The sequence below is a fragment of the Thermosipho sp. 1074 genome (genome assembly GCF_001999655.1).
Taxonomy (GTDB): domain Bacteria; phylum Thermotogota; class Thermotogae; order Thermotogales; family Fervidobacteriaceae; genus Thermosipho; species Thermosipho affectus.
The window spans coordinates 1-57,671 of sequence record NZ_LBEX01000004.1 but is presented as its reverse complement, the minus strand read 5'-3'; the positions used below and the strand labels follow the sequence as shown (position 1 = coordinate 57,671).

Annotated in this window: 54 protein-coding genes, 6 tRNA genes and 1 CRISPR repeat array (1 of these 61 running past the window's edge); of the genes, 39 read left to right on the top strand and 21 right to left on the bottom strand. The window is 32.5% G+C overall.

The window, feature by feature from the left end; translation table 11 throughout:
- The 4 genes in view from XO08_RS01815 to XO08_RS01800 are tightly spaced (at most 48 nt apart) and all read left to right on the top strand, a layout consistent with a single transcriptional unit that may run on beyond the window.
- Positions 1-1,846, top strand: partial view of a hypothetical protein gene (locus XO08_RS01815; protein WP_075665363.1) — the 3' portion only. The gene continues 317 nt to the left of window position 1, outside the view; 1,846 of the gene's 2,163 nt are visible here — the last part of the coding sequence; its start codon lies beyond the left edge, outside the window; the stop codon is at positions 1,844-1,846.
- Between the two features lie 5 nt (positions 1,847-1,851).
- The gene (locus XO08_RS01810) at positions 1,852-3,573 is read left to right on the top strand and encodes an ABC transporter ATP-binding protein (protein WP_077287169.1); all 1,722 of its coding nucleotides are present in this window, start codon (positions 1,852-1,854) and stop codon (positions 3,571-3,573) included.
- Between the two features lie 41 nt (positions 3,574-3,614).
- Positions 3,615-5,162 carry a bifunctional UDP-sugar hydrolase/5'-nucleotidase gene (locus XO08_RS01805; protein WP_075665361.1) on the top strand — a complete coding sequence of 516 codons (1,548 nt, stop codon included), beginning with the start codon at positions 3,615-3,617 and terminating at the stop codon, positions 5,160-5,162.
- 48 nt (positions 5,163-5,210) lie between these two features.
- Complete coding sequence (locus tag XO08_RS01800; RefSeq protein ID WP_075665360.1) at positions 5,211-5,792, top strand: N-acetyltransferase; 582 nt, start codon at positions 5,211-5,213, stop codon at positions 5,790-5,792.
- A 40-nt stretch (positions 5,793-5,832) separates the two neighbouring features.
- Here XO08_RS01800 and XO08_RS01795 read toward each other — a convergent pair whose 3' ends face one another.
- From XO08_RS01795 to XO08_RS01745, 11 genes are all read right to left on the bottom strand, one after another.
- A complete protein-coding gene (locus XO08_RS01795) occupies positions 5,833-6,096 on the bottom strand; it encodes a stage V sporulation protein S (protein ID WP_073072337.1) in 264 nt (87 codons plus the stop codon).
- 64 nt (positions 6,097-6,160) lie between these two features.
- A tRNA-Arg gene (locus XO08_RS01790) sits at positions 6,161-6,237 on the bottom strand.
- Positions 6,238-6,267: 30 nt separating this feature from the next.
- Positions 6,268-6,342: transfer RNA gene (locus XO08_RS01785), tRNA-His, on the bottom strand.
- Positions 6,343-6,366: 24 nt separating this feature from the next.
- Positions 6,367-6,443, bottom strand: a tRNA-Arg gene (locus XO08_RS01780).
- 18 nt (positions 6,444-6,461) lie between these two features.
- Positions 6,462-6,537 (bottom strand) — tRNA-Gly (locus tag XO08_RS01775).
- Positions 6,538-6,540: 3 nt separating this feature from the next.
- Positions 6,541-6,617, bottom strand: a tRNA-Pro gene (locus XO08_RS01770).
- A gap of 89 nt (positions 6,618-6,706) precedes the next feature.
- Positions 6,707-7,789, bottom strand: coding sequence for a 4Fe-4S binding protein (locus XO08_RS01765; RefSeq protein WP_075665359.1), 1,083 nt, complete (start codon positions 7,787-7,789; stop codon positions 6,707-6,709).
- Between the two features lie 374 nt (positions 7,790-8,163).
- The gene (locus XO08_RS01760) at positions 8,164-9,468 is read right to left on the bottom strand and encodes an amidohydrolase family protein (RefSeq protein WP_075665358.1); all 1,305 of its coding nucleotides are present in this window, start codon (positions 9,466-9,468) and stop codon (positions 8,164-8,166) included.
- A gap of 5 nt (positions 9,469-9,473) precedes the next feature.
- The gene (locus XO08_RS01755) at positions 9,474-10,766 is read right to left on the bottom strand and encodes a dihydroorotase family protein (RefSeq protein ID WP_075665357.1); all 1,293 of its coding nucleotides are present in this window, start codon (positions 10,764-10,766) and stop codon (positions 9,474-9,476) included.
- Positions 10,767-10,768: 2 nt separating this feature from the next.
- Entirely contained in the window at positions 10,769-11,758 is a 990-nt protein-coding gene (locus XO08_RS01750) for an ornithine carbamoyltransferase (protein WP_075665356.1), read from the bottom strand.
- A 2-nt stretch (positions 11,759-11,760) separates the two neighbouring features.
- A complete protein-coding gene (locus XO08_RS01745; RefSeq protein ID WP_232218204.1) occupies positions 11,761-12,975 on the bottom strand; it encodes a YgeY family selenium metabolism-linked hydrolase in 1,215 nt (404 codons plus the stop codon).
- Between the two features lie 164 nt (positions 12,976-13,139).
- Here XO08_RS01745 and XO08_RS01740 point away from each other — a divergent pair.
- A tRNA-Ala gene (locus XO08_RS01740) sits at positions 13,140-13,215 on the top strand.
- Between the two features lie 52 nt (positions 13,216-13,267).
- Here XO08_RS01740 and XO08_RS01735 read toward each other — a convergent pair.
- Positions 13,268-14,173, bottom strand: a complete 906-nt coding sequence (locus XO08_RS01735) for a hydroxyacid dehydrogenase (protein WP_075665353.1) — start codon at positions 14,171-14,173, stop codon at positions 13,268-13,270.
- Complete coding sequence (locus XO08_RS01730) at positions 14,173-15,315, bottom strand: alanine--glyoxylate aminotransferase family protein (protein ID WP_075665352.1); 1,143 nt, start codon at positions 15,313-15,315, stop codon at positions 14,173-14,175. The genes XO08_RS01735 and XO08_RS01730 overlap by 1 nt, the downstream gene beginning before the upstream one ends.
- A gap of 269 nt (positions 15,316-15,584) precedes the next feature.
- On the opposite strand from XO08_RS01730, the gene XO08_RS01720 reads away from it, so the two are divergent.
- The 13 genes from XO08_RS01720 to XO08_RS01660 all read left to right on the top strand — a co-directional run bounded on the left by XO08_RS01720 (position 15,585) and on the right by XO08_RS01660 (position 25,264).
- On the top strand, positions 15,585-16,820 hold the full coding sequence (locus tag XO08_RS01720) for a PLP-dependent aminotransferase family protein (protein WP_077287143.1): 1,236 nt from the start codon (positions 15,585-15,587) through the stop codon (positions 16,818-16,820).
- The gene (buk, locus tag XO08_RS01715; RefSeq protein ID WP_075665350.1) at positions 16,820-17,881 is read left to right on the top strand and encodes a butyrate kinase; all 1,062 of its coding nucleotides are present in this window, start codon (positions 16,820-16,822) and stop codon (positions 17,879-17,881) included. The genes XO08_RS01720 and buk (XO08_RS01715) overlap by 1 nt, the downstream gene beginning before the upstream one ends.
- The gene (locus XO08_RS01710) at positions 17,874-18,785 is read left to right on the top strand and encodes a bifunctional enoyl-CoA hydratase/phosphate acetyltransferase (RefSeq protein WP_075665349.1); all 912 of its coding nucleotides are present in this window, start codon (positions 17,874-17,876) and stop codon (positions 18,783-18,785) included. Before buk (XO08_RS01715) ends, XO08_RS01710 begins: the two co-directional genes overlap by 8 nt.
- Positions 18,778-19,869, top strand: coding sequence for a butyrate kinase (gene buk, locus XO08_RS01705; protein WP_075665348.1), 1,092 nt, complete (start codon positions 18,778-18,780; stop codon positions 19,867-19,869). Before XO08_RS01710 ends, buk (XO08_RS01705) begins: the two co-directional genes overlap by 8 nt.
- Entirely contained in the window at positions 19,862-20,506 is a 645-nt protein-coding gene (locus XO08_RS01700; protein ID WP_077197867.1) for a cobalamin biosynthesis protein CobQ, read from the top strand. The genes buk (XO08_RS01705) and XO08_RS01700 overlap by 8 nt, the downstream gene beginning before the upstream one ends.
- Before the next feature lie 13 nt (positions 20,507-20,519).
- Entirely contained in the window at positions 20,520-20,741 is a 222-nt protein-coding gene (locus XO08_RS01695) for a ferredoxin family protein (protein ID WP_075665346.1), read from the top strand.
- Between the two features lie 12 nt (positions 20,742-20,753).
- Positions 20,754-21,812, top strand: coding sequence for a 3-methyl-2-oxobutanoate dehydrogenase subunit VorB (locus tag XO08_RS01690; RefSeq protein WP_075665345.1), 1,059 nt, complete (start codon positions 20,754-20,756; stop codon positions 21,810-21,812).
- 5 nt (positions 21,813-21,817) lie between these two features.
- The gene (locus XO08_RS01685; RefSeq protein ID WP_075665344.1) at positions 21,818-22,570 is read left to right on the top strand and encodes a thiamine pyrophosphate-dependent enzyme; all 753 of its coding nucleotides are present in this window, start codon (positions 21,818-21,820) and stop codon (positions 22,568-22,570) included.
- A complete protein-coding gene (locus XO08_RS01680) occupies positions 22,567-23,106 on the top strand; it encodes a 2-oxoacid:acceptor oxidoreductase family protein (protein WP_075665343.1) in 540 nt (179 codons plus the stop codon). Before XO08_RS01685 ends, XO08_RS01680 begins: the two co-directional genes overlap by 4 nt.
- A 148-nt stretch (positions 23,107-23,254) precedes the next feature.
- Positions 23,255-24,118, top strand: a complete 864-nt coding sequence (locus XO08_RS01675; protein WP_075666678.1) for a YicC/YloC family endoribonuclease — start codon at positions 23,255-23,257, stop codon at positions 24,116-24,118.
- Positions 24,119-24,134: 16 nt separating this feature from the next.
- Positions 24,135-24,419, top strand: coding sequence for a DUF370 domain-containing protein (locus XO08_RS01670; RefSeq protein WP_012056339.1), 285 nt, complete (start codon positions 24,135-24,137; stop codon positions 24,417-24,419).
- A gap of 1 nt (position 24,420) precedes the next feature.
- Complete coding sequence (gene gmk, locus XO08_RS01665; protein WP_075665342.1) at positions 24,421-25,053, top strand: guanylate kinase; 633 nt, start codon at positions 24,421-24,423, stop codon at positions 25,051-25,053.
- Entirely contained in the window at positions 25,037-25,264 is a 228-nt protein-coding gene (locus XO08_RS01660; RefSeq protein ID WP_075665341.1) for a DNA-directed RNA polymerase subunit omega, read from the top strand. Before gmk ends, XO08_RS01660 begins: the two co-directional genes overlap by 17 nt.
- Positions 25,265-25,284: 20 nt before the next feature.
- Here the strand turns inward: XO08_RS01660 and XO08_RS01655 are convergent, their stop codons facing one another.
- Positions 25,285-26,289: a M42 family metallopeptidase gene (locus XO08_RS01655; protein WP_075665340.1), complete on the bottom strand. Its 1,005-nt coding sequence runs from the start codon at positions 26,287-26,289 to the stop codon at positions 25,285-25,287.
- A complete protein-coding gene (locus XO08_RS01650; protein WP_077287141.1) occupies positions 26,289-27,314 on the bottom strand; it encodes a M20/M25/M40 family metallo-hydrolase in 1,026 nt (341 codons plus the stop codon). The genes XO08_RS01655 and XO08_RS01650 overlap by 1 nt, the downstream gene beginning before the upstream one ends.
- Before the next feature lie 87 nt (positions 27,315-27,401).
- On the opposite strand from XO08_RS01650, the gene XO08_RS01645 reads away from it, so the two are divergent.
- The 17 genes from XO08_RS01645 (at position 27,402) to galT (ending at position 43,675) form a co-directional block, all read left to right on the top strand.
- Positions 27,402-28,343: a radical SAM protein gene (locus tag XO08_RS01645; RefSeq protein ID WP_075665338.1), complete on the top strand. Its 942-nt coding sequence runs from the start codon at positions 27,402-27,404 to the stop codon at positions 28,341-28,343.
- Complete coding sequence (locus XO08_RS01640; protein WP_075665337.1) at positions 28,336-29,517, top strand: MFS transporter; 1,182 nt, start codon at positions 28,336-28,338, stop codon at positions 29,515-29,517. The genes XO08_RS01645 and XO08_RS01640 overlap by 8 nt, the downstream gene beginning before the upstream one ends.
- A gap of 55 nt (positions 29,518-29,572) precedes the next feature.
- On the top strand, positions 29,573-29,992 hold the full coding sequence (locus XO08_RS01635; RefSeq protein WP_075665336.1) for a peptidylprolyl isomerase: 420 nt from the start codon (positions 29,573-29,575) through the stop codon (positions 29,990-29,992).
- On the top strand, positions 29,989-30,621 hold the full coding sequence (locus tag XO08_RS01630; RefSeq protein ID WP_075665335.1) for a hemolysin III family protein: 633 nt from the start codon (positions 29,989-29,991) through the stop codon (positions 30,619-30,621). The genes XO08_RS01635 and XO08_RS01630 overlap by 4 nt, the downstream gene beginning before the upstream one ends.
- 125 nt (positions 30,622-30,746) lie before the next feature.
- Positions 30,747-31,253 carry a transcription repressor NadR gene (locus tag XO08_RS01625; protein ID WP_075665334.1) on the top strand — a complete coding sequence of 169 codons (507 nt, stop codon included), beginning with the start codon at positions 30,747-30,749 and terminating at the stop codon, positions 31,251-31,253.
- Positions 31,250-32,518: an MFS transporter gene (locus XO08_RS01620; RefSeq protein WP_075665333.1), complete on the top strand. Its 1,269-nt coding sequence runs from the start codon at positions 31,250-31,252 to the stop codon at positions 32,516-32,518. The genes XO08_RS01625 and XO08_RS01620 overlap by 4 nt, the downstream gene beginning before the upstream one ends.
- Positions 32,519-32,634: 116 nt before the next feature.
- Positions 32,635-33,648, top strand: a complete 1,014-nt coding sequence (gene hrcA, locus XO08_RS01615) for a heat-inducible transcriptional repressor HrcA (RefSeq protein WP_075665332.1) — start codon at positions 32,635-32,637, stop codon at positions 33,646-33,648.
- Positions 33,649-33,675: 27 nt separating this feature from the next.
- A complete protein-coding gene (locus XO08_RS01610) occupies positions 33,676-34,227 on the top strand; it encodes a nucleotide exchange factor GrpE (RefSeq protein ID WP_369799922.1) in 552 nt (183 codons plus the stop codon).
- Between the two features lie 4 nt (positions 34,228-34,231).
- Complete coding sequence (gene dnaJ, locus XO08_RS01605) at positions 34,232-35,353, top strand: molecular chaperone DnaJ (RefSeq protein WP_075665330.1); 1,122 nt, start codon at positions 34,232-34,234, stop codon at positions 35,351-35,353.
- Entirely contained in the window at positions 35,337-36,185 is an 849-nt protein-coding gene (gene nadE, locus XO08_RS01600; RefSeq protein ID WP_075665329.1) for an NAD(+) synthase, read from the top strand. Before dnaJ ends, nadE begins: the two co-directional genes overlap by 17 nt.
- Before the next feature lies 1 nt (position 36,186).
- Positions 36,187-37,398, top strand: a complete 1,212-nt coding sequence (locus tag XO08_RS01595) for a glycerate kinase (RefSeq protein ID WP_075665328.1) — start codon at positions 36,187-36,189, stop codon at positions 37,396-37,398.
- A 4-nt stretch (positions 37,399-37,402) separates the two neighbouring features.
- Positions 37,403-38,359, top strand: coding sequence for a 2-hydroxyacid dehydrogenase (locus XO08_RS01590; RefSeq protein ID WP_075665327.1), 957 nt, complete (start codon positions 37,403-37,405; stop codon positions 38,357-38,359).
- 103 nt (positions 38,360-38,462) lie between these two features.
- Positions 38,463-38,873, top strand: coding sequence for a secondary thiamine-phosphate synthase enzyme YjbQ (locus XO08_RS01585; RefSeq protein WP_075665326.1), 411 nt, complete (start codon positions 38,463-38,465; stop codon positions 38,871-38,873).
- A gap of 2 nt (positions 38,874-38,875) precedes the next feature.
- Entirely contained in the window at positions 38,876-40,582 is a 1,707-nt protein-coding gene (locus tag XO08_RS01580) for a sigma-54-dependent Fis family transcriptional regulator (protein WP_075665325.1), read from the top strand.
- Positions 40,572-41,201: an MBL fold metallo-hydrolase gene (locus XO08_RS01575; protein ID WP_077287138.1), complete on the top strand. Its 630-nt coding sequence runs from the start codon at positions 40,572-40,574 to the stop codon at positions 41,199-41,201. The genes XO08_RS01580 and XO08_RS01575 overlap by 11 nt, the downstream gene beginning before the upstream one ends.
- 4 nt (positions 41,202-41,205) lie before the next feature.
- A complete protein-coding gene (locus XO08_RS01570; protein ID WP_075665323.1) occupies positions 41,206-42,663 on the top strand; it encodes a glycogen synthase in 1,458 nt (485 codons plus the stop codon).
- A gap of 13 nt (positions 42,664-42,676) precedes the next feature.
- On the top strand, positions 42,677-43,675 hold the full coding sequence (gene galT / locus XO08_RS01565; RefSeq protein WP_075665322.1) for a galactose-1-phosphate uridylyltransferase: 999 nt from the start codon (positions 42,677-42,679) through the stop codon (positions 43,673-43,675).
- Between the two features lie 20 nt (positions 43,676-43,695).
- Here galT and XO08_RS01560 read toward each other — a convergent pair whose 3' ends face one another.
- From XO08_RS01560 to miaB, 5 genes are read right to left on the bottom strand one after another with little or no spacing between them, the layout of a single operon-like run.
- Positions 43,696-44,784: a lipopolysaccharide assembly protein LapB gene (locus XO08_RS01560; RefSeq protein WP_172799325.1), complete on the bottom strand. Its 1,089-nt coding sequence runs from the start codon at positions 44,782-44,784 to the stop codon at positions 43,696-43,698.
- Positions 44,750-45,682: a cation diffusion facilitator family transporter gene (locus XO08_RS01555; RefSeq protein ID WP_075665320.1), complete on the bottom strand. Its 933-nt coding sequence runs from the start codon at positions 45,680-45,682 to the stop codon at positions 44,750-44,752. Before XO08_RS01555 ends, XO08_RS01560 begins: the two co-directional genes overlap by 35 nt.
- 1 nt (position 45,683) lies before the next feature.
- Complete coding sequence (locus XO08_RS01550; protein ID WP_075665319.1) at positions 45,684-46,214, bottom strand: cysteine hydrolase family protein; 531 nt, start codon at positions 46,212-46,214, stop codon at positions 45,684-45,686.
- Between the two features lie 9 nt (positions 46,215-46,223).
- A complete protein-coding gene (locus tag XO08_RS01545) occupies positions 46,224-47,087 on the bottom strand; it encodes a YitT family protein (protein ID WP_075665318.1) in 864 nt (287 codons plus the stop codon).
- 13 nt (positions 47,088-47,100) lie between these two features.
- The gene (gene miaB, locus XO08_RS01540; RefSeq protein ID WP_075665317.1) at positions 47,101-48,393 is read right to left on the bottom strand and encodes a tRNA (N6-isopentenyl adenosine(37)-C2)-methylthiotransferase MiaB; all 1,293 of its coding nucleotides are present in this window, start codon (positions 48,391-48,393) and stop codon (positions 47,101-47,103) included.
- A gap of 109 nt (positions 48,394-48,502) precedes the next feature.
- On the opposite strand from miaB, the gene XO08_RS01535 reads away from it, so the two are divergent.
- Positions 48,503-49,474 (top strand): acyltransferase family protein, encoded by a 972-nt coding sequence (locus tag XO08_RS01535; protein WP_075665316.1) that lies wholly within the window; start codon positions 48,503-48,505, stop codon positions 49,472-49,474.
- A 10-nt stretch (positions 49,475-49,484) separates the two neighbouring features.
- Here the strand turns inward: XO08_RS01535 and XO08_RS01530 are convergent, their stop codons facing one another.
- Positions 49,485-50,693, bottom strand: a complete 1,209-nt coding sequence (locus XO08_RS01530) for a uracil-xanthine permease family protein (RefSeq protein WP_075665315.1) — start codon at positions 50,691-50,693, stop codon at positions 49,485-49,487.
- A 156-nt stretch (positions 50,694-50,849) separates the two neighbouring features.
- Between XO08_RS01530 and gltX the strand changes: the two genes are divergently transcribed.
- The 3 genes from gltX to XO08_RS01515 are packed head-to-tail and all read left to right on the top strand — an operon-like array spanning position 50,850 to position 55,373.
- Positions 50,850-52,271: a glutamate--tRNA ligase gene (gltX, locus tag XO08_RS01525; protein ID WP_075665314.1), complete on the top strand. Its 1,422-nt coding sequence runs from the start codon at positions 50,850-50,852 to the stop codon at positions 52,269-52,271.
- Positions 52,272-52,275: 4 nt separating this feature from the next.
- Positions 52,276-53,685 (top strand): cysteine--tRNA ligase, encoded by a 1,410-nt coding sequence (gene cysS / locus XO08_RS01520; protein WP_075665313.1) that lies wholly within the window; start codon positions 52,276-52,278, stop codon positions 53,683-53,685.
- Positions 53,682-55,373, top strand: a complete 1,692-nt coding sequence (locus XO08_RS01515) for a proline--tRNA ligase (protein ID WP_075665312.1) — start codon at positions 53,682-53,684, stop codon at positions 55,371-55,373. The genes cysS and XO08_RS01515 overlap by 4 nt, the downstream gene beginning before the upstream one ends.
- A 519-nt stretch (positions 55,374-55,892) precedes the next feature.
- Positions 55,893-57,671: direct repeats of the CRISPR family, unit length 35 nt; unit sequence GTTTGAATTCCATTTTATGGAATTAGGTTTTTTAA.

Genomic DNA, 57,671 nt, shown 5'->3' with positions numbered 1-57,671 from the left:
TGATTATATTGAAACACCTGTAAGTAGTTTTACTATTTTGAACGATATTCCTAAGATTTTAGATGCAAAAGCCACTGTAAATGGTAATAGAGTTACTTTTTCATGGGATGCAGAAGATGATGATAAGTTAAATTATACTTTGTATTTAAATAATAGAGAAATTAAATTAAAGGACAAAAAATACGAAATTGTGCTTCCCACTGGAAAATACAAATGGAGCGTTCAATGTGAAGATGAGTTTGGAGCAAAAGCGGTTTCTAATACCTTTGAATTTTACATTAATCCTGTATCTATCGATTTTGAAATTACAAATGAAGAGGGAAAGTATAAAGTAAAATATAATAAGTATGACGATTTTGATTATTATTTAGAAATCAACAACGAGGAAATAAAATTAGATTCTTCAGAGTATATTTTAAGTGTTAAACCAAATGTAAAATACAAATTACGACTGAAAGCCGTAAATTTAGCGGGAGAGTACGTATATAGTAGTTATAAAGAGATTTACGTAAAAAATGAAAAACCTAAAATTAGAATAATTTTTCCTAAAAATGGTTTAAAGGGTGTTGGGAAGAGTATAACCTTTAGATGGAATATAGAGGATGATGATGAAACGCTTTCAACTTTATATTTTGGTATTTCAAAAGATAAGTTGAAACCTGTTATAAAAAATTATAGAGCTAATGTATATGAAATTAAAGATTTATCATCTAATTCAAAGTATTTTTGGAAATTAAAGGTTACAGATGGATATAACACAATTGAAACTCCTGTTTTCGAATTTTACACCAATCCTGCCGTAAAGATTTTAGGTGTAATAGGTTCAAAGGAAGATGACCATGTCTATAACTATACGTATATAGATGGAAGTTACTATATTCTTGGAAAAGAAGGAAAAAGACCGTTTATTTTAAAAGACGGGGTTAAATTTTATTTTGATTTGGATGGTGAGTTGGTAGATTTAAAAAAGAAGGATGGTATTCTCTATGTATTGGCCAATGGTGTACAAGATATAATCCTTTATGCTTTGAAAGACGATGTAATTTTGTGGAAAAAGGTTTACGGCGGAAGGTACAAAGATAGGGGAAGAGAAATCATAGTTGAAAATGATGGATTATTAATTTTTGGAGATACTTGGTCTGATGATTTTGTTGATTTAAGCGGATGGTCTGATGTTTTTTTAATAAAAGTAGATTTTGATGGGAATATTATTTGGAAGAGGAATTTTGGTGGAAAGTATTTGGATGAAGCAGTATCAATTTCTAAAGGTGATGGTGGTTATGTTATCTTTGGAAATACTTTTAGAAAAAGTCGAGATTTAATGGTTATTTTTGTAGATTATTTTGGTAGATTAAGGTGGATAAGATTTTTTGGTGGGAAAGAAGATGATTTTGCAAGTAAGGCTTTGGTGTATAAAGACAAGATTTATTTAGTTTCAAATGTTTATTTTGATAGTAAAGGGAATATTACAGATGATTCTAATATCTATATTATGGTTTTAGACTCAAATGGCAATAGACTAAATGATTATATTTTAGAGGGTAGTAAAGATGATGTATGTAATGATATGTTAGTTGGTGACGATGGTATATATCTTTTTGGAAAAACAGCTTCCAAAGACGGTGATTTTTATTCATTAAATTACAAAAAAGGGCTTGTTGACTTTTTTGTGATACGTCTTAATCATTGGATTTTTGTGGGAGGAGGATATGGATTTGACGAAATAAAAAGGGCATTGAATGTATCTGGTAGGATAAAGTTTGTTGGTGAGACAAATTCTTTAAATGGACTTTTTGATAGACATCTTGGAGGCTTAGATATTTTTGTTGGTGAACTTGAGAGGTGATGTTTTTGATTAGAGAATTTATAAAAAAGAGATTTCTTTTTTACTTATCTGGGATTTTTACTTTGATAATTGTTGATACATTACAACTTATAGTTCCAAAATTTATATCAAAAGCTGTGGATAGTTTGAATGTAAAAACTCCAGATATCCATGTTGCAAAATTAATGGCTCTTGGAATAATAGGTATAGCACTAGGTATGTTTATTACCAGATTTCTTTGGCGATTTTTCATAATAGGTAGTGCAAGAAAATTTACCTATGAGGCAAGAAAGATTCTTTATGAAAAAATGCTGTCATTAGACATGTCATTTTTTGATAAACATAGAAGTGGAGATTTAATGGCGCATTTTACAAATGATATGAACAACCTTGAAAGGATGCTTGGACCTGGTATAGTTATGATGGTTGATGCATCTTTTATGTCAGTTGTTACAATATTTTTCATGGCAACTAGTGTTGGTTGGAAATTAACCCTTATTGCTTTAATTCCTTTGCCATTTATAATGTTAATTTCCCTCATCTTTGGTAAATTTATATACAAAAGGTCAAAAAAGGTTCAAGATACTTTTTCGGATTTAAGTGGTTTCACTGAGGAATCTGTAGATGGTATTAGAATACTCAAGTCATTTTCAATATTACCAAAGTTTGAAGATTTATTTTCAAAAAAGGCAAATAATAATTTTAGGGCAACATTATCTCTTGTTAAAGTTTGGGGTATAATGTGGCCGCTAATTCATTTTATAAGTTCTTTGTCGTATTTTATTACTATTGCATATGGCGGACCAATGGTTATAAATCAAAAGATAACACTTGGTATGTTTTTTGCCTTTAATAATTATATTGGTATGATTGTATGGCCACTGACTGCGTTTGGATGGGTAATTAATATAATTCAAAATGGTAGAGCTTCTTACAATAGAATTTTAAAGATTTTAAATACAAAATCAAAAGTAAAGGAACCAGAAAATTCCGTTGAAATAAACGAAATTGAAAATATTTTAATTAAAGAACTAGATTACAAATATCCTGATACAGATAGGTATGTTTTGAAAGGTGTTAATTTAGAAATAAAAAAAGGTCAGCTTGTTGGTATAGTTGGTACGGTTGGAAGTGGAAAATCTACTATAGTCAAGATAATAAGTAAACTTTATCCCGTAGACAAGGGGCATGTGTTTATAAATGGATATGATATTAACGATATACCATCTGAGGTAGTCAGGACAAAGATTTCTTACGTACCTCAAGAAACATTTTTGTTTTCGACTAGTGTGAAAAATAATATAGCATTTGGGTTGGAAGATTTGGATGAATGGCAGGTAAAAGAATATGCCATGTTGTCTGCTGTACATAGTGACATTGAAAAATTCCCAAAAAGCTATGATACGGTTGTAGGGGAAAGAGGAGTTACGTTATCAGGAGGGCAAAAGCAAAGAATAACTATAGCCCGAGCACTAATAAGAAATAGTGATGTGTTTATTTTTGATGATTGCCTTTCAGCTGTTGATCCGGAGACAGAAGAGAGAATAATTGAATCACTTAGAAAAAATATGGAAAGTAAAACTATGATTATTATAACGCACAGATTAAAGGTTTTGAAGGATGCAGATGTTATTTATGTCTTCGATAATGGTCAAATAGTTGAAAAAGGAAATCATGAGGAATTAATTCAAAAAGGCGGATTATATGCAAATATGTTCAAAAAGCAGTTAATTGAGGAAAGTTTGTGATAAAATATAATTGCAAACTATAAAACAGGGAGGTGTGTTATATGAGGAAACTTAGGTTGTTTATAACGCTTTTTGTAATATTAACAATTAGTTTGTTTGCCACAAAAATTTCTATTTTTCACATTAATGACACACATGGACATGCATGGGCATTTAGTGAGTACCATAATCCAAATATAGGTGGGTTTGCCGTTATTGCATCTATAATTGATGAAGAACGTGCAAAGAATCCAAATGTTTTGTTCTTACATGCGGGAGATATAAACACTGGTGTGCCTGAATCTGACCTTTTAAATGCATTACCAGATATCTTTGCCTTGAATAGAATGAAGCTTGATGCAGTTGCCGTTGGAAACCATGAATTTGACAAATCAAGGGATGTATTAATGTATCAAATGAGTATTGCAAAGTTTCCATTTTTATCTGCAAATATATATAAAGATGGCAAGCCTTTCTTTACACCATATATAATAAAAAATGTTGGTGGTATTAAAGTTGCAATATTTGGTTTGACAACTGAAGAAACGGCAATATTGGAACCACTTTTTAGCAAAGATTTGGAATTTAAAAATGCCGTTGAAGTTGCCAAACAACTTGTTCCTGAACTTAGAAAAAAGGCTGATATTGTAATTGCACTTACACATTTGGGAATGGGTCAAGCATACGAGGGAAATTATACTACGTCAGAAGAGTTGGCAAAAGAGGTGAATGGAATAGATATAATTATAGATGGGCATAGTCATACAAAACTTAATGAGGCAAAGGTTATCAACAATACAATTTTGATTCAAGCATGGGAATGGGGTAAGATTGTTGGAAAACTTGATTTGGATGTAGAAAACGGAAAGATAAAAGAGTGGTCATGGACACCTATTCCAGTTAATTTGAAAATTTATAAAGGTAAAGATGAAAATGGTAATTCAATGTACGAGTTTGTGGGAAAAGAATACAAACCGGCAGAATATGTAAAAGTTCCACTTGATTACTTTGCAAAGATTGGTTCTAAAAAACTTGATACTGTTATTGGAGAAACAAAGGTGTTATTAGATGGTGAAAGAAAGCATGTAAGATCTGGAGATACAAATCTTGGACACCTTATTACCGATGCCATGATGTGGAAAACAGGTGCGGATATTGCGTTCCAAAATGGAGGAGGAATAAGGGCGTCAATAAAACCAGGAAAGATAACTATAAGAAATATTTTAACGGTATTGCCATTTGGAAACACCGTTTATGTAATGAAGATGAAAGGTTCGGAAGTAATAAAAGTGTTGGAATATGCTGCAAAGCTTCCTGAAGGAAAAGGAGCATGGTTACATGTGGGAGGTTTAACCTTTAAGAGTGAAAATGGAAAAGTAACAGAAGTAATGGTAAATGGAAAACCACTTGAAATGGATAAAGTTTATACTGTTGTAACTAATAACTATATGGCAAGTGGTGGAGATGGATATTCAATGCTTGCAGAAAATAAAGCATCAGGATATGATACAGGTTTTGTTTTGGCGGATGTGGTTGTTGAATATATCCAAAAGGGATTAAATAGTTTGATTGAAAAGTACGATGATACTCCAAGATACATAAGGAAATGATTGGAAGGGAAGCTTCTTGGCTTCCCTTTTTTATTGGGGGTATAAAAGATGATTCGTAAGATAAATAAAGATGATGATTTGTTAAAAGTGGCCGAATTAATTTATGATACAGATGAGAGGTTGTTTTATTTTTTGTTTGGAAAAAGAGAAAAAGCGATTTTGAAACTTGCGGAATTAGTTAAGAGAGAAGGAAATCCTTTTTCATATAGAAATGTGTATGGCTATTTTGATGGAAAAGAAATAAAAGGTATATTAATAGCATATGATTTAGAAAAAAGATGTACAAAAGGTAAAATAAAGGATTTTTTTGAAGTGTTTTCGTTTTTTAAGTTGGTTGATCTTTTTGTAAAGAACATATTGATAAATAATATAATTAATCTAAAAGGATTAAAGGGTATATATATACAAAATATTAGTGTGGATAAAAAGTCGAGGGGAAAAGGAATTGGTACGAAACTTTTAGAATATTTTATAAAAGAAACTGAAAAAAAAGGTTATAGGGGTATCTATTTGGATGTTGAAAAAAATAATAGAGCAAAAAATCTTTATTTAAGAAAAGGTTTTAAAATTATTAAAGAAAAGAAAGCCTTAATGGGAAAATTTAAGATATATAGAATGAAAAAAGAATAAAAGGCACAGTCCTATACGGAACTGTGCCTCTCCTAATCAATTATTCTCTTGGAAAGACGATGAATTTTAAAGCAGTTCTAGATTCATTTTCGATACTTACATCGGTAAAAGCAGGTACACATACAAGATCAATACCACTTGGAGCAAGATAACCCCTTGCAATTGCAATGGCTTTGACAGCTTGATTTACTGCACCGGCACCAATTGCTTGAACTTCAGCTTTCCCTTTTTCTCTGATTACTCCTGCAAGAGCACCGGCGACTTTGTTAGGATTGGAACCTGATGCAACTTTAAGAACTTCCATACTAATACCTCCTTTACGGTGATGTTATTTAAAAGTTTGCTGAATCTAAGTGGAAGAGCTCAGATGGCGCGCCCGGCAGGATTTGAACCCGCAACCTTCGGATCCGAAGTCCGACGCTCTATCCTATTGAGCTACGGGCGCATTTTATCAAAAACATTATAATATGAAAAATGGGGTGGCTAGTGGGATTTGAACCCACGACCACCTGATCCACAGTCAGGCGCTCTACCACTGAGCTATAGCCACCACGCATAATAAAATATTAAATTTTGGCGCGCCCGGCGGGAGTCGAACCCACAACCCCCGGATTAGAAGTCCGGTGCTCTATCCTATTGAGCTACGGGCGCATTAGACCTCTTCGAGTCTGGAGCGGGCGACGGGACTCGAACCCGCAACCCTCGGCTTGGAAGGCCGATGCTCTACCAATTGAGCTACACCCGCTTGTGGTCGGGGCGACTGGACTCGAACCAGCGGCCTCCTGTTCCCAAGACAGGCGCGCTAGCCAACTGCGCTACGCCCCGTTTCCAGAGACCGTAAATGATTATAGCATATGTGTATTTCAATGTCAATACGTATTTAATGTAAATATTTTTGTATTTTTGTTTTAATATTATTCTAAAACTCCTGTTATTGCCTTTGTTGGGCATCTACTTTCACATAACCCGCAACCGAAACATTTTTTTATGTCTATGTTGACTTTTTTATCAATTGTTATTGCAAAGTAAGGGCATACTTTTTCACATAACTTACACAGTGTACATTTTTCATTGTTAACTTTAGGATGTTTTGGTATATATTTTACTTTGTGTGTAAGTTTTGTTTCTTTAACTTCTTTTACACTGTTGAATCCATATTTTTCAAGTTTTTTCGGTAGATCATTTATTATTTTTTCATATATGTCTTTACCGAATATTAGTGCTGATGAAAGAAGTTGGATTGAATCTGCTCCGGCCAACAAAAATTCAATTACATCATCTGCATTTTTTATTCCTCCAACACCAATAATTGTAATTTCAGGAAATGCATCTCGAAGTATTTTTATAATAGCGAGTGCTACAGGTTTGATGGCAGGACCTGAAAGCCATACTTGCCCCTTTTCATTTCCAATTAAGATTTTTCTATTTTGTATATCTATCTTCATTGTAGGACCAAGAGAGTTAATTGCGACTATACCGTTAGCTCCGTTTTTTAAAGCTACTTCTGTGAATTTAATTGGATCTGGAATATGTGGACTCATTTTCATAAATATAGGTTTATCTGTGTTATCCCTAATTGCTTTTACTATTTCACCAATAGTTTCATAAGTTTTTCCGACATAATGAGTGGATATTTCAAAGGCATTGGCAAATTCGTTTAATTTTGGTATTAATTGTTTCATGTCTTCTTTTGAATATCCTGCGCTTATGATCAAAGGTTTGGATAATTCCTCTTTTAAACGAGGTAGAAATTCCTCCAACCATTTTTTGGGAGGATATTCTGACCACAGTTCTGCGTTCATAGCAAAGTTGTTTTCTCCGTATATACATGGTCTTGGAACTTCGGCTGCTTTTGTAGAAATTGTTTTTGTAACAATGGCACCAACTCCAGTAGAATCAATGAATTTAATCTTTTCATAATCACCCACTAAAGGTCCTGAAGCTGGCATTACAGGATTTTGGATTTTTATGCCTGAAAGTTCTGTTGAAAGATCCACGATAATTCCCCCTTTAGTTGTTTTTAAGGTTAGATCTTAAAGAAATATCTAATACAACAGATTTGTCAATTATTAAGTACAATCATTGTTTGTTTTTTAGGTTGATTGTAGAATATAAATCATTTTGATAATAATTGTTTATCAGTAAAATGTTACTTTGTTTATCTAAGTTACCACTAATCATATATGTTAAATATAGATCACCATTTATTTTTAAATCGAAAATTAAGCACAAAGACATTGATTTTGAAATTAATAATATTCCTTCAAAGCCTTTTGTTATATAATAATGCTTCTAGATTGTTTTTTTCTGTTTGACACCACAAATTAAGTTGTGGATAATAAAAATACACATATTTTTCCTGAAAGGATTATTATTTATAATTTTTACTCAAATTTTCCCACAATCTTTGTGAGACTTTTCTGGCTTCTTTATAAATTTCATTGACATCATCTGTGGGAACCGTTATTTTGTAATTATCCATTAGCAATTTGCCGTTGACAATTACATGAGATGGTCTAAAGTTATCAAGCAAGCCAAAAACAACATGTCCATAAGCATTTTCCTTACTAATAGGTGTGGGAGGAATATATGGAACAATTATTAAATCAGAGACATACCCTGGTTGTATTTTTCCTAATTTGATTTTAAGTAGTTTACTTGCTATTTCGTATGTATTTGATATAGAGTATCTTAGGTCATCTAACGAAAATGCAAGAGGAGATTTACCTTTTAGCTTCATTGAAAAAAATAAATTTAGTAATTCTCTTGCTAAGTTAAATCCCAAACCATCATTGCCTACTATCGTTTTTACATTATGTTTCTTCATTTTTTGGTAATCTGGAAGACCAACTGCGTTATTCATATTGGAAGAAACGTTTAAAGCAATATAACAGTTATTTTGACTGATGAGTTTAAGTTCCTCCTCAGTAACGTGAACACAATGTGCAAGGATAGAATTCTCTCTAAGTAGGCCAAATTTATTCAAGCGATTTATAACTCGCATCCCATATTTTGAAAGTGAATCTTCTACATCATCTATACTTTCTGCTGCGTGAACATGAATAGGTCCTTTGTAAAGTTCGGATATCTTTTTTAAGGTTTCATCAGACAAGCTTAAAGATGCATGTAATCCAAATAATCCTGCATACATATCAGTATTATTTTCATTTAAAAATAAAAGATTTTCTTGGATACATTCTTCTACGTTGAATCTGTCACTTGTTTCAAAACAAAAAATTCCTCTTAATCCTATTTCATCGCACAATGCTTTCCTTAGTGTATTTAAACTTCCTTTAATTTGTTTTCCACTTGCATGATGGTCAATAACTGTTGTTACGCCATTTTTGATAAATTCAATCCCTGAAACAAGAGCGCTAAAATAATTTTCAGTTTTGCCAAGCTTTGAGTCAAGTTTCCACCATAGTTGATTTAATATATCTTTAAAGTTTATAGGATTAAATGGTAGACTCAATCCTCTTGCAAATGTTGAGTAAATGTGTGTATGTCCAATAACTAAACCTGGCATTACAAAATTTTCATGTGCATCAATCACATGTGATGCACCTGGAAATTTTTCCATACTACCAATTTCAATTATTTTTTTATCGAATAATATATAATAATTTTTGTAGAAATTATCAAAATCAAATATGTTAGCATTAATTATAGCTTTCATCAATATTACCTCCTGATAAATCTTCCGAGGGGTGAATTTAATAATTGATTATCTATCACTAAAATACCATCTTTAATTACTTTTTCTATTTTTCCTTTTATCTTTGTATTTAAGAAGAGATCATAGTCGGCTTTTGTATGACTTTCTACTATTTTTCCGTTGTAATTAGGATTGAAAATTACAATATCAGCATCGGATCCTGGGAGTAGTGCCCCTTTTTTAGGATATAGACCGAAAAATTTTGCCGGGTTTATTGTAAATTTATCGATTATTTTATCACCAAACAATGAGTACATTAATATGAATGAATGTTCAATTCCTCCAATTCCCATGGGAAGGTTTCCTGTTTTCTTTTTTCTTTTGTCTTTCTTGTTAAATGAACAATGATCAGTGCCAATCGAAAAGATATTGTCAATGTTTGCTTTTAGTTTTTCTTTTTCAATTTTACTTCTAAGGGGAGGTGTCATAGTGTATAGATAGGCATCTCTTCTACTGTATACTTCATCATCAAAATAAAAATAGTGCGGGCAACTTTCAAAAAATAAATTCTTGTTATGAATTTTTGCAAATCTATTTTTAACTTCTTCGATTGAAGTTCCACAAGTTGTATGCACAATATAAGCAATTCCTTTTGTTTGATAAATAAATTCGGATATTTTAATTATTTCAGAAATTTCTGAAATTTCTGGTCTTGCTTTTGAATGGAGGTTAATTGGGACATTTTCAACTATCATATCTTCATTTTCGGCGTGGATTAAGATTGGTACGTTATATTCTATTGATTTTTCAAATAATTTGTACAAAAGTTTATCAGATGTCCTTCTTTTACTAGTAGAATAAGCGGTAAATACTTTTATAGACCTTGTTCCCAGTTTTTTTGACATTTTAAATAGCGTATCTAAATCACCGTTAAACTGGCCAAGAGTAACGTGAAAAGAAAAATCTATTTTTGAATTTTGTGCTGCTTTTAATCTTTTATTAAATGCTTCTTTAAGTTGCTCATGAGAGTTTATTGGATCTAAAAAATCAATTATCGTAGTTACACCACCAAATAAAGCAGAAATACTTCCACTCTTAAAATCGTCAATAGATGTATATCTTCCAAGGTTTAGTTCAAAATGTACATGTGGATCAATAAAACCGGGAAGGATAATCTTTCCGGTTGCATCAATTTCTTTTTTGCATTTTTGATAATTTGTTGATAAATCAGATATTTTTCCTGCATTGATATATACATTTAGATGGATAAAAGTTCCATCTACAAATACTTTTCCGTTTACAATGCCAATATCATACATTATTAGAATCTTCCTCCCATTAGCAGTGTCATAACGGCTTTAGCTGTGTGAAGTCTGTTTTCCGCTTCGTCATAGACTACAGAATGAGGACCATCTATTACGCTATCAACCACTTCTTTTCCTCTGTCTGCGGGGAGTGCATGCATATAAATGGAATGTTTTTTAGTAAGTCGTATTAATTCTTCTGTACAGATCCAATTTTTATGCTTTGCTTGTTCTGCACGAATCTCATCTGGATTATCCGATACAAAGAAACCACCCCAATTTTTGGGGATTACTACGTCTGCATCTACAAATGCATCTTCCATCTTGTGAGAGATATTTAATTTTCCACCATACTTTTCCGCATTTTTATTTGCTTGTTCAATAATTTCTGGCATTAAATCAAATCCTTTCGGATAAGAAAGTGTAATGTCCATTCCGAATCTTGTAAATAATAAAATTTGAGATTGAGGGACTGATAGTGGTTTTAAATGACTCTCAGCATATGCCCAACTTATTCCTACCTTGAGACCTTTTAGATTTTTTCCAAATCTTTCTTGAATTGTTAAGATGTCGGCAAGTACTTGAAATGGGTGATATATATCGTCTTGGAGATTCATAACAGGAGCCTTTGAATGTTTGGCTATTTCGTTAAGGTATTTATTTCCTTCACCAAATTTACAATATCTTATTCCAATTCCATCTCCAAATCTGGATAGTATAATACCGGTATCTTTTGCGACTTCTCCATGTGCTATTTGCATTTTATCAGGTGTTAAGAATATTCCAGTACCTCCTAATTGTGCTATACCCGCTTGCATACTATTTCTTGTCCTTGTACTTTCATCGAAGAATATCAAAAATAACGTTTTGTAAAGTAAATATGGAGTTGGTTCACCGTAGCTGAATTTTATTTTTAATTCTCTTGCAAGATCTAACATTATATCTATTTCTTCATTTGTGAAATCTTGAGTTGTTATAAAGTGTCTTCCTCTGAAAAACGTAGACATAGTCATTCCCCCTTTAAGTTTTTGATTAACGTTTTTGGAAATGTAGCGTAAAATGCAGCAGCTTTTATAAGATGTTCAATTTCCACCTTTTCATTTGGTGCATGAGCATATTTTTCATCACCTGGTCCAAAGCCAACGGTTGGAATGTTGTAGACTCCTGCTGTGACCGTTCCATTAGTCGAGAATATCCATTTGTCTATTTTCGGAGAGGAATTGAATAGATATCCATAGTTTTTTACGGCACTTTGGACAATAGTGCTCTCTTCTGGATAAACCCATGCAGGAAAATATTTTTCCGTTGGATATGCCACACCAGTATACGATGGTTTTTTGTATTCCAATTCAATAATTTGAGCATCTTCAACACCAGCTCTTTTAAATACTTCTTTAATTTCATTAAATACCACTTCTTTTGTTTCGCCTTCAGTTATTCTTCTGTCTATCTGAATCTCACATTGATCAGGTACTGCATTGTGTGAAGGAGATTTAAAAAATATTTGTGAGACTACTATTGTCCCTTTTCCCAAAAATGAGGTGCTTTCCAACCTGTCATTTAGTTTTTCAATTTCGTTTATTATTTTTGCCATTTTGTATATGGCATTTATTCCTCTTTCTGGTGCACTGGCGTGTGCGGATATCCCATTTGTTCTGATTCTAAATTCTATTCTTCCTCTGTGACCCCTGTTTATTTTTAGAGATGTTGGTTCAGTAATGAGAACAAAATCTGGTTTTATCTTCTCTTTTTCAATGATGTATCTCCAGCAAAGACCATCACAGTCTTCTTCCATAACCGTACCTGTAACATAGAGTGTGAAGTCATCAAAAAGGTTTAGTTCTTTGAGTATTTTTGCTCCATACACCATTGAACACATTCCTGCTTTTTGATCAGATGCTCCCCTACCATATACGTATTTTTCATCAAAACTTCCGGAAAATGGGTCTCTTTCCCAAAGTGTTTCATTTCCAATATCTACAGTATCAATATGGGCGTCCATTGCAATTTTTGTGTTACCGTTTCCTATTTTTCCAATTATATTTCCCAGTCCATCAATTTTCACACTATCAAATCCGACCTTTTCCATTTCACTTTTGATAACTTGTATAACTTCTTTTTCATCACCAGAATAACTTTTTGCTTTAATTAATCTGCTCATGAAGTGTATAATGTCATTTTTGAATTTGTATGCAAGTTTTAATGCTTCGTTCAATTTAATCACCTCCGTTGTTTCACATTATAAAGGAAGTGTTAAAATTCAAAAATATGCGAAAATTAAAAAAAAAGAAAAGAAATTTAATTTTTTTTTAGATATTATTAAAAAATGGTCAAAAAATAAAAAAGTTGACTACATGGATTATATGTGATAAATTATTAAATGTAGTTGGGGCCGTAGCTCAGTTGGGAGAGCGCTACCTTCGCACGGTAGAAGCCGTGGGTTCAAATCCCATCGGCTCCACCAAAACAAAAACGGGTAATCTTTTAAGATTACCCGTTTTTGTTTTATTTTATTTTCATTTAAGTTCTTCTAGAATTTTATCTACAATAATCTGACCAACTCTTAGTTGTGCTTCAACTGTAGATGCGCCAATATGTGGTGTTGCTACAACATTGGGAAGTTCAAGAAGTTTTTTTCTAAGTTCATCTGTTGGTGGTTCAACTTCAAATACGTCCAAACCTGCTGCGTATACTTTTCTAGAGACAAGAGCATTGTAAAGTGCTTCTTCATCAACTATACCACCGCGAGCGGCGTTTACAATTATAACACCATCTTTCATTTTTTCGAAAGTTTCTTTGTTTATAAGATGTGTGGTTTCTGATGTTTTAGGTACATGAATTGTGATAATATCAGATTCCCTAAAAATAGTATCCAAATCGACTAGTTTTACATCTAAATCTGTTTCTTTTATAAATGGATCATATGCTAGGACATTCATATCAAAGGCAAGTAACCTTTTTGCTACTTCTTTTCCAATGTTTCCAAATCCTATTATTCCAACTGTTCTTTTGTATAATTCATGACCTTTTAATTGTTTTTTACTCCAAATACCGTTTTTTAAATCTTCTGTACCCTTTGCTATATGTCTTGAACAAGCGATTATTAAACCAATTGCAAGTTCAGCAACTGAAATACCATTTGCTCCTGGTGTATTTAATACCTTTATACCTTTTTCTTTGGCTTTTTCAACGTCTACGTTATCCAATCCTGTACCAGCTCTTGCTATTATTTTCAACTTTGAACCAGCTTCAATTACATCTGCTGTAACTTTAGTAGCGCTTCTTACTACCAAGACATCAATATTAGGCATTTCTTTTATAAGTTCTTCTTTTTCAAGATGTGTATCTGTTACTAAGTGTCCGGATTTTTTAAGCCTTTCCATTGCGCTTTTATCAAGGGGATCGTTCACGTGTATTCTCATTACTTATTTACCTCCTTGAATAGTACCTCTTGAGCGGCTTTTACACCGGTACCAAATTCAACTTTATAACCAAGTTCGTTTAATACAAATTCTAAAGCTGAAATTCCTATAATTGTATCAAAAATACTCAAATAACCAAGTGTGGATATTCTGAAAATCTTACCCTTAAGGTGTTCTTGTCCGCCTGCAATTGTGACTCCGTATTTATCCCTCATGATTTTTGTTAACTTTTTGCCATCTACTCCTTCAGGCACTTTAACTGCTGTTGCAACATTACCAGGACGTTTGGAGAATAGTTCAAGGCCTAGCGCTTTAACAGCAGCTCTTGTTGCATCTGCAAGCATTTGATGTCTTTTCCAAACATTTTCTATTCCTTCATCTTTGATCATTTTTATTGCTTTTCTTAACATATAGATTAAATTTACACCAGGTGTCCATGGGTTATCTGGATATTTTTTCGCGTATGCTTTAAGGTTGAAATAATAATTGGAGTTATTGGATTTTTCTACTAATTTCCATGCCTTATCGTTTAGAGCAATAAATGCAAGACCCGGTGGAAGCATAACTCCTTTTTGTGAACCACTTACCACAACGTCGATACCCCATTCATCCATTTTTAGTGGTTCTGCAAGCAAAGCGCTAACTGCATCGGTTACAAGTACAACGTCTGTGTCTCTCGTAACTTTTGCTATTCCTTCAAGATCTATAACAGTACCTGTGGAAGTTTCACTATATGTTGTAAATACCGCTTTTGCATCTGGATGTTTTTCTATTGCTTCTTTAATTTGTTCGGGAGTTACTGCTTCTCCCCATTCGAGTTTTATTGAAACTATATTTATGTTATACCTTTCTGCAATTTCTCTCCATCTTTCTCCAAATTTACCAGCTTCTACTATAATAGCTTTGTCATTTGGGTTTAAAAGATTGGTAATAGCAGCTTCAAGAGCACCAGTGCCAGAGGAGAGTAGAGTATAAACTTTATTTTCCGTTTGGAAGAGGTATTTTAATTCGTTTAAAGTTTCCTCTAAAATACTAACAAATTGTGGTGTTCTGTGGTGAATTGTTTCACGTGCTCCTTCAAGTAAGATATCAAAAGGTACTGGTGTTGGACCAGGTGCAAGTAAATAATTCTTCTTTATCATATTTCCACCTCCTAGAATTTTAATATGTTTCACACTTTAATTTTAAATAAAATAAATAAATTGTAAATACAGCATTTTAAGAGTTTTTTCTAATAAATTGCGAAAAACAAGAGATTTTAGCGTTAAACTTATCTATTTGGAGTTTTACTAATTGCTAATTATATTGTACACTTATTATAGAATTATTTCAATTCTGAAAAAATGCAAAAAATTGCATGCAAAAAATTGCAAACAAATTGAAAATAAAATATATTTTTGGAGGTGGAATTATGAATTACGATTCAAAGTATTCAAAATTAGGTAATAATTTAAGTTCCTCCTTAATTAGAGAGCTGTTAAAATATGCTTCTGTTGAAGGTGCTATTTCCTTTGGTGGAGGAGTACCAGATCCGGAAACCTTTCCTAGGCATGCTCTTTCCAAAATTGCTTCTGAAGTCATCGAAAATGAATATAAATATGTCTTACAATACAGTACTACAGAGGGAGATCCAGAACTTGCAAAGCAGATGATACGTCTTTTAAACAGAGTTTATGAAATAAACGATTTGGATGAATCCAATATAATGTTTACTACGGGATCGCAACAAGCATTGGAGCTCGCAGGTAAAGTTTTCTTAGATGAGGAAAGCATAGCCATTGTTGAAAATCCGTTTTACTTGGGAGCGGCTAGTGCGTTTAGAATGAGATTTTCGAAATTTGTTTCTGTACCTTTAGAAGATGATGGAATGAACGTTGAAGTGCTTGAAAAAAGATTAAAAGAACTCGATGAAAAAGGTGAAATAAAGAAAGTAAAATTTATGTATGTTATTCCAAATTTCCACAATCCTGCAGGTGCTACTTTATCTCTTGAAAAGAGAAAGAGGATAATAGAGCTTGCCGAAAAATACGACCTTTTAATTATAGAAGATGATCCATATGGTTTGTTAAGGTTTGAAGGAGAGCATCTACCACCATTGTTTAAACTTTCTGGAAAAGAAAGGGTTATTCTTTTGAATACATTCAGTAAGATACTTGCGCCTGGATTAAGAATTGGGGCAGTTATTGGAGATGAAAAACTTGTCAGAAAATTTGTACTTGCAAAACAAGGAACGGATTTGTGTAGTCCTGCTCTCACACAGAGAATTGCTGCAAGATATCTTGAGAAATATGACTTAATTGAACAAATTACCCCCACGATTAAATTGTATAAATCAAAGAAAGATACAATGATGCAGGCATTTGAAAATACATTTTCAGATATTAAAGGAATAAAATGGATTTATCCAGATGGAGGACTCTTTACATGGGTAACTTTACCAGAGGGATTTGATACGTTGGAGATGTTTGAAATAGCAAAGAAAAAGTTGGTATTTTATATTCCAGGTCAAGCTTTTACACCGGATGATAGTGTTTCTTCTTCTATGAGATTATCTTTCTGTTTACCACCACATGAAAAAATAATAGAAGGTGTAAATAGACTTAAGGAAGTGATTGTGGAGTATGGAAAGTCTAAGGGGTTGATATAGTGTTAATATTAGTTATTAACCCTGGTTCAACGAGCACAAAAGTTGCAATTTTTGATGATGATAAAAAGTTAGTTCAAAGGACATTAAGACATGATGTAAGTGAATTGGAAAAATTTAACGATATTATGGAACAAGAGGATTTTAGAAAAAAAGAGATTTTAAAGTTTCTTTCAGAGGAAGATTATAAAGTGGAAGATTTTTCTGCAATAGCGTGTAGGGGAGGTATTTTACCACCACTTGAAAGTGGAACTTATAGAGTAGATGAAAGTATGGTGGATTATTTAAAAAATAAAACCAAAGTCAAGCATGCTTCAAATTTAGCAGCTGTAATAGGGTATTCTTTGTCAAATGGAAAGATACCTGTATTTATAACTGATCCTGTTTCTGTTGATGAAATGATAGATGAAGCCAGAGTTTCTGGGATTCCGGAAATTGAAAGATTAAGCCTTGTTCATGCATTAAATATAAAAGCAGTTGCTAGAGAAGTGGCGGAACAATTGGGAAAAAAGTATGAGGATTTGAATATGGTAGTTGCGCATCTTGGAGGAGGAATTTCTGTAACTGCCCATAGAAAAGGAAAGATGATAGATGTTAACAATGCAAATGATGAAGGACCTTTTAGCCCGGAAAGAACAGGGGAGCTTCCAGTAGGAGATGTAGTTAAACTTGCTTTTTCTGGAAAATATTCAAAAAAAGAATTGAAGAAGATGTTTGTTGGAAGAGGAGGATTAGTTGCATATCTTGGAACAAATGATGTGAAAAAAGTATTAGAAACGGGAACGGATAAGGAAAAATTCTACGTTGATGCTATGATTTATCAAATCGCAAAGGAAATTGGAGGAATGTGTGCGGTATTGAAAGGAAAAGTGGATGCTATTGTTATCACAGGTGGTATAGCTAACAACCAAAATGTTGTTGAAAAAATTAAGTCATACGTATTTAAGTTTGCACCTGTTTTTTCTGTACCTGGTGAATTTGAAATGGAAGCTCTTGCAAAAGGTGCATTAAGAGTTTTAAAAGGCAAAGAAGAGGCAAAGATTTGGGGTGAGAAAAATGAATAAGTTAATGGAAATTCTTGAAAAGGCAAAAAAAGTAGGGAAAAAGACTGTAGCGGTTGCGGCAAGTGAAGATGAAGTTGTATTAAAGGCTTTGGATAGAGCGCATGAAGAAGGAATTATAAATGCAATACTTGTTGGAAATGTGGAAAAGACAAAAAAGATAGCGGAAAATATGGGAATAGATATTAATAAATTCGAATTCGTTCAAGCAGGTGATTATGTAGAAGCTGCTAACAAGGCGGTGCAGCTTGTTACTGATGGAAAAGCACATTTTTTAATGAAGGGAAAGATTAAAACGGGAGATTTAATGAAAGTAGTATTAAAGGAAGAATATGGGTTAAGAACGGGAAGAACTCTCTCTCTTGTAAGTATATTTGAAGTACCAAATTATCATAAACTTTTAGTTGTATCAGATGCCGGAATGACTATTGCACCAACTTTGGAACAAAAAGTCGATATTATAAATAATACGGTTTTAGTTGCAAAGAAGGCTTTAGATGTGGATAATCCTAAAGTTGCTATATTAGGAGCAGTTGAAATAGTCAACCCAAAAATGCCTGCAACTGTTGAAGCGGCAATTCTTTCGCAAATGAGCAAGAGAAATCAAATAAAGGGTTGTATAGTGGATGGACCATTTGCCCTTGATAATGCGGTATCAAAGGAAGCCGCGGAACACAAAGGTATTAAAAGTATAGTTGCCGGGGATGCTGATGTATTAATTATGCCGGATATTGAAGCGGGAAATATATTCTATAAAGCTATGGTATTTTTAGCAGGGGCCAATGTTGCCTCAACAATTGTTGGTGCTAAAGTTCCAGTTGCCTTAACTTCACGAGCTGATTCAGATGAAACGAAGTTGTTATCGCTTGCCCTTACTAATTTAATGGCAGGTGATGTAAATGTATAGAATTTTAGTTATAAATCCAGGTTCTACAAGTACAAAGCTTGCAATTTTTGAAGATGAGACACAGGTTGCATCAAAGACTTTGAGGCATACAGCAGAAGAACTTGCACCATTTAAAAAGTTAATAGAGCAATATGAATTTAGAGTCAATGTAATAGAGAATTTTTTAAAGTCTTTGGGATTTAAATATGAAGATTTTGATGCAATAGTTGGTAGGGGAGGACTTGTAAGACCAATCCCGAGTGGTACTTATAAGGTGGACGAGTTAATGGTAAATGAGCTAAAGGAAGGAAAGTACGGAGAACATGCATCAAATTTAGGTGCTGTTATTGCATATGAGATTTCAAAAAAACACGGAATTCCTGCGTTTATTGTAGATCCAGTAGTTGTAGATGAAATGGATGAAATAGCAAAGGTTTCAGGGCATCCTTTGTTTAAAAGAAAATCTATATTCCATGCTTTGAACCAGAAGGCGGTTGCTAGAAAGGCAGCAAGCGATTTGGGAAAGAACTACGAAGATGTAAATTTAATAGTTGTACATATGGGTGGAGGTATTTCCATAGGTGCACATAAGAGAGGAAAGGTTGTTGATGTTAATAATGCGTTGGATGGAGATGGCCCGTTTACACCTGAAAGGAGTGGGACGCTTCCGCTGACACAATTAGTAGATTTATGTTATTCAGGGGATTATACTTTGGATTTCATAAAGAAAAGGATAAAAGGTAAAGGAGGATTGGTTGCGTACCTTGGAACAAATGATGCAATGAAAGTTCAACAAATGATATCAGAAGGAAATAAAAAGGCAGAATTGATATATAGAGCAATGGCCTATCAAATTGCAAAATGGATTGGAAAGATGGCTGCAGCGCTAAGAGGAGAAGTAGATGCAATAGTGCTAACAGGTGGACTTGCATACGACAAAGAATACATAGTTAAGTGGCTTAAAGAATACGTTGGATTTATTGCTCAAATTTTGGTTTATCCGGGTGGTGATGAGGAAAAAGCACTTGCAATGGGTGCGTTAAGGGTTTTAAATGGTGTTGAAAAGCCAAAAGATTATAGTGAAGAGGTGCAAAAAAGTGTCTAAAAATTTTGTGTTTATAGGTTTATTTGGTAGTGGGAAAACAGAAGTAGCGATAAATTATGCCTTAAAATTAAGACAAGATTATGAAAAAGTTGCAATTGCAGATGTTGATACAATTTCTCCTTATTTTAGAACAAGAGATGTAGTAGATGAACTTACATTGAAGGGATTGAAGGTTATTACACCTCCGGGTGCACTAAAGCATGCAGATTTACCGATAGTTACTGGGGCGGTAGCTGGATATCTAAATAATCCGGATTATAAAACTGTTTTGGATGTTGGTGGAGAAGAAAATGGAGTAGTAGTTGTAGGCTATTTAAAACCGCATTTAAAGGATGCCGAAGTTTCCATGGTTATCAACACGAGAAGACCCTTTACTTCCAATGTAGATGGGATTGTAAAGACGTATGAACAGTTGAGTAAAGTTGCGAAAATAAAAATAGATTACCTTATTAACAACACTAATCTATCTGTGGAAACTACTAAGGAGATAATCTTAGAGGGTGAAAAGATTATAAAAGAGGCTTCTAAAATATTAAACGTTCCAGTAAAATATACAGTTATCCCAGATTTTCTTGAAGACTTTGAAACGGAGTTCCCAAAATTTTGGATAAAAAGGTTTATGAAAATGGATTTTTAAGGAGGGTGTTAAGATGCCTAAAGTAAAAGGATATATTGAAATTGATCAAGAAAGATGTAAAGGTTGTGGATTATGTATTGCCGCTTGTCCAACTAAAGTGATTGAGTTCTCAGAAGGATTTAATAGCAAAGGATACCACCCAGCTGAACCAAAACATTTAGAAAAATGTATAGCATGTGGTTTTTGTTATAGAATGTGTCCTGATGTATGTATAACAGTTTATAGGGAAGAGTGAGGAGGGAAAGATATGGAAAAAGTAATGGTAAAGGGAACAGAAGCAATTGGCGAAGCTGCTATCAGAGCAGGTTGTAGACATTTTTTTGGATATCCAATAACCCCTCAGAGTGAATTACCAGAGTATATGGCTAAAAGATTACCAGAAGTTGATGGAGTGTTTTTACAAACTGAAAGTGAAGTTGCAACGGTAAATATGTTGTATGGAGCAGCTTGTACTGGTAAGAGGGTGATGACTTCTACTTCATCACCTGGATTTAGTTTGATGATGGAAGGCGTCTCTTATATGGCATGTGCAAAGCTACCCGCAGTTTTTGTTAATGTTGTACGTGGTGGTCCGGGTCTTGGTGATATTCAACCAGCACAAGGTGATTATTGGCAAGCAACAAAAGGTGGAGGTCACGGAGATTATAGATTAATAGTGCTTGCACCTTCTACAGTTCAAGAAGCAGTAGATTTAACAGTACTTGCCTTTGATTTAGCGGATAAGTATAGAACTCCTGCGTTAATTTTGGCTGATGGTTTGTTGGGACAGATGATGGAGCCTGTTGAATTTCCAGAATTTAGGGATTTATCAACATTGCCAGACCATAGTGATTGGGCGTTAGTAGGGGCAAAAGGAAGGGAACCACATATAGTTACATCGTTTGATATTGATCCTTATAAATTGGAAAAGATGAACTTGGAATTAGTTGAAATATACAAGAAAATAGAAGAAAATGAAGTGAGATGGGAAGAATATAAAACAGAAGATGCAGAAATAATAATTACAGCGTTTGGAACAATTGGAAGAATAGCAAAGAGTGTTGTTGATATGGCGCGTAAAGATGGAATTAAGGTAGGATTATTTAGACCTATAACCGTATGGCCATTTCCATATAAACCTTTGGAGGAATTAGCAAATAAAGTGGATATGTTCTTTGATGTAGAAATGAACATGGGACAAATGTTAGAAGATGTAAAACTTGCCGTAAAGGACAAAAGACCTATAAAATTCTACTCGAGGATGGGTGGAGTAGTTCCAACACCAACTGAAATACTTAACGCACTTAAAGAGGAAATTAGGAGGTGATTGTAATGAAGAAAGTTCTTTATAAAATGCCGGAATCTCTGACGGGAAAAGAGTTTACATATTGTCCAGGATGTTATCATGGAATAATTCATAGATTAGTTGCAGAAGTTATCGATGAATTAGGTATACGTGAAAAAACACTTGTAGTATCCCCAATAGGATGTTCTGTATTTGCATATCAATTCTTTAATATGGATGGTACTATTGCACCACATGGAAGGGCACCAGCTGTTGCAACGGGCATGAAAAGGGCTAGACCGGATCTTTACGTTTTTACATACCAAGGTGATGGTGATTTAGCTGCTATAGGTACTGCTGAAATTATGCATGCAGCAAATAGAGGAGAAAAAATAACTACTATTTTTGTAAACAACGCTATCTATGGTATGACTGGTGGTCAGATGGCTCCAACAACATTGCTTGGTATGAAATCTACCACTACGCCATACGGTAGAAAGGCAGAAAATGATGGATATCCAATGCATATGTGTGAATTTTTAAAGGAAGCAAAAGGTGTAGCATATCTTGCAAGGACTAAAGTTAACACACCGCAAGATGTTGAAAAGACAAAAAAAGCAATAAAAAAGGCATTTTTGGCACAAGTAAAGGGACTTGGTTTTGGAATGGTGGAAGTATTGTCAACATGTCCAACCAACTGGGGAATTGATCCTATTTCCGCTGGAAAATGGTTAGAAGAGAATATGGTTCCAGAATATCCATTGGGAATTTTCGTGGATAAGGTTGGTGATGAAGAATGAGATTTATATTTGCTGGTTTTGGTGGACAGGGTGTAATGCTAATGGGACAAATTTTGGCATATGCTGGAATGATAGAGGGGAAAAATGTCACTTGGATGCCTTCATATGGTCCTGAAATGAGAGGTGGAACGGCAAATTGTACCGTTGTTGTTGAAGATAAAGAAGTTGCATCTCCGGTAGTTGATAAGTCTGAAGTTGTTGTAGCCATGAATATTCCATCTATGTTAAAGTTCCAAAACTTTGTTGAAAAAGATGGATATCTCTTTTTAAATGAATCTGTTATTGATAGAGAACCAGATAGAAAAGATGATATACATGTATTGAAAATTCCATGTAACGAGATAGCTGATAAATTGGGAAATTTAAAAGTGGCAAATATGGTTATGCTGGGTGCTGTTATTGGAGCAACGAATGTGGTTTCAAAAGAAAGCTTGTTTAAAGCACTTGAAAAGAAATTAACGGGAAAAAAAGCAAAATTAATAGATTTGAACATTAAGGCCATTGAAGAAGGTATTGCTATTTCTAAGCAACAGTAGGCGGATGAGATAAAGCCCTCATTATGGGACCCCAACGGGGTCCTGTCTTTTTTAATTTGGAATAAGATGGGTTGAAATAATAAAAAATCTTTTGAATTTTGTAAAAAATTGTGTATAATTATCTACAGGAGTGATTAAATTGAAAAGTATGACTGGTTATTCAAAATTGGAAAAAGTTTCTGAAAAATACAAGGTTTATTGTGAAATTAAAACCCTTAATTCAAAGGGGTTAGATATTTCGGTATCTATCCCTTATTATTTATCTTCAAAAGAAATAAGGATTAATCAGATAATTTCCAATTACTTGAAACGAGGAAAGGTACACTTGAGAATTGGTGTTAAATTTTTGGTCCCAATAAGTCTGAACGTGGATTTTGCCATGGCAAAATCTTATTTTGAAACCCTTGAGGGATTAAGGGAAAGTCTGGGAATACAAAATTTGTTGAGTTTGAGTGATTTGTTAATTTTCAGGGAGATTTTTAGAGGAGATCTAGATGATGAAGTTATAGAGGAATTGTGGGATTTTGTTAAAAATATTATTGTTGAAACTTTGGAAAAACTCGTTGAAGAGAGAAAAAAAGAAGGGGAAAAATTATTTGTTGATATCAATAAGATGGTATTGAGATTAAAGAAAATAGTGGAAAATATAAGCAAATTATCGCTTGATTTAAAAGAAGTAATTGCAAAAAAGATAAGGGAAAATGTTGAAGAAATTTTGCCCAATAATATAGAGATGGATGTGAATCAATTTGAAACAGCAGTTGCTCTTATAGCCGATAAAGCAGATATTAGGGAAGAAATATCGAGGTTAAATAGCCATATCGATAGAATGCAAGAGTTAATACTAAAAGATGAACCGGTCGGCACTCTATTGAATTTTTTAACACAAGAAGTACATAGGGAGTTTAATACTATACTTTCAAAGAGTAGAATGCTAGAAATAACGAACCTAGCTTTAGAAGGTAAATATGTTAACTCACAATTGAAAGAACAAATACAGAATATAGAATAATCTGGGAGGTGTAAATATGTTTGGTCTTATTAATATTGGTTTTGGAAATGTGATTGCTGGTGATAGGATAGTTGCTATAGTAAATCCAGAAAGTGCCCCTTTAAAAAGATTAAAAGAGGATGCAAAAGAAGAAGGAAAACTTATAGATGCAACGTATGGTAGAAAGACAAGGGCAATCCTTATATCAGATAGTAATCATATTATATTAAGTGCTATCCAACCAGAAACAATTGCACAAAGATTTATGCAATCTTTCTTTGAAATAGAAGAACAACTAGAAAGAATAAGAAGAAAGGGATAGTATGAAAGGAACTTTAATAGTTGTAAGTGGACCGTCAGGGGTCGGAAAAACAAGTATAATAAGTGCTTTGTTGAATAAATTGGATAAAGTGGTTTTTTCCGTATCATGTACGACACGGCCACCAAGGCCTGGAGAAATTGATGGTGTTGATTATTTTTTTATTTCAAAAGAAAAATTCATGGAAATGCGAGACAACGGAGAGTTTTTAGAATGGGCAAAAGTTCATGGGAATTTATACGGTACTCCTAAAGAATTTGTAGTTGAAAATATAAAAAAAGGTTATAGAATAATATTAGATATAGATGTACAAGGTGCATTGCAGGTAAAGAAAAATTTTGATGATGCGGTATTTGTTTTTGTAGCACCTCCTAGTTATGAGGTTTTAAGAGAGAGGTTGTTAAAGAGAGGTACGGAAAATAAGCAATCAATGTTAAAAAGACTTGAAAATGCGAAATGGGAAATGTCTCAAATCGATGCATTTGATTATTTGATTATAAATAACGACCTTGAAAAATCTATAGTTGCTATGAAGTCAATAGTTATAGCTGAATCCTATAAAACTAGGCGTATTTTAGACGAAAAATTAAGAATAAATTTGTTTAAAGGGGTGTTAAAAGATGAGACCAGTTATTAATTACGACAAGCTTTTGGAGAAAATACCGTATAAGTTTGCTATTCCCATTGCTGTTGCAAAAAGAGCGGAAAATTTAAAGGAATTTGCACATCCTTATGTTGAAACATGGGACAATAATTACGTGAGCATTGCCTTTAAGGAGCTAAGTGAAGGATATGTTAGAATCAAAAATGAAGAGATTTTGAAAGTGCTTATTCCAGAGGTGAAATAAATGGCTCCATTTGGAGCCATTTATTTTATAGGAGCATTCTCAAGGAATGTTTTTAATAATAAATACGTGTTTTTATAATCATTTAGATCAATGACTATTAATGGACTGTGTATATACCTTGAAGGTATAGAAATTACAGCTGCTGGTACACCATAGGCACTTCTTGCATATCTTGCGGCGTTAGTTCCTCCTGCTGTTCTTCTTTTGTATTGGAAGGGGATATTGTTTTCCTTTGCTGTATTTACCAATGTTTCAAATAATCTTTTATCTATTACATATCCAGAATGCATAAAAGTTAGAGCAGGACCATCTCCAATATGTGTAGCCCAAAGTTCTTTGTCAAGTTCTGGATTATCCCCTGCGGTAGTAGTCTCAATTGCTATTGCAAAGTCTGGTTTTATTTGTTCAACTACAACAGCAGCACCCCTTAACCCAGTTTCTTCCTGAACACTGAAGACAAAGTATAAGTCATATTCTGACTTTATGTTGTCTTCAATGAGATCTATTAATATACTACATCCACCTCTGTCATCAAATGCTTTTCCAGTTGCGAAATTGTTTATTTCTTTGTATTTTGTGGTAAATGATGCATAATCTCCTATTTTTACTTTTTTTTCAGCTTCCTTTTTTGACGAAAACCCCGCATCAATTCTTAATTGTGAAAATTCGGGGGTTTTTAGTGGATTATCTTGCAAATGTATGGCTTTAAATCCTATAACTCCTATTATTTCATCATTAATTATCACTTTTTTTCCAATTGCAACCCTGGGATCTATGCCGCCAACTGGCATAAAAGATAGAGTGCCATCTTCGTTTATATTTGTTATCATAAATCCTACTTCATCCATGTGTGCATCTAATACTACTTTTGTCTTTCCATTTCCCTTTTTTAAAGCAATGAGATTTCCAAGGTTATCAACCCAAAATTTATCAACTTTATCTTTTATCTTTTCAATTATAAATTCCCTAACTTTATGTTCATTACCAGATACTCCGTTAATTTCTGAAAGTTCTTTAAGATACATTATTGCACCTCCAATTCAGAGATAGTAAATGCCATGAGTTTTGATATTTTTTCTACATCATCTATGGAAATTTTTTCGTATGGTGTGTGCATATATTTAAGTGGTATAGATAGTAACTGTGTTTTTATACCCTTTCTGGTTAGTTGTACTTCGTCTGTATCTGTACCGCTTCTACGTGGGATAGGTTCAAATTGAATAGGAATTCCATATTCTTTTGCTGTATTTTGTACCAATTCGTTGAATTTTTTATCTACTACTGGTCCTATTGCAACTACTGGACCTTTGTTTATCTCTATTTTTTCAAAGCCAGGAATATTTTCATTACCGTGTGTTACATCAATTACAAATGCATAATCTAAATCCGAAAAATACGCTGCAGTAGGTGCACCTGGACCACCTATTTCTTCTTGAGTTGAAAAGATAAAATATACGTCAACTTCGTGTTTTATTTTTTGCAATAATGATGCTGTTTTGATTAGAGAAACACAACTTGCCCTGTTGTCGAGTGCTGGAGCAAATACGTAGTTATTTTGTTCAAAGCCTTCTATTTCATCCAAAACAACTAAGTCACCAACTGAGATCTCTTTCCAATCTTTATTGATACTTATATCTAAAAACAGATAATTAAATGTTGGTACTTTTCCTCTTTCTTCTTTTTTTTGCAAATGGGGTGCTAAAAAACCAAATATACCATCAAATGTTTTGTTTTTTCTAGATATAATCTTTGCACGTTGCCCAATTACCACTTTTGGATCCCAACCGCCTATTGGTGAAACATAGGCAAAACCTTTTTCATCTATTTTTGAAATAACAAATCCCAGTTGATCAACATGTGCAAATAATCCAACTTTTCCCTTTCCCTTTCCCTTTCCTTTTTTTACACATACTAAGCTTCCGAGTTTTGTTTTGAAGATTTCATCGGAAAAATCTTTCATTATTTCTTCAATAGTATTAACAGCATTTGATTCAAAGCCCGATGGTCCTGGAATTGATGTCAATTTTATAATTAATTCTTTTGTATCCACTTTATCCCTCCTTTAATTTTTCTAACAAGATTTTATCACAATTTTAAAGAATTTGGTATATACTAATAAAAAGAAAGGAGGAGAGATATGAGAAGACCAAAGATTGTTGAATTTGAACTTACCACAGCTTGTAACTATGCGTGTAAACATTGTTATTGTAATGCGGGGAAAAAGTCAAAAGTAGAACTTTCAATTGAACAGGTTAAACACGTACTTGATGAATTAAAAAGTGCACATGTAGAAACAGTAGATTTGATTGGTGGAGAACCTTTGGTAAGACCTGATATTTACGAAATAATTGAATATGCTGTTGGTATTGGACTAGATGTGATGTTAAATACAAATGCATCCCTTGCAAGTAAAGAAGTTGTAAAAAAAATAAAAAAGATTTATCCACAACTTAAAGTGGGAATTTCCTTTGATGGAAGTTTGCCAGATATACACGAATTTATACGTGGAAAAGGAACTTTTGATAAAACTTACAAAGGTTTTATGAACTTTGTAGAAGCAGGTTTTGACGTTACAATCTTGCATGTTATCAACAAAAAAAACTATTTGTACTTTGAAGATATGATAAATTTTGCTAAAAAGCATCGTGTTTCACTATATGTAGATAGATTTGTTCCAGTTGGAAGGGGACAATTGTACAAAAAAATTTTAACACCAAATAAGAAAGAGATAGAATATGTAAGACACTTGATTGAAAAGCACAAGAATAGTATTAATTTTTACGTTGAAGAAAATATTTCAGGAGGGTTATGTTCTGCTGGGAGGACTCATGCATCGGTATTGGTAGACGGTACTGTTGTACCTTGTGGGCATTTTAGATACGATAAAGAATATTACATGGGAAATTTGAATGAAAAATCTTTTGAAGAAATATGGAAAAGTTACGATCCAGATGTTTTATTGGATGCTTGTAAAGCATGTAGTATGTTTAAAAGGTGTTTTGGTGGTTGTAGGGCTTTTGCGAAAAATATGGATTTAAAATATGATCCTATTTTTTGCGAGGTTGAGAGTAATGATTAAAAAAGACAAACAATTTAGAAAATTTCAAGCGTATGGTTTTTTGAAGAATCTACGTTTCTTTGAACCGTTTTTTATATTGGCTTTTTTGTCTGCAGGTTTAAATTATTTTCAAATTGGTGTACTTTATACGATAAGGAGTTTAGCAACAAATATCTTGGAAGTTCCAACGGGAGTATTTGCAGATTTATACGGTAGAAGAAAATCCATGATTTTTTCCATGATTTCTTATATAATTTCATTTCTCGTATTTTACTTTTTTAAATCCTTTCTTCTTTTTGTTGTTGCTATGATTTTTTTCTCATTTGGTGAGGCATTTAGAACAGGGACACACAAGGCTATGATTTTCCAGTATTTGAAATTGAACAATATGGAGGATTTAAAAGTTCAGTATTATGGAGCAACTCGCGCTGCGTCACAATTGGGTTCTGCTTTAAACTCTTTGCTTGCGGCAGTTATTGTCTTTTTTAGTGGGGATTACAAATTAATTTTTCTTTTGGCAGTTATACCTTATGTTGTTAATCTCGTAAATCTCTCTACTTATCCTAAAGACCTTGATTTTTCATCTAAGAAGTCAAAAAAGGAAACTTTGAAGGATTTTTGGGGAGCTATCTCAAACTGGAAGACTCTAAAATTACTTTTAAATGCCACGAGTTACTCTGCAATATTTAAAAGTTTAAAGGATTATTTACAACCAGTTATTGAGTCATTTGCCTTAACTATTCCCATTTTTTTGGGAGTATCAAAGGAAAAGAGAACATCTGTTTTGGTGGGAATAATTTATTTTGGACTTTATATACTTACTTCAATGGCATCGAGAAATTCCTGGAAGTTTAAGAAGGGATTAAATTTAACGCTCTTTTTGGGTGCGATAACCGTGATTTTAATAGGTATTTCGTATGTATATAAATTGTATTTTCTCTCTATTATTTTCTTTTTCTTTTTGTACATTTTGGAGAATATCAGAAGACCTATTGCTGTGTCGTATATTAGTGAAAAATCGGAGGCCCTTGCATCTGTATTATCGGTTGAATCTCAAGTAAAAACATTTTTAAGTGCTATGTTTTCATTTTTGATGGGGTTTTTGAGTAATGAATATGGAATTGGAGTAGGAATAATGGTACTAGGAGCTATTTTATTAGTGTTCTCACAAATCTTTAAATGTAAAGATTTGTAAAATTTCTTTTGTGATGTATAATTAAGTAGTACTTTTAATTTTGTGAGGTGGTATTATGGGTATAAAAAAAGGAGATAAGGTATTGGTACATTATGTGGGAAGATTTGAAGATGGAGAAATTTTTGATAGTTCAGAAGGAAAAGAACCATTACAATTTGTAGTTGGGGAAAGACAGGTTATTCCTGGTTTTGAGGAACAAATTATTGGTATGGAGGTAGGCGAAAAAAAGACAATAAATGTTCCCTATGATAAGGCTTATGGAGAATATAGAGAAGATTTGGTTTTCCCCGTTGAAAAGGAAAAATTACCAGAAGATGTACAAGTGGGTCAATTTTTTGAAGTACATCAACCAGATGGTGGAACTTTTGTTGTTAGAGTTTCAGAAGTTAATGAAGATAAGATTATGCTCGATGCCAATCATCCTTTAGCGGGTAAAAATTTAATATTCGACATTGAAATAGTTTCCATATTATGAAAAATATAGAGAAATATTCATTGGGTGAGGAAATAGCAAATGCAATAACCCATGGAATAGGGACTTTGATAGCATTATTTGGGCTTGTTTGGTTGATAGTGTATGCTTCGATGAGTGGTGGAGTACTAAAAATTGTTTCTTTTACAATATTTGGCGTTACGCTGTTTTTGCTTTATTTAATTTCTACATTGTATCATGGGATAAGTTATAGGAAGGCTAAGGCTATATTTGAAATAATGGATCATTCTGCTATTTTTTTACTAATTGCTGGAACTTATACTCCATTTTTATTGCTGGTTATTAGTGGAAGACTTGGATGGATTTTGTTTTCAATAATGTGGGTGCTTGCAACTATTGGCATTGTATTTAAAGTATTTTTTGTTAGAGAATATATGGTAATTTCTACACTTATTTACATTGCAATGGGATGGATGATAGTGTTTTTTATAAAAAATTTATGGGTCAATTTTAATGAGCGAGGAATAATTTTGTTGGTCTTAGGTGGTTTGGCCTATACAATTGGTACTATTTTCTATATGTATAGAAAGATAAAATTTCATCATATGATATGGCATCTGTTTGTAATTTTAGGTAGTATTTTCCATTATTTTGCAGTACTTTCAATTTGAAATAATTTTAATATGTAGGTTTGGCAAAATCCAGGTAAATAGATTCAGGGTAACCTGGATTTTTTTTGTGTACTGTATTTGACATTTGCTGTGTAAAAATGTAAACTAATAATTGAGGTGATAAAATGAAAGAAAGATTAAAAAAGATTTTGGTGATTTTATCTGAATCAAAAGGTCCCGTTAAAGGTAAGGATTTGGCGGAAATGTTGGGAGTTAGTCGGCAGATAATAGTTCAAGATATATCCGTTTTAAAGACAAAAGGGCACAAGATTTTTTCAACAAGAGATGGTTATATTCTAGAAAAGAAAAAAGATTTTATCAGAAAGATGATTGCCGTAAAGCATTCTGAGGACGAGATTTACGATGAACTTTTGAAAGTTGTAAAAGCTGGAGGAAAGGTAATAGATGTTATAGTTGAGCATCCTCTTTACGGTGAAATTAATGGTAGGCTTGATATTGCAACACTGGATGACGTTGCAAAGTTTATGGCCCTTATGAAGAGTTCAAATGCAACTCCGCTTTTAAAATTATCCGGAGGTGTTCACATACATACTATAGAAGCTCCAAATAAAGAGGTTATGGAAAAGATATTAGAAGCTTTAAAGGATTATCTTTTGGAGGTGAAAAAGTGAAAATCGATCAAGTCATTGATAGTGTAGTTTCAAAAGAAAAACAAAGAAATCTCTTAATTTTGACTTCTTTAATATGGATAGTAGGCTCTGCTGGTGTTATGGTTATGCCATTTGTCCTTCCGAATTTAATTTCAGAATGGCAACTTTCAAAAACCATGGCAAGTTCTCTTGTTAGTGCAACCTTTTTAGGCATGCTTTTTGGTGCATTGTTGTCCGGTGTGATTTTGGATTACTTTGGCAGAAAGACCGGTACTATTTTTTACTTGTTAATTTCCGTGATTTTTACTGTATTGTTTGGTTTTTCAAAGGGATATTCAATAGCTTATTTATTGAGATTTTTATCTGGTTTTGGATATGGAGGACTTTTGCCTTCGGCGAATACTTATCTTTCTGAATTTACATCGATAAAACTTAGAGGAAGGTATTTAGTATATTTGGAAACCAGTTGGGCAATTGGAAGTATATTAATAGCACTTTTTGCGGTAACTTTTGGAGAAAGATTTGGATGGAGATGGAATTTTTATATTTTTTCATTAGGGTTGTTGATATTAATAGCACTTTTAAAAAATTCTGAAACTCCAAAGTATCTTTTTGAAAAAGATGGTATAAAAGCTTTAAAAGAGAGATATGGTGATGTTCCAGGTAGTATTGAAAGCGTGGAAAAGGTGAAAGTTACTTTTGGTGCTTTGTTTAGAAGTAGATACATTAAACAAACTATTTTGGTTATGATATCTTGGTTTGTCGTAAGCTTTGTGTATTACGCACTTTTTTCATGGGCACCTAGGGTTTTTGTGGAAAACCTTTCAATTACCATAACTAAAGCAAAATGGTATACATTTTTTGTATATCTTGCCCAATTGCCTGGGTATCTTTCTGTGGCGTATTTAATAGAAAAATGGGGAAGGAAAAAGACTTTATCCGTGTATTTTATAGGAATGGGACTTTCTTCGTTTTTCCTATTTCTTGCCTCTGGAAATATTACGTTTTTGTTTGTTGTTTTAGTTCTTTCGTTCTTTACTTTAGGAGTCTGGGGATTAGTATATGCGTACACCCCAGAGTTATTTCCCACCTCATTTAGAGGTACTGCAAATGGAGTAGCAGGTGTAATGGCAAGAGTTGCTGGAATAATAGCACCATACTTTACGGGATACTTTGTTGATAAATCCATAGTTGCCGCGCTTTCATATACTGCGATATTTTCAATTATTACAGGTCTATTAGTATTGATTCTTGGTGTGGAAACTAAAGATAAGCCAGTTGGATAATTTTGGGCATCTTATGATGCCCATTTTTTGTTTAATTGACTGTTCAATTTTTTTATGTTATACTATTATCAGACAAAGTATGAGAGTGATAATTCCTCTGATAAAGAGGTGAAAATATGAAAGATTTGTCCGATAGACAAAAGAAAATTCTATATTGTTTAGTTAGAGAGTATGTAAAATCTGGTATTCCAGTAAGTTCCCAAAAAGTTTTAGAAACAACGAATTTAGAGTGGAGTGGGGCAACTGTTAGAAACGACATGAGAAAGTTGGATTATTTAGGATATGTTTTTCAACCCCATACTTCTGCGGGACGTATTCCTACGGACAAGGGGTTGAAGTTTTATGTAAATGAAGTGTTAAAGGTGAGAAAGGAGACAAAAAAGGTAGGTTCTTCGATAGATGTTAGAACGGACTTTCCGATAGGTGATTTGGATAAAGTCATACGAGGTGCTGCAAAGCTTTTATCAAATACTTTAAAGGCCTTTGTTATTATAGAAAAACCTAATCCCATGAATCTCAGAATTAGAAGGATTGTCCTAACTCCAGTTACAAAGACATTTTCCATTGTGAACATTATTACTGAATTGGGACTTACTTCTGTTCTTCCTATACAACATTCCGAAATTTCTAATATATTGGAAATTGAAGAGTTTTTGAATAAAAGTCTTGATGGAATACTTTTGAGTGATTTTAAATTAAAATTAAAAGAAGTGGTTGAAAAGTTTTCATGGGTTGGTGGTAGATTAAAAGAATTTATAGAACTTTCTGAAAGAATTGCGTCTGAAAAATACGATGAATATATTATTGAAGGAGTATTTAATCTTGTGAATGCAAAGAAATTTGGTGAAGATAAATTAAGAGAAATTGTAAAAATTTCTACAAATTCTGAATTTTACCCGCAAATTTTTTCACTAGGTGAAGGAATATACGTAGGAAAGGAACATAATATAAGAAATTTTGAGCAATATGCAGTTTTGATAATGCCTTATTTTGTCTTTGAGCGAGAAGTGGGGAGAATTGCCGTAATTTTTGATAAATTTAGTGATTACTCTAAGGTATTTGATAGTGTGGAATATGTGGTAAACAGACTTACTGAATATTTTACTATTGTTGCAAGAAATGTTGAATAATTGGAGGTGATTGAAGTGGAAAAAGAAATGAAAAATGAAATAAAGAATGAAGAAAAGAAAGAAGAAAGGAAAGAAGTGGCAAAAGAGAAAAAAACACCAGAGAAAATTGTGGAAGAACAAAAAGAAAAAATAAAGAAATTAGAGTTACAGTTAAAAGAATTTGAAAATTATGCACGTGTATTAAAATCTCAATTTGAAAATTACAAAAAAGATGTACTCAAAGAAAAAGAACAAATAGCAGTTTCAACGATGGGAAGGATTTTGGAAAGATTTTTGCCAATTTTAGATGATTTTAAAAGATCATTTTCGAATGCAAATGATGAAGAAAGAAATACACAATTTTACAAGGCAATTGAATTGATTTATAAGAATTTATTTAAATTGTTGGAAGGTTTTGGACTTGAAGAAGTTAAAGTAGGTAATAAATTTGATCCATTTGAACATGAAGCAGTAGAAAGAGTTGAAGATGAGGAAAAAGAAGAATATTCTATTGTAGAAGTTGTGGAGGATGGGTATAAGTTTAAAGGAAGGATTTTAAAACCTGCAAAGGTTAAGGTCTCGGTAAAGCCTAGGAGGTGACTTTATGGCAAAAAAAGATTATTATGAAATTCTTGGCGTTTCAAGGAACGCATCCCAAGATGAAATAAGACAAGCGTATAAGAAGCTTATAAAAAAATGGCATCCTGATAGAAATTATGAAAATAAAAAGTTAGCAGAAGAAAAATTTAAGGAAATTCAGGAAGCATATGATGTGCTTTCTGACCCTGAAAAGCGAGCAATGTATGATAGATATGGTTATGTGGGAGATGTGCCACCAAATGCCGGGGGCGGATTTGGTGGATTCGGTGGTTTTGAGGATATTTTTAAAGACTTTGGTGATTTTATAAACAACGATATTTTCAATATTTTCTTTGGTGATCAAAGAACATCTTCAAGAAAGAGAGCAAAAAGACCAAAAAGAGGAGAAGATATAAATATTTCCGTTGATGTGTCTTTTGAGGAGTTGTTTACCGGAATAAGAATACCGCTTGAATATGATAGATACGAGGTTTGTGAACATTGTAATGGTGAAGGAGTTGAGCCTGGTAGTGGTTGGATTACTTGTCCAAAGTGTCATGGGACGGGTACAGTTAGAGAAGAAAGGAGAACATTTTTAGGTGTTATTGTAAACCAATATACGTGTAATCATTGTGGTGGAACAGGAAAAATTCCTGGGGAGAGTTGCCATACTTGTGGTGGAACAGGAAGGATAAAGAAAAGATATAAGGTTGAAGTTAACATTCCAGCTGGTATTGAAAATGGAACTATCTTGAGAATACAAAGAGGAGGGAATGCCGGGTATAATGGAGGAGAATATGGTGATTTGTATGTTCACGTAAGGGTTGTTGGATACTCTGATTTTGAAAGAAAGGGAAATGATTTAATTAAAGAGATTAAAATAGATTATTTGGAAGCAATTTTAGGTACAAAGGTAAAAATTAGAATGCCAAATGGTAAAATAAAAGAGGTAAAAATTCCAGCGGGTGTTCAACATGGACAAGAAATATATGTATATGGTGAAGGATTGCCTGATATGAGAACGGGGAAAAGAGGAGATTTAATTTTGAGGGTTAGAGTTGAGATTCCAAGTAGGGTATCAAGAACTGAAAAAAAGTTATTAAAAGAGATAGCAAAGTTGAGGGGAAAGGATGTTGAAGAGGGTTGAAGAATTTTTAAAGAATTTTTTTAAAGAGTATAGATTTTCAGGAGCTGTTTTGGGGGTAAGTGGGGGAGTTGATTCTGCGGTAGTCCTTGGTTTATTAGTGAGAGTGTTAGAAAAAAGTAGAATAAAATGTTTTATCCTTCCAGAGAGAGATAGTCCAAGAGATTCAATAAAAGATGCAAAGTTTGTTTGTGAGCATTTTAATGTTGATTATGAAGTTAAAAATATAAGTAGAATAGTTAGAAAATTTGGAGTTTATAAATATTATCCACCAGCTTTATTTGTTCCCTTTAAAGTAAAAGAAAGATATGCAAAAAGTAGATGGAATAAGTATAAGAACGAAGGTAATCCGTTTGAATTTGATGTCTTAGGGATAGAAGATGAAGAATTTCTAAAAGGAATAAGTTATTATAGAATAAAGCATAGGGTTAGAATGGTTTATTTGTATAAAGAAGCTGAAAAGAGAAACTATGCAGTGGTTGGTACAACTAACAAGACGGAATTTTTAACAGGTTTGTACGTAAAATGGGGGGATGATTCTACAGATGTTGAACCTTTACTTCATCTTTATAAAACGGAAGTGTACAAGTTGGGGAAAATTTTAAACGTTCCAGAAAGAATCCTTGAAAAACCTGCCTCACCAGATTTGATACCTGGCCTTAGTGATGAAGAAGTCTTTGAATTAGACTATCCCACTTTAGATAGGATCCTAAAGAAAATAGTAGAAAATAAAGACTTATCCGATGAAGATCCAGAAAAAGTAAAAAAAGTAAAGAAATTATATGAGATTGGGAAGTTTAGAAATAAAGTAAGAAATATTAGCATTGAGGGATAATATGAAGGATATAGCCAAGAAGATAATTTTAGAAACATTTGATCAAATAAGTCCAGAAAAGTTGGTTTTGGAAAAGTTAAAAAAGATGAACTTGAAAAAGGTTTATGTACTTTCTATTGGAAAAGCAGCGTGGCGTATGGCGAAAGCTGTATCTGAGTATTTGGATGTAGTATATGGGATTATAATTACAAAGTATGGATATTCATTTGGGGGTATAAAAAACTTCGATATTTTTGAAGCAGGACACCCCATACCGGATGAAAATTCACTAAAGTATACAAAGTTTGCCATTGAAAAATTGAGGAAATTAACGCAAGATGATGTTTTGTTGTTTTTGATTTCAGGAGGAGGTTCTTCTCTTTTTGAATATTTGGAAGAAGGTGTAACACTTGAAGATTTGAGAAACATAACAAATGATTTATTGAGAAAGGGTGCAAATATTGAGGAAATTAATATAATAAGGAAAAAAATTTCTAAGGTAAAGGGCGGAAAATTTCTTTCTTTAATTAATGCAAAGGTTGTACCACTTGTGTTATCGGATGTGTTAGGAGATAAATTAGAATACATTGCTTCTGGACCTGTTTATCCAGATAATAGTACTTTTAATGATGTAAAGAAAATAGTTGAAAAATATAAAATAAACTTGAACGAAAATATATGGAATGTTTTACAAAAGTGTGCAAAAGTCCAAAGAAAAATTTCTCATTACATTGTAGGTAATGTGGATTATGCGTGTAAAAAATTGGAAGAAAGTGCAAAAAAATACGGTTTTAATACATACATATTAACAACACAATTAACTTGTCAGGCAAGAGAAGCGGGAAAGTTTTTGGCAAGTATTGTAAAAAGCGAAAATTCCTTTAAAAAGCCTTATTGTTTAATATTTGGTGGAGAAACTGTGGTAAAGGTAAAGGGAAATGGTCTTGGTGGAAGGAATCAAGAGCTTTCTTTTTCAGCTGCTATCGAAATAGAGGAAATTGATAATGTAGTTATTGCATCTGTAGGTACAGATGGTACAGATGGGCCTACAGATGCAGCAGGTGGTATAGTCGATGGAAATACTGTTAAAATCGTTAGAGAGAAAGGTTTTTTACCAGAGGATTTTTTGGAGAATAATGATACGTATAATGCTTTAAAGATTGCAGGTGATTTGTTTATTAGTGGTCCTACAGGAACAAATCTAAACGATATAGGTTTTATACTTAAGAGGTGAGAATATGAAAGCTATAGTACTAACAAAGATTACTGAGTATTTTAGAAAAAAGATGGAGGATTACAAAGAAATTGAGTGGTTTACTTCAAAGGATATAGCACGTTTAGAAGAAATGGATATAGTAATTGGTGGATTTTTAACAGAAGAGCAGGTATTGAAAGCCAAAAATTTAAAGGTAATCTTTATTCCATGGACTGGTACTGATAAATTACCTTGGAAGGTTATAAAGGAAAGAGGAGTAATTGTATCAAATTCACATGGAAATGGTAAAATGGTTGCAGAAAGAGCTATTGCCCTTTCCCTTGCTTTAATGGGGAGAGTTGTGGAGTACCACAATGATCTTAAAGAGGGGATTTGGCATGGATTTGCCGTGGGATTTAAAGAAGAGGACTATTGGTTTTCATTGCAAAAAAAGAAAGTAGCTATTTTGGGTACAGGGGTAATTGGAAGGCATATTGCAAAACTTTTAAAGGGATTTGATTGTTATATTATAGGTTTTAAAAGCAAATTAGAAGAAATAGAGGGATTTCACAAAATTACAAATAATTTGAAAGAAGCGATAGAAAATTCACAAGTTGTATATTTGGCGTTACCGTTAACTTCTAAAACGAAGAACATTATTAATGGGGAAGTTTTGTCTTGCATGGAAGGAAAGTATTTGATAAATGTGGGGCGAGGTGAACTTATAGATGAAAAAGCTTTATATAACATCTTGAAAGATAAGAAATTGAAAGGGTTTGCATCTGATGTTTGGTATAATTACCCTTCAAAAGAAAGAGAAATTATTTTACCGTATAATTATCCCATTAATATGTTTAAAAATGTTGTAATTTCTCCACATGTTGGTGGTTATACAGTAGAGGGGCAAAATGGCAGAATTGACGAGCTTTTCAAAAATATAAATGCGTTTTTAAAGGATGGAATGCCTTTGACTGTTGTTGATCCTGATCTTATGTATTAAGTAAGAATAGGAAGCATATTTATGGTATATAATAATTATGTTTAGCTTTTCTATTTAAATTTATTGGATATTTAGATATTTACATGGAAAGGTGGGGGATAAAATGAAAAGTTATACAGAATATTTATGGTTTAATACAAAGAATAGAAAAGAGTTAGTTAGGATAACAGATGTGATTGAAGAAATAGTGAAGAAGAGTGGTATAAAAGAGGGATTTTGTCTTGTATCTGCTATGCATATAACTGCTGGAATAATAGTTAATGATGATGAATCCGGTCTTCATAGAGATATATGGGAATGGTTGGAAAGGTTGGCACCTGTTGGAGAATACAATCACCATTGGACTGGTGAGGACAATGGAGATGCACATTTGAAAAGAATTTTAACACATCACCAAGTAGTACTTCCAGTAACTAATGGGGAGTTAGACTTGGGACCTTGGGAGCAAATTTTTTACGCAGAATATGATGGGCAGAGAAGAAAAAGAGTAGTTGTTAAGGTAATTGGTGAATAGGTATGGAATTGATAAAGTTTTACAGAACGGTACTTGAATCTATTGTCGAAGGGGTAATAATTGTAGACAAGGATGCAAAAATTTTATACATCAACAAACGTGCGGTTCATATATTAAAACTAAAAGAAGATTTTATAGGTAAGCCCGTAGTTGATGTTGTTACAAACACTAGGTTGCACATTGTGGTAAAAACGGGGATTCCAGAAGTGGATGAAGTCCAAAATGTTGGAGAAAATGTAATAATTACTTCAAGGATGCCTTTAACGGATAAAGATGGAAATATTTTAGGTGCAGTGGCAGTTTTTAGGGATATCACAAGCGTGAGAAAACTTGCCGAGGAAATTACTAATCTCCACCAAATTGAGGCAAGATTAAAGGCTATAATAGATTCTACATATGATGCTATTTCAGTTGCAGATGAAAATGGATATGTTGTGTTAGTGAATAAGGCATATACAAAAATAACGGGATTTGAACCAGAGGAAGTTGTTGGAAAACCTGCCACTGTTGATATAGCCGAAGGTGAAAGTATACACATGCAAATTGCAAGGACAAAAAAGCCCATTTTTAACGCAAGATTAAAGGTGGGACCTTTAAAAAGGGAAGTTATAATTAATGCAACTCCGCTGTTTGTTAAAGGAAAATTTAGTGGAAGTGTAGCAGTCGTTCATGATGTATCTGAAATATTAAGTTTAACAAGAGAACTAAAAGAGGTTAAGAGATTTATAAGGCAGATGAAGGCACAGTATACTTTTGATGATATAGTAGGGAAAAGTGAAAAAATATTGATAGCAAAAGAGCAGGCAAAAAAAGTTGCAAAAACGCCTGCTACTGTTTTTCTAAGGGGAGAGAGTGGAACGGGTAAGGAATTGTTTGCGCATGCGATACATAATGAAAGTAATAGAAAAGATAAACCTTTTATAACTGTAAATTGTGCAGCTATTCCAGAAAATATGCTGGAAATTGAATTGTTTGGTTATACAAAAGAACCGTTTTTGGATAAGAACACTCAAAAGGGATTAATTGAAGAAGCAGAAGGAGGTACATTATTTCTTGACGAGATAGGGAAAATGCCTATCACAATTCAATCCAAAATTTTAAGGTTTATAGAAAATAGGGAGTTTTTACCAGTAGGTTCTAATAGAGTGAAAAAGGTCGATGTAAGAATTATTGCCTCAACAAATATGAATATTGAAGAACTAATAAAGAAAGGGGAATTTTTGGTTGATCTTTACTATAGATTAAATGTTTTTCCAGTATATATACCACCTCTTAGAGAAAGGAAAGAGGATATTAAGATGCTTGCAAGATATTTGGCAAAGAAAATAAGTCAGCAATATGGAAGAAATATTATTAATATATCAAGTGGTGCAATAGAATACTTAAAGAAATATAACTGGCCGGGAAATGTTAGGGAACTAGAAAATATAATTGGTCGTGCGATTATAAACATGAAAATCAATGAAAATGTGCTTGAAAAGAGGCATTTTCCACCATTATTTCTTGAAGATACGGATATTTTAAAAAAAGAAAGTTCTTTAAAATCTATGGTAGAGGATTTTGAAAGAAAGATAATAGAAAATTCATTGAGAGAAAATAAGGGAGATAGAATGTTAACTGCAAAAAAGTTAAAAATAAGTTTGAGAACGCTTTACTATAAAATGGAGAGATACGATTTGTTAAAAAAGGAGGGTGAGTATGAAAATTGATATATTGTTGGAAGGTGGGTTAATAAGTATACCAGATAGGGCTAAAGCTACCTTTTCTACTATTGCTTTAATTGAAGATGATATGAGAAGAATTTTAATAGAACCAGGAGACTATGTAAGCCATAGTATATTAGAAGAAAAGTTGAAAGAAAGAAATTTAAAAACAGATGATATTACGGATATAGTTTTAACTCACTTTCACCTTGATCACGCTTATAACTCCATGTTTTTTAAAAATGCAACAGTTCATATACATGAAAACTTTTTAAAGAAAAATTACGAGAAATTTGGAATGATAGTGGGAAAACAGTATAAAATGATTATAGATGCATGGAAAGCTTTCCATACATTTAAAGATGGGGATATTTTATTTGATAAAATTAATGTGTATCATACACCATGGCATGCAAAGGAGCACTGTTCTTTTGTAGTAGATACAGAAAATTTTGGAAAAGTCTTTTTCCCTGGAGATATTGTTATGACTAGGGTAGAGTTTTATGATATAATGAGGATGTTGAGAGATGATGAGTGTGCGAGATTTGTTAGGAAAATTGTAAATAAATGTGATTATTTGATTTTTACGCATGATAGTGGTATTTTTTTGGATAAATGGAGGTGAAAACATGAAAGTTGCGCTTATTTCTTATGAGGTTTATCCATTTGCAAAGGTTGGAGGGCTTGCAGATGTGGTAGGAGCGCTTCCAAAATATTTAGAAAAGCTTTCTGTAGAACCGATCGTAATAATGCCTAAACATAAAATTGTTGAAAAAAACGCAGAAAAATTTTTGTATACTTTGGAAAAAGTAAAGGGGGATATAGAAGTCCCGTTTTTAAAAACAGATGAGAAATTTGATATTTACAAGACAACTATTCCACGTACAAATGTTCCAGTGTATTTTATAGCAAATGATTACTATTTTTCAGCAGATGAAGTTTATGAAGGACCTGATTTAGCAGAACAGGCAATTTATTTTTCCGCGGCTGTTTTGGAAAGTCTAAAGGTATTAAATTTACCGATAGATGTGTTACATGTTAACGATTGGCAAACTGGATTAATACCTGTTTATTTGAAATCACTTTATAAAGATGATGAGTTCTTTGGGAAGATTGTTACGTTATTAACTATTCACAACCTTGGGTACCAAGGTATTTTTGGCAGTAAATATATGGAGTTTTCAGGGCTTCCCAGTTATTTGTACAATATTGATGGTATAGAATTCTATGGAAAGATAAATTTTCTTAAAGGTGGTATATTATTTTCTGATATTATTAACACTGTAAGTCCTACTTATGCAATGGAGATTCAAACTAAAGAATATGGTGAAAAACTCGATGGGGTTTTAAGATTAAGAAGTTCTGATCTCTACGGTATTTTAAATGGTATAGATTACGATGAGTATAATCCAGAAACGGATAGGAGAATTTATGTAAATTATTCCTTGAATGATATTGAGAAAAAATATGAAAATAAAAAGTTATTGCAGAAAGATTTGGGGTTGCCAGTTAGTGAAAATATACCAATGATAGGGATGATTACAAGGTTAGTTGATCAAAAAGGCTTAGATATTTTATCGGAAGTTTTAAGGTACATTGTAAATTACAATGTGCAATTTGTTATTTTGGGTACTGGTGATGAAAAATATGAGGATATGTTCAGAAAAATGGAAGAAGAATTTCCAGAGAACATTTCAGCAAATATCAAGTTTGATATTAATCTTGCACAAAAGATATATGCGGCAAGTGATATGTTTTTAATGCCTTCAAGGTATGAACCTTGTGGATTGGGACAAATGTACAGTTTAAGATATGGAACTATTCCCGTTGTTAGATACACAGGAGGACTTGCAGATACTGTATTGGAATACGATGAAACGAAAATGATAGGAAATGGTTTTGGATTTGTAGAATACGGTTCTTCTCAATTACTCAAGGCAGTGGCTAAAGCTATTGATTTTTACAGAAATAAGAAAGTACATTGGAAAAAGCTTGTTGATAACGCGATGAAGACGGATCTTTCATGGGAGAGATCGGCAAAGGAATATATAAAATTATACAATAAAGCTATGAGTAAAAGGGTTTAAAGGAGGAATTATTATGCCGGAATATAGGAAGGATCCAGTTGTAAGAAGATGGGTTATAATAGCAACTGAACGCGCCAAAAGGCCTCACGATTTTTCAGTTCCAAAGGAAGAAAAAAAGGATGGATTTTGTCCTTTTGACTATGGTAATGAACATACCACACCGCCTGAAATGTTGGCATTTAGACCAGATGATAGTGAACCGAATTCACCAGGTTGGTGGGTAAGGGTTGTCCCCAATAAATTTCCAGCTGTTAATCCAAATATTGAAGTACAAAAATATGGGCATGGTATGTACGATGCTATGACTGGCTTTGGATACCATGAGGTTATTATAGAAACACCAGATCATAATAGTACCTTTGCACTTTATGATGACAAACAAGCTCAAGAAGTTGTTTGGGCCTATGTAAAGAGATATAATGAGATAGAAAAAGATGAAAGGATAAAATACATATTGATATTTAGAAATCATGGAGCATTAGGTGGGGCATCTTTACCACATCCTCATAGTCAGATAATTGCAATACCAAGCATTCCAAAAAGAGTGCTAGAAGAAATGAATGGTTCAAAAGATTATTATGATTACAAAGAAAGATGTGTATTTTGTGACATGATATCCCAGGAAAAAATTGAAAATAGGAGAATTATTGAAGAAAATGAGCATTTTATTGCTTTTGCTCCATATGCTTCAAGATTTCCATTTGAGATTTGGATTATTCCAAAAGAACATGCTCATAATTTTGGGGCAATTAGTGAAGAACAAATACCTACATTTGCAAGGATATTGAGAAATAGTTTATATAGGATATATAAGGTTTTAGATAATCCTCCATATAATTTTGTGATACACACTTCACCAACGTATGAAGAGGGAAAGATTTATTACCATTGGCACGTTGAAATAATGCCAAGGCTTACGAGGGTTGCAGGATTCGAATGGGGATCAGGTTTTTATATAAACCCCGTACCACCTGAAGATGCTGCAAAATATTTAAGAAATGTTGAAATATAAATCCTCCCATCTGGGAGGATTTATATTTTTATACGCTTTATTAAATTATATTCTTGTAGTGCCTCATCGTACATGCCTGCTTCTTCATACAGTTGTGCAAGTTTTAAATGCTTTTCTTCATTCATTGGATCTTTTTCTACTATTTTTTTATACGTTAATGCGGCAATTTTCTTAAGTCTTAATGTATAAAAGATATAAAACCTTACTATTCTGAACGAGGAAATAAGTCCAAAGAGGATAATTAATAGAAATAGTTCAAAGGTGTTTGAAGATTTTGAAGGTTTTAGTTCATTTTTTGTGTTATTTGTTTTGTTAATTATATGTGGTGAATTGTATTTGCTTATTTTTTGCAACAAAATGTCTTTTTTTATTGATAAATTATTTATTTGTAATTTTTCTAGGTTTACGTTTTCTATCTTATTTTCATTTATTTTTTCCAAAATTTCAACGTATTTTTCTAAATCTAGTAAATACTTTGATGTGTATGTACCACCAATACTTTTTGAGAAATCAACTATTCTATTTAAGATTGGATATTTTTCCTCATCAAAGTTATTAATATTTTGTACGATGTAGTTTAATATGTTAAATCCTAAATCTTTGGAAAAAGATTTATTTTTGAATAAAGAAACAACATTGTATGTTAACATCGTGGGATATTTTAGAAAAAAATTCGTAAGCTCCTTTGCCGCTTTTTTAGTTTCTATTTTTGGATCTGTAATTTTTAGAAATATTATATTTTCTGCAAATGAGTCATATTTTGGATTTTCAATGGAATCTTTAACTAAACTCTCTACTTGTGGAAAAAAGAAGTTTATTAAGTTCAAAATCTTTGTACTTGGTGAGGTTTCTTTTAAATAATTTCTTAACCCATTAATGTCTTCTTTTATTAAAAAGTTTAAATTTTCCTTATCTTTTATTTGGATTTTTATCTTTATTTTTTTGCCCAGCTTCTCAATAGATGTGTCTGTTGGGTTTTCAAGTACGTATTCAAGATACTTTTTCCAAGATAATTCTGGATTTTTTTTTGATAATTCGATTATTTCATTTTTTGAAATGGAAAAAGAAAAGATACTAATCATTAATAGAATGATTATGATTTTCTTCATTTTTCCCCCCGATCCCATACGGTTCATTTTCCTTGTTTTCAAATGGTTCAATATGTATAACTACATCGTATATTTTATTATTTGTAATTTTTATTAATTTTTCTTTTAAGCATTTTGTAAGGTTGTGTGATTCTTTAACTGTCATATTAGGATCAACTTCAATATCCATGTTTATATCATATACATTTCCTATTTTTCTAACTCGTATTTTATGAGGATTTTTGATTCCGTTACAATTGTTGCATACATTTATTATGGTATCGTATATCCACGTATCTTTAGGAGTAATGCCGTCAAGAAGCACGTATGCATTTTCCGTGAAAATTTCAAACGCCACCTTTATTATTATAGCAGACATTACCATTCCAACCAAAGGATCCATCCATTCAAGTCCTAATTTATTTAAAAATACTCCTAAAAATACAAGGGAGGATAACAATATATCATTTCTCATATTTAATGCTTCTGCAACAAGCGAAGAACTGTTGTATTTTTTTCCATAAGTGTATTCTATTAGAAAAAGAATAGTTTTAAATGTAATAGATATTAACGTAACTACTAATGGTAATATACCTATTATCTGGAAATACTCTTTTGTTACAAATTTTTTAGTACTTTCTATAAAAAGTGAAATACCTGCATAAAAAATTACAAACGAGATTATTTTTGCACCAATATTTTCTATTTTTGAATGACCATATGGATGTAATTTATCTGGTGGTTTTACCGAAAGTCTTGTCGCAAAGAAGGTAACAAGAGAGGTAATGATATCCGTAGAGCTATCTATACCATCTGCAAGTATAGCTATGCTGTTAAATAATATGCCTGTGATAATTTTTATGACCGCTAAAAATATATTTGTTATAACCGCAAGAAAGGTTACTTTCTTTATATTCATTTTACACCTCTTTTATATTAATTTTCAATACTTCATCCATGAGTCTAAGAGAAAGTTCGTGTAATTTCTGATCATAGGAATTTGTTGCATTTTTAAATAAATTCACTTTTATATCCCTGTTTCTCAATTCTTCGGCGGTAAACAATACACAGATATTTGAAACTAGACCTGCAAGGTCAACTTCGGTGATATTCAATTTTTTGATAATTTTATCAAAATTTGTATTGTAAAAAGCAGAGTATCTAGTTTTTTTAATAAAATATACATTGTTGTAATCTTTTATTAGTTTTAGTATTTCATCTATAATTTTAGCACCATCTGTATTTTTCACACAATGCTTAGTCCAAATTTTAAATTCCTCATCATTTTCTTCATGCCAATCTTGCGTTAGTATAATGGGTATATTTTCTTTTTTTGCATTGGATATTAACCTTAGAATATGCGGGATAACATTTTCTGCGCCCTTAAAGTATAAAGTTCCCCCTTCTTTTGCAAAATCATTTTGCATGTCGATTATTATTAGCGCTTTCATGTTATCACCTCACAAATTCCTCTTAAAACCTTCACCTAAAACATATCTTGATTCGTTAACTATGACAAAAGCATTGGGATCTACTTTTCTTATAAAGTACATTAACTCGCTAAGTTCACGTCTTCTGATGGAAACAAATATTATATCTCTATCTTTTTTGGTATATCCACCTTTTCCTTTTAAATAAGTGAATCCTCTTCCCATGTTTCTTAAGATAAAGTCTTCAATGGGTTTATTATTATCCGAGATTATTGTAACTGTTATTGCAAGTTCTAGACCTTTTAGTACAAAGTCAATTGTAGTACCATTTATTATTATAGCAAGGATGGAGTACATACCTATCTTTGGATCAAAAGCAACACCTGCCATAAATCCTATAAAGAAGTCTATTACAAGGAGTGTTGTTCCCATTGGACTTGAAAAGAATTTATTAAATATCTTTGCAATGATATCTGTTCCACCAGTTGATGCATTTTGAGAAAAAGTTATAGCCATACCTATGGCAGTTAGTATATCTCCAAAAAATACAGCAAGCATCAAATCATTACCATTATAGGTTGGAATTTTTACAACCCTGTCGAAAAAGTCGATAAAGAAGTTTAATAGAAAAGTACAGTAAATTGTTTTATAGCTGAAATCAAAACCTATTATAATAAACGCTATTAAAAATAGCACAGCATTTATTATATACATCCAAATACCAACTGGAATTGGTACAACAGAGTGTAAAATTATTGCAAGTCCAGATGCTCCACCTGCTGCTATGTTGTTTGGAATTAAAAAGATAACAAGTCCCAATGCCGTCAAAATTACCCCGATAGTTGATAGAATATATTCTCTGATTAATTCTTTGATAGGAATGTTTTTAGCCATAATACCCCCTCCTTTATATAATTTTTACTAAATCACCATACAATGGACCAGCAGTTGTTTTTTTGATTTTAACTAGTATCTTTTTTCCAATGAGAGATTTGTCACCTTCAAAGGCAATTATTTTATTTCTTATGTCCCTACCGTAATATAGACCAGATTTTGCTTTTGTTTCAACTATTATTTCTACAGTTTGATCTAGGTATTTTTCATTTAATTTTTTGTTTATTTGTTTTTGAAGGTTTAAAATATAAGCCATTCTTTTAGTTTTAACCATTCTTGGAACGTTATTTTTAAAGTATTTCCAGGCTATGGTACCTTCTCTTGGAGAATAAATTGCAAGGTTTAACCTTTCAAATTTTATTTTTTTAACAAGTTCTACAGTTTTTTCGAAATCTTCTTCTGTTTCATCTGGAAAACCTACAATAATATCACTTGAAATTGAAGCGTCTGGGACAATTTTTCTGATTTGTGATATTAATTCTTCATATTCTTCTATTGTATATCTTCTGTTCATCTTTTTTAATATTTTGTTGCTTCCGTGTTGGACGGGAAGGTGTATACTTTTTGCTATTTTTGGGCTCTTTGCTATTTCATGTGCTATATCCAGTGAAAAATCCGTTGGATATGAGGTTAAAAACCATATTCTTTCTATACCTTCAATTTTTGTTGTTTGGTTTAAAAGCTTTGCAAGTGAGCTTCCATCTTGTAAGTCTTTTCCATATGCATCAACGTTTTGACCTAAGTATGTGATTTCTTTTATGCCATTTTTTGCAAGGTTTTTAACTTCAGAAAGAATACTTTCTTCCTTTCTAGATTTTTCTCTTCCCCGCGTGTATGGAACTATACAATATGTACAAAACCTGTTACAACCGTATATTATAGTTATCCATGCGTGATGTTTTGAGTTTCTCTTCAAAATATTTGGATAGTTTATTTCATCGAGTTTGTCCTCAAAATATGCACTTTTTTTTCCTTTAATGGCTTTTTCAACTGCTTTTGGAACAAACAAAATAGCACGTGTTCCAATAACAAATTTTACTCCTCTTTTAAATAGATTTTCCTTTTCTTTTTCTGCTCCACAGCCCATAACTCCGATTATTTTATTTTGTTTTTTTAATTCACCGATATGACTGTAAAATTTATCTTCCGATTTTTTTCTTACTACGCAAGTGTTTAAAATCACAATATCTGCGTCTTTTTCATTTTCGGTAATTTCATAACCTGCTTCTTCAAGGTAAAATTTGGCGATTTCGCTGTCGTTTTCGTTCATTTGACACCCGTATGTTTTTATGTGAATTTTCTTCATATTTCCCCTCCCTTTTCAAGTAAATCAATTCTATCATTTATATAGGATTTTTCCACCAATAAAATTTAACAAAATTGTTAAATATGATAAAATTTTATGGGGGTGTATTATGCGTATAAAAGAGATAGATATTGCAAAGGGCTTTTTGATGGTTTTAATTATTTTTGCTCATTCGTATGCACCTGAAAGGTATGTTTCTTATGTCTCTAATGTTCTGGCATCTTTTATGTTTATTTCTGGATTTTTATTTAAAGAAGAGTCTTTTTATTTAAAGTTGAAGAAGATTTTTTTAAATATATTGGTGCCATTTTATTTTATGACGACAATAGGTTATTTTTTGTATTTTGCTATAAACAAAGTTTTACATTTAACAACTGATGTTTTTTCTACGTTTTTTGATTTTATAATTTTTGGATATGCTCCAATAGATATACCTGTAAACGTGTTACCGTTGTGGTATTTATATATGTTTTCAATTGCAGAGATTTGTTTTGTGATATTTGTTAGATTAAAAGTTACCTATTTAATTCCTTTGTTTTCTATTTTATCTACTATTCTAGTTAATGTGCAAACTAAATTCTTTAAATTAGAAGTGGTTTTTCATGGATTGGTATGGTTTTACTTGGGATGGTTATTTAAAAGAAAAGGATTTAACTTTAAAGTAAAAAAACCTCTTTTGTTACTTGGAATTTCCGGATTTTTGATTTTTTTGTTGACGGGTTTGAATGGATTTAACGACTGGAGAGAAGCAAATTATGGAAATTATCCTCTTATTTCATATGTTGTGGAGTTTTTTACTTTGATCTTTGTAATTTCCTTTTCAAATTTAGTTGTTTCAAGGAAAATAGAAGGGTTCTTCATGTTATTTGGTAAGTTTACACTCTTTGTTTTGGGGTATCATATTGTGATTCCTGGGCTTTTTATGCCTTTAATAAAGGATCCATTATTATTTTTAGAAAAATTTTGGTTGTTAAATTACTTTATTATGGTTTTTTTTATGTATTTGATAATAAAATTTGTGCCAGAGAAATTACTTTACTTTTTGTCTGGGCAATTTTATATAAAAAAAGCTTCGGGGTAACCGAAGCTTTTTATTTTTTCTCTGGAATTACAAGGTTTGCTATTATTCCAACAATAGCTGCCAGTGCAAGCCCTTTGAGTTCTATAGAACCTATTGTAAAACTTGCACCACCGATACCTAGTGTAAGTATTAAGGAAGAAACGATTAAATTTTTTGGCTTTGAAAAGTCTACTTTTTCGTTAACTATTGTTCTTAATCCAACTGACGCAATCATTCCAAATAATATCAAGCTTACACCACCTATAACCGCAGTGGGGATTGTCTGTAATATGCTACCAAATTTTGAAAAGAAAGACATAAATATTGCAAATATTGCGGCAAGTCTTAAAACAGATGGATCATATACCTTTGTCAAAGCCAAAATTCCCGTGTTTTCGCTGTAAGTCGTATTTGCAGGACCTCCCAAAACCCCCGCTATCATTGTTGCAATTCCATCACCAATTAATGTTCTGTGAAGTCCTGGATTTTCTATGAAATTTTTCTCTACTACGGCTCCGTTAGTTGTAATATCACCTATGTGCTCCATAAAAGTTGCTATTGCTACAGGTGCAATAAGAAGAATTGATGAAATGTCAAACTTTGGAAGCATAAATTTTGGAACAGACACAAAAGCAGAGTTTTTCATTGGAGTAAGGTCCACATTTCCCGTTATTAATGAGAATACATATCCTACACCTATTCCGATTAGTATTGGTATTAGATTGAATAATCCTTTGAAAACTGTTGTGGACAAGATAATGGTTATAATAACAATTATTGCAACACTCCAATTTTTTGATGCCATATCAATTGCCACAGGACTCAAACTTAATCCGATAACCATAATCATAGGACCCGTAACTACGGGCGGAAATAATTTTTTGATTTTTTCAGTTCCAATCATTTTTATTAATAGCGAAAAGATTAAATATACAGCTCCTGCAACGACTATACCCCCAGTTGCATATCTTAAATCTCCCGTTTTTTCTTTAACTAAGATTATTGGAGCAATGTATGCAAAACTTGATCCAAGAAAAACTGGAACTATCTTTTTGGTAATAAAATGAAATGTTAATGTTCCCAAACCAGCTGTAAAGAGTGCAACAAGTGGGTCAAGACCTGTAAGAAGCGGAACAAGAACGGTGGCTCCAAACATGGCTAAAAAGTGCTGAAGGGCTAGAATGACCTTTTTCCATCCGTTTACATTTTGATAGATCCCTAATGTGCTTTCAAAATCCATACCAATTCCTCCTTTCTGGCCTCTCAGGACCAATTTAAAGGTACCTAAGTTAACATATCATAAATTATATTTTTTGTCAATATAAGTTAAGAAGAATTAAAAAATAAAACTTTTATCTATGGTATAATAAAACAAAGAAAATTAGGAGGTGTGTTAATGGCTAGACTGAGATTTGCACCAAGTCCAACGGGGTATTTGCACGTAGGCGGTGCAAGAACTGCCCTTTTTAATTTCCTATATGCAAGAAAAATGAATGGGAAGTTTATCTTAAGGATTGAAGATACAGATCTTGAGCGTTCTGAAAAAGAATATGAAAAAGGGTTAATTAATGCATTAAAATGGTTAGGTCTTGACTGGGACGAAGGACCAGATGTAGGAGGAGAATATGGTCCATATAGGCAAAGTGAAAGATTGGATATATACCATAAGTATGCACAGAAATTATTAGATGAGGGAAAAGCATATGAGGTTTATGCATATCCAGAAGAAATAGAGCAACTAAGAGAAAAGCTTTTATCTGAAGGAAAACCGCCACATTATACAAGGGAAATGTTAGAAGCTTTTGCAACTCCAGAGAGAATAAAAGAGTATAAAAATAAAGGATTAAAACCTGCAATTTACTTTTTGATGCCACGTAAAGAATATGTATTAAATGATATTGTAAAAGGAGAAGTGGTGTTCAAAGAGGGAACTGTTGGAGATTTTGCCATAATTAGAAGTAATGGTGTGCCTATTTATAATTTTGCATGTGTGATTGATGATTATTTAATGAAGATTACACATGTTTTAAGGGGAGATGATCATCTCTCAAATACTGTAAAACAAATAGCGTTGTATGAAGCGTTTGGATGGGAAACGCCAAATTTTGGGCATGTGTCTATGATTTTAGGACCAGATGCGAAAAAACTTAGCAAAAGGCATGGAGCAACTTCAGTTGAAGAATTTAGAGATAGAGGATATTTACCACAAGCTGTTGTTAATTTCTTGGCTTTACTTGGATGGTCTCATCCCGATGGAAAAGAAATAATGAGTTTGAACGAGCTTATAAACGCATTTTCATTGGAAAGGTTGGGAAAGAACCCTGCAATTTTTGATCCAAAAAAATTAAAATGGATGAATGCAGAACATTTTAGAAAATTGGATGAAGAGGTAATGTTAGATGTTTCTAAAAAGTATTTGTTAAAGTTTGTAAGTAAAGAAGATATAGATACCAATAAAGAGTGGTATGTAAGATTGTTGAAATCGATAAAGGATAGAGTAGAAGAATTAAGTGAAATACCACATCTTGTTGATTTCTTTTTTAACGAACCAGATGTGGAAATTCAGCTTTCCAATGAAGTAAAGGAAGTTTATAGAAAGTTAGTAGAAGAATTAAGAAAAATTGATGAGTGGAATGAAAAAGTGATATTTAAGGTTTTTAAAGAAGCAATGAAAAATAGTAAAGTAAAGGGGAAAGAATTTTACATGAACCTTCGAATAGTTTTAACCGGTAGAGAAGAAGGGCCTGAGTTGGTTGACATTGTATATTTGCTTGGAAGAGAAAAAATGATAAAAAGGTTAGAGAAACATTTGGGGTGATAATATGGCTATTTACATTACGAATACAGAAACTGGAAAAAAAGAGGAATTAAAGACTATAACGCCTGGTGTTGTAAAAATGTATGTATGTGGGCCAACGGTGTACAATTATATTCACATTGGTAATGCAAGACCTGCCGTTGTATTTGATGCATTTAGAAGGTTTTTAGAATATAGAGGTTATAAGGTTGTAATGGTACAAAATTTTACAGATATAGATGATAAGATAATTAATGAGGCAAATGAATGGGGAGTTGATTTCAAAGATGTTGCAGATACTTTTATTGTCGAATATTGGAAGGATGCACAAAGTTTGGGGATAAGGGCTGCTAATTTTCACCCTCGAACAACAGATTACGTTTCTGAGATTGTTGAAGCGGTTGATAAATTAATTTCAAAAGGATATGCATATGTTGCAGATAACGGAGATGTTTATTTTAGTGTGAGGTCCTTTGAAAAATACGGTACTTTATCTGGAAGAAAAATAGAAGATTTAGTCGCAGGTGCAAGAGTTGAAGTTAACGATTTAAAAAAAGATCCACTTGATTTTGCTTTGTGGAAAGCCGTAAAACCTGGAGAACCAAATTGGAATAGCCCTTGGAGTATTGGAAGACCAGGTTGGCATATCGAATGTTCTGTGATGTCTCAGAAACTTTTAGGAGATACATTTGATATACATGCAGGTGGAGAAGATTTGATCTTTCCACACCATGAGGATGAAAAGGCTCAAAGTGAGGCATTGACTGGAAAGCCTTTTGCGAGATATTGGATGCATAATGGTATGATTGTTACACGTGGAGACAAGATGAGTAAATCCATAGGGAATGTATTTTTAGTACGTGAGGCGGTAAAAAGATATGGAAAAGATGCGGTAAAATTGTTTTTGCTTTCAAAGCACTATAGAACACCTATCGAATTCTCGGATGAAATACTTATGGAAAATAAGAAAGCGTCTTTGCGGATTATTAAAACGTTGAATAGATTTGAAGAAAAGCATCCATATCCGCTTGTTCCAAAAAGAGATGAATATATGAAGGAAGTAGAAAGTAAATTTATAGAGTCGCTGGAAGATGATTTTAACACGCCTAAGGCAATTGCATTGATTTTTGATTTATCAAAAGAGTTAAATAAAGCAATGGATGATGGAAATGACAAGGAAGCATTAAAGAGATATCACTTGATTACAAGGGTTTTCGGAAGTGTTTTAGGACTCTTTGAAGGTGGAGTCAAGATAGTAGATTCAAACGAAGAAAAAGTGTTGGATGAGATTTTGAAAGTAAGACAAGAATTTAGAAAAGAGAAAAATTACCAAGCTGCGGATAAAATACGTGATGCATTAAAGAACGCGGGAATAAAGATTTTAGATACCCCTGATGGAACTAAATGGGAAAAGTTTACGGAGGTGAATGAATGAGATTTTCACAACTTTATGCACCTACTTTGAGGGAAAATCCTGCCGATGCTGAAATTCCAAGTCAAGCACTGTTACAACGTGCGGGATTTATAAGAAAAATTGCTGCAGGGGTTTATACTTATTTACCACTTGCAAGAAAAACACTTTTAAAGATTGAAAATATTGTAAGAGAAGAGATGAATAGGATAGGTGCACAGGAAATTTTAATGCCTATAATCCAGCCTGCAGAACTTTGGAGAAAAAGTGGAAGATGGGATGATTACGGTCCAGAGATGATGAAGTTGAAAGATAGGCATGAAAGAGATTTTACTTTGGGGCCTACCCATGAAGAATTAGTAACTGAACTTGTAAAAAATGAGTTGAATTCATATAAACAATTACCAATAACATTGTATCAAATTGCAAATAAATATAGGGATGAAATTAGACCAAGATTTGGTGTTTTGAGGGCAAGAGAATTTATAATGAAAGATGCATATAGTTTTCACAGTAGTTGGGAATCTTTGGATGAAACTTACAAAAAGTTTAAAGAAGCATATTCTAGAATATTGGAAAGAATAGGACTTAGGTATACTATAATTGAGGCATCTTCTGGTGCGATTGGCGGAAATGAATCTCATGAATTCGTTGCTTTTGCAGAATACGGTGAGAGTAATGTTTTGTACTGTGATTGTGGTTACGCAGGAAGTGACGAAAAAGTTCCATACGTTGGAAATTATAGGGTGTATGATGAAGAAGAAAAAGAAAAAGAGCTTGTCCATACACCAAATGTTAGGACAGTAGAACAGGTTGCACAATTTTTAAATGTGGAATTGGGACGTATCGTTAAGTCATTGATATTTAAAGGAAGAGAAGGTTTTGTGATGGCATTGGTGCCAGGTGATAGGGAGCTTAATTTTGAAAAGTTAAAGGCATATTTAGGTGATCAATCACTTCAAATGGCTTTGCCAGAAGAGATATTTGATAAGTTTGGTGTTCCAATAGGTTTTCTTGGTCCTGTGGGATTGGATGGAATAAGGATTATCGCAGATAATAGTGTAAAGCATATGAAAAATTTTGTAGTTGGGGGTATGAAAAAGGACTATCACTACATAAATGTAAATTACGGTAGAGATTTTGAAGTAAATGAATGGACGGATTTAATTGTAGTTGAACCAGGTGATCCATGCCCTGTTTGTGGTAAACCCTTAAATGGAGAGAGGGGTATAGAACTAGGACATATTTTTAAATTGGGAACAAAATATTCGGAGACTATGGAAATAAAGTACATGGACAAAGACGGAAAATTACAACCATTTATAATGGGATGCTATGGTTGGGGAATTTCAAGAACTTTAGGTGCAATTGTAGAGCAATTACACGATGATAATGGAATAATTTGGCCTGTTTCAGTTGCTCCATTTGAAGTGGTTGTAACAGTTGTTGGTAGGGAAAAAGAGAAGCAATTTGGTGAAAAACTGTATAAATATTTATTGGATAGAGGAATAGATGTATTAATTGATGATAGAGACGTATCGCCAGGTGTAAAGTTTAAAGATGCAGATTTAATAGGTTTCCCAGTCAGAGTAACTATTGGAAGGATGTACAAAGAAGGAAAAGTGGAATTAAAAGAAAGAAAAGGAAGTTCAAATGTAATTGATGCAAAGGAAGAAAATATTTACAATAGTTTAATAAATATACTTAAATAAAATAAAGGCTCGAGATTGTATTTATCCTCGAAAGCGTAATAAAAAAAATCAATTTATTAATTTTTCAAATAGCATGGCTTTGGTACTATACTGGAGCCATGCTATTTTTTCTTGTCTTGAGGTATTCCCTTTCTTGACATGCTTTAAATTGTTCATACTATATACTACTTTTTTATATCTTCCATTTGTTATATATTCCATGTGTATCGTTTTCTTAGGCTTTATTTTTTTGTATTAAATTTTTTTATATTAATTTATATACTTTTTTGTTTTAGTACAATTGTTATACGATAACACACGTAAACATTACGTATTTGAGATATATTTCTTCATTTTTTAGTTCAAATGTTTAAAGAAAAAAACCTTTTTGTTGGTTTTATTTGTTATTTCTGAGACTTTTTGGAATTCAGTATAAAAAAAGCTATGGAGCCATGTTTTTTTATTAATTACAGTATAAGTAGCCGAAATTCTATATCAATTTTTAAACATAAATATTGATATCAAACAAGTGTAGTAACAATTTGAATTCCATTTTATGGAATTAGGTTTTTTAACACAACAGAAGCAAGTGACGCCATAAATAGCGAAGGAGGTTTGAATTCCATTTTATGGAATTAGGTTTTTTAACTCATTCTCAAAATTCCCATACTTTCCTAACAAATTGTTTGAATTCCATTTTATGGAATTAGGTTTTTTAACTTTTTATAACTATCCTTTGAGTTCTGACACTTTATAGTTTGAATTCCATTTTATGGAATTAGGTTTTTTAACACAACAGAAGCAAGTGACGCCATAAATAGCGAAGGAGGTTTGAATTCCATTTTATGGAATTAGGTTTTTTAACACCTGTAGGTGAATTTCATGATCCTCGCTATGGAAAGGTGTTTGAATTCCATTTTATGGAATTAGGTTTTTTAACTAAGTGCCGCAAGTTTTGCCTTTTCTTGCTTATCCTTGTTTGAATTCCATTTTATGGAATTAGGTTTTTTAACATTAAGCAGATGCTTGACAAGTATGACAGAATAGATTTGTTTGAATTCCATTTTATGGAATTAGGTTTTTTAACTCATACAAGAAAAAAAGCGAATACATACACGTTATTAGCGTTTGAATTCCATTTTATGGAATTAGGTTTTTTAACCTGGTGGTCCTGTGACACCAGAGCTAAACATCTCAGAGTTTGAATTCCATTTTATGGAATTAGGTTTTTTAACAGGACTACTTTCTGTTATCGATGCCCCAGTTTCAAGCTGTTTGAATTCCATTTTATGGAATTAGGTTTTTTAACAATGAAAATCGCAAAGAAAAATGTTTGGGAATTAGTTGTTTGAATTCCATTTTATGGAATTAGGTTTTTTAACTTCTTCATAGGACATTTGGATGGTCGAAATTTTCATACGTTTGAATTCCATTTTATGGAATTAGGTTTTTTAACAATGCGAAAATTGAACTTAATCTCTCTTCTCTTGAAGTTTGAATTCCATTTTATGGAATTAGGTTTTTTAACTCTGATTTACCAAAACGTCTTCCTGCTGCTATTGTAATGTTTGAATTCCATTTTATGGAATTAGGTTTTTTAACCACAATGGCATATTGAAAATGCAATCGCAAAACAGTTTGAATTCCATTTTATGGAATTAGGTTTTTTAACCAACGGTGTCGAAATTTAGAAATGGCAATAATTTCGTTTGAATTCCATTTTATGGAATTAGGTTTTTTAACGCATTGCTATCGTGACTAAAATAAGATTTCATACCATGTTTGAATTCCATTTTATGGAATTAGGTTTTTTAACAAATTTCATCAATGATATCCGTCATCAAAAATGTGTTTGAATTCCATTTTATGGAATTAGGTTTTTTAACAAAATTGAACTTAAAAAGGCGTATTTGAACTTTCTTAGGTTTGAATTCCATTTTATGGAATTAGGTTTTTTAACAACTTAAATCCATGTAATTCACTCCTTTCCGATTTTAGTTTGAATTCCATTTTATGGAATTAGGTTTTTTAACCTATTTCTGTAATCTGCGCGCCCTGTTAAAAAATGTTTGAATTCCATTTTATGGAATTAGGTTTTTTAACAATAACAGTTATCGTCGCATCTGCAGGTTTTTGATTGTTTGAATTCCATTTTATGGAATTAGGTTTTTTAACTTGATAATAACACGACACCATCGATAATCTTATCTCGTTTGAATTCCATTTTATGGAATTAGGTTTTTTAACAAAACTCCAGTTGCGTCACAAACTTCTGCAGACATATGTTTGAATTCCATTTTATGGAATTAGGTTTTTTAA

Bases quoted from the DNA above. Each gene is read 5' to 3' on its own strand.
- XO08_RS01805 (WP_075665361.1), top strand. From the start codon at position 3,615: ATGAGGAAACTTAGGTTGTTTATAACGCTTTTTGTAATATTAACAATT.
- XO08_RS01800 (WP_075665360.1), top strand. From the start codon at position 5,211: ATGATTCGTAAGATAAATAAAGATGATGATTTGTTAAAAGTGGCCGAA.
- XO08_RS01795 (WP_073072337.1), bottom strand. From the start codon at position 6,096: ATGGAAGTTCTTAAAGTTGCATCAGGTTCCAATCCTAACAAAGTCGCC.
- XO08_RS01760 (WP_075665358.1), bottom strand. From the start codon at position 9,468: ATGAAAGCTATAATTAATGCTAACATATTTGATTTTGATAATTTCTAC.
- XO08_RS01755 (WP_075665357.1), bottom strand. From the start codon at position 10,766: ATGTATGATATTGGCATTGTAAACGGAAAAGTATTTGTAGATGGAACT.
- XO08_RS01750 (WP_075665356.1), bottom strand. From the start codon at position 11,758: ATGTCTACGTTTTTCAGAGGAAGACACTTTATAACAACTCAAGATTTC.
- XO08_RS01735 (WP_075665353.1), bottom strand. From the start codon at position 14,173: ATGAGAATACACGTGAACGATCCCCTTGATAAAAGCGCAATGGAAAGG.
- XO08_RS01730 (WP_075665352.1), bottom strand. From the start codon at position 15,315: ATGATAAAGAAGAATTATTTACTTGCACCTGGTCCAACACCAGTACCT.
- XO08_RS01720 (WP_077287143.1), top strand. From the start codon at position 15,585: ATGAATTACGATTCAAAGTATTCAAAATTAGGTAATAATTTAAGTTCC.
- XO08_RS01710 (WP_075665349.1), top strand. From the start codon at position 17,874: ATGAATAAGTTAATGGAAATTCTTGAAAAGGCAAAAAAAGTAGGGAAA.
- buk (WP_075665348.1), top strand. From the start codon at position 18,778: ATGTATAGAATTTTAGTTATAAATCCAGGTTCTACAAGTACAAAGCTT.
- XO08_RS01695 (WP_075665346.1), top strand. From the start codon at position 20,520: ATGCCTAAAGTAAAAGGATATATTGAAATTGATCAAGAAAGATGTAAA.
- XO08_RS01690 (WP_075665345.1), top strand. From the start codon at position 20,754: ATGGAAAAAGTAATGGTAAAGGGAACAGAAGCAATTGGCGAAGCTGCT.
- XO08_RS01685 (WP_075665344.1), top strand. From the start codon at position 21,818: ATGAAGAAAGTTCTTTATAAAATGCCGGAATCTCTGACGGGAAAAGAG.
- XO08_RS01680 (WP_075665343.1), top strand. From the start codon at position 22,567: ATGAGATTTATATTTGCTGGTTTTGGTGGACAGGGTGTAATGCTAATG.
- XO08_RS01675 (WP_075666678.1), top strand. From the start codon at position 23,255: ATGACTGGTTATTCAAAATTGGAAAAAGTTTCTGAAAAATACAAGGTT.
- XO08_RS01670 (WP_012056339.1), top strand. From the start codon at position 24,135: ATGTTTGGTCTTATTAATATTGGTTTTGGAAATGTGATTGCTGGTGAT.
- gmk (WP_075665342.1), top strand. From the start codon at position 24,421: ATGAAAGGAACTTTAATAGTTGTAAGTGGACCGTCAGGGGTCGGAAAA.
- XO08_RS01660 (WP_075665341.1), top strand. From the start codon at position 25,037: ATGAGACCAGTTATTAATTACGACAAGCTTTTGGAGAAAATACCGTAT.
- XO08_RS01655 (WP_075665340.1), bottom strand. From the start codon at position 26,289: ATGTATCTTAAAGAACTTTCAGAAATTAACGGAGTATCTGGTAATGAA.
- XO08_RS01645 (WP_075665338.1), top strand. From the start codon at position 27,402: ATGAGAAGACCAAAGATTGTTGAATTTGAACTTACCACAGCTTGTAAC.
- XO08_RS01640 (WP_075665337.1), top strand. From the start codon at position 28,336: ATGATTAAAAAAGACAAACAATTTAGAAAATTTCAAGCGTATGGTTTT.
- XO08_RS01635 (WP_075665336.1), top strand. From the start codon at position 29,573: ATGGGTATAAAAAAAGGAGATAAGGTATTGGTACATTATGTGGGAAGA.
- XO08_RS01630 (WP_075665335.1), top strand. From the start codon at position 29,989: ATGAAAAATATAGAGAAATATTCATTGGGTGAGGAAATAGCAAATGCA.
- XO08_RS01625 (WP_075665334.1), top strand. From the start codon at position 30,747: ATGAAAGAAAGATTAAAAAAGATTTTGGTGATTTTATCTGAATCAAAA.
- hrcA (WP_075665332.1), top strand. From the start codon at position 32,635: ATGAAAGATTTGTCCGATAGACAAAAGAAAATTCTATATTGTTTAGTT.
- XO08_RS01610 (WP_369799922.1), top strand. From the start codon at position 33,676: ATGAAAAATGAAATAAAGAATGAAGAAAAGAAAGAAGAAAGGAAAGAA.
- dnaJ (WP_075665330.1), top strand. From the start codon at position 34,232: ATGGCAAAAAAAGATTATTATGAAATTCTTGGCGTTTCAAGGAACGCA.
- nadE (WP_075665329.1), top strand. From the start codon at position 35,337: ATGTTGAAGAGGGTTGAAGAATTTTTAAAGAATTTTTTTAAAGAGTAT.
- XO08_RS01595 (WP_075665328.1), top strand. From the start codon at position 36,187: ATGAAGGATATAGCCAAGAAGATAATTTTAGAAACATTTGATCAAATA.
- XO08_RS01590 (WP_075665327.1), top strand. From the start codon at position 37,403: ATGAAAGCTATAGTACTAACAAAGATTACTGAGTATTTTAGAAAAAAG.
- XO08_RS01585 (WP_075665326.1), top strand. From the start codon at position 38,463: ATGAAAAGTTATACAGAATATTTATGGTTTAATACAAAGAATAGAAAA.
- XO08_RS01580 (WP_075665325.1), top strand. From the start codon at position 38,876: ATGGAATTGATAAAGTTTTACAGAACGGTACTTGAATCTATTGTCGAA.
- XO08_RS01575 (WP_077287138.1), top strand. From the start codon at position 40,572: ATGAAAATTGATATATTGTTGGAAGGTGGGTTAATAAGTATACCAGAT.
- XO08_RS01570 (WP_075665323.1), top strand. From the start codon at position 41,206: ATGAAAGTTGCGCTTATTTCTTATGAGGTTTATCCATTTGCAAAGGTT.
- galT (WP_075665322.1), top strand. From the start codon at position 42,677: ATGCCGGAATATAGGAAGGATCCAGTTGTAAGAAGATGGGTTATAATA.
- XO08_RS01560 (WP_172799325.1), bottom strand. From the start codon at position 44,784: ATGAAGAAAATCATAATCATTCTATTAATGATTAGTATCTTTTCTTTT.
- XO08_RS01555 (WP_075665320.1), bottom strand. From the start codon at position 45,682: ATGAATATAAAGAAAGTAACCTTTCTTGCGGTTATAACAAATATATTT.
- XO08_RS01550 (WP_075665319.1), bottom strand. From the start codon at position 46,214: ATGAAAGCGCTAATAATAATCGACATGCAAAATGATTTTGCAAAAGAA.
- XO08_RS01545 (WP_075665318.1), bottom strand. From the start codon at position 47,087: ATGGCTAAAAACATTCCTATCAAAGAATTAATCAGAGAATATATTCTA.
- miaB (WP_075665317.1), bottom strand. From the start codon at position 48,393: ATGAAGAAAATTCACATAAAAACATACGGGTGTCAAATGAACGAAAAC.
- XO08_RS01535 (WP_075665316.1), top strand. From the start codon at position 48,503: ATGCGTATAAAAGAGATAGATATTGCAAAGGGCTTTTTGATGGTTTTA.
- XO08_RS01530 (WP_075665315.1), bottom strand. From the start codon at position 50,693: ATGGATTTTGAAAGCACATTAGGGATCTATCAAAATGTAAACGGATGG.
- gltX (WP_075665314.1), top strand. From the start codon at position 50,850: ATGGCTAGACTGAGATTTGCACCAAGTCCAACGGGGTATTTGCACGTA.
- cysS (WP_075665313.1), top strand. From the start codon at position 52,276: ATGGCTATTTACATTACGAATACAGAAACTGGAAAAAAAGAGGAATTA.
- XO08_RS01515 (WP_075665312.1), top strand. From the start codon at position 53,682: ATGAGATTTTCACAACTTTATGCACCTACTTTGAGGGAAAATCCTGCC.